A 57,671-nucleotide genomic window follows, 5' to 3' on the forward strand; every position below is an offset into this window, starting at 1 on the left:
CGGGTGGGGGGGGGGAAGAGGAGAAGAGACAGGGTTGTGACTGGCACTCTGCTATCGGGAGCAAGCCCCCTCCCACAGTTGACCATCTTTCTGTTGGCTGCGGGATCAGGCCCTCAGCGACAACGGCGGCACAAACGACTCCAACTCATCCTCCACCGCCTCGATAATCCGCTCCACGTCGGCAGCATTCATCACAGTGGCGCAGGGGATGCCGGCGATGGCAATCAGCGTCTCGCCGCTGGCCCGGTCGAACAGGCGGGCGACCATACTGCCGGGCGCATCCATGCTGCCCTCGAAGCCCATCGGATGAAAATGCCAGCGCATCAGCTGGCAGGCGTTGGGGAATGTCACTTTGTTCATGTTGCCCACCTTGTTCATTGAGCGCTTCCTTTAGCTCGCGGCAGGGGGCCAGGACCGTCACTGGTCGTGGCGTCGTAGAAGCTAAAAATAGCATTCGTTCGCAAGTACAAGGTGACTTTTTCTGCCCCGTTCGGCGGTTCTCAGCCATTCACTTGATGTGGGTCATCTCTTACTAACGATTAGGCACAATGCCACTAATGCGAAGTTCCAATTGGCCATTGTCGGCAGTGGCAAAATTCGGCAATCTCCGAGGTTTACCCGCCTCAGAGCCTTCCATGCCCGACATCGCGCCAGACGATGATTGCCATAACACCCACGCCACGCGTGAGCTGGTGCTGCGCCACCACCTGTGCTGGCGTCATCGCGATCTTGACGGCGTGATGTCCTACTACCACCCGGACATCCAGTACCACGACTTTTTCCAGAACCGTGTGGTCGGTTACGCCGAACTGCGTGAGTACCTGCAAGCCAGCATGCCCCGGGAAGCCGACGAGGCCATTGAACATACCGACCGCATCCGCGCCGATGGCGACACGGCATTCATCCAGTACCGCATTACCTTGCGCGGCGGTCAGGGGCTGGTGTCATTCCGTACCAGCGAAGCCATCACCGTCCGCGACGGGTTGATCTGGCGCGTCAATGAGTACGCGTCATTGGTGCATGAACAACCCTCCCAGGCCCAGCGCCCCAGCGTCAGCCGCCTGGGCCTGTCACCCCAGCAATTGGGGCATATGGCCAATGACTTGCAGCAGTACTTCGAGCGCAGGCAACCTTATCTGGACCCGGAACTGGATCTGCAGCGCGTCGCCAAGGAATGTGGCTACAGCCGCAATCAGATTTCCTATCTGCTCAACCAGGTGCTGGGGCAAAGTTTCTACCGCTACGTCAACCAGGCTCGGCTCCAGCACCTGCTGGCCGCACTGGATACAGCGCAGCCACCGATCAAGGTCGACGACCTGGCCTTCGCCGCCGGTTTCAATTCGTTGTCGGCGTTCTACAGCGCCTTCCGCCAGCACACTGGCCAGTCGCCCAAGGCCTACGTCAAACAAATTTCCCTGCGTGCACGCGCGCAAGACAGCGAATAACCCGCAGTTCTAGGATCCCCCCATCGAAACGTGGTTGGGGAACTTGGCATGCCGGCATGGCGCACTATCAGTTTATGGATGGACCAACTGGACGACCCGCTGTCGGCGCGGCCGGCCCTTGAGCATGACCTGGACGTCGATGTGGCCATTATCGGCGCCGGTTACACGGGACTGTGGACCGCCTACTACCTGAAACGCCAGGCGCCTGAGCTGAAGATCGCGATTATCGAGGCGCAAACCGCCGGCTTCGGCGCCTCGGGCCGTAATGGCGGCTGGCTGATGGGCAATCTGCTGGGCGAAGACCGCCTGCTGGCCGGCCTTGCGCCTGAACAGCGCCGCGCCTCATTCGACCTGTTGCATGGCATTCCCGATGAAGTGGCCCAGGTCCTGACCCGTGAAGGTATCGACTGTGACTTCCGCAAGGGCGGCGCTCTGTACTGCGCCGCGCGCTATCCCGAACAGGAAGGCAGCCTGCGCGCTTATCTGGACAAACTCTACGCCCAAGGCCTGACCGAAGCCGACTACCGCTGGCTGAGCCCTCGACAGTTGGCTGAACAGATCCGCATCGCCAAGCCCTATGGCGGTATCCATACCTCCCATGTCGCCACGATCAACCCGGCCAAGCTGGTGCGCGGTCTTGCGCGGGTGGTGGAGAGCATGGGCGTGACGATTTATGAAAACAGTCCGGTCACCCACTGGCAGTCCGGTACTGTGCGCACCGCCAAGGCCCGTGTGCGCGCTGCCTGGGTGGTGCCGGCTGTCGAAGGTTACGCGAATACCTTGCCGCCCCTGGGCCGATACCAGTTGCCGGTGCAAAGCCTGATCGTTGCCACCGAACCGCTGCCCGCCGGTACCTGGGATGAAATCGGCCTGAGCCATGGCCAGGCCTTTGGCGAAAGTAGCCGCCAGGTCACCTATGGTCAGCGTACGGTGGATAACCGCCTGGTGTTCGGCGCCCGCGGCGGTTACCAGTTCGCCGGCAAATTGCGCCACAACTTTGATTTGACTGACAGCGAAGTGGCACTGCGCCGCTACCTGTTCGGCGAACTCTTCCCACAGCTGAAAAAGGTGCGAATTACCCATTCCTGGGGCGGCAACCTTGGCATGTCGCGCCGTTTCCGCCCGCACATGCTCTGCGATCACAAGACCGGCATCGCCCTGGCCGGTGGTTACGGCGGGGAGGGCGTCGGTGCCACCAACCTGGGCGGCCGCACCTTGGCCGACCTGATCCTTGGTCGCGACACACCGCTGATCCACCAACCCTGGGTGATCCGCGAGCGTGGCCTGCACGCGCTCAAGGCCTGGGAGCCGGAGCCATGCCGCTGGCTTGGCTACAACGCGATCATTCGCAGTTTTGTCCATGAAGACCAGGTGCTGGCCAACCCCAACACAGCACCTTGGCGCCGCAAGCTGGCGATCGGCATAGCCGGATTCATGGAAGGTTTCATGCATTGAGCCGTTTCACCTACACGAGAAAACGCCATGAGCATCACTCAGTTCAAAGACACCCTGCATGCCCACCTGCCGGACTCATCACCAGTGGCGGTGCCCCTGGGCGAGCCGATCGCCGTGGCCTCGACCTTGAGCGTTGAACGCAGCGACGGCGTCGAGACCGGTATCTGGGAATGCACCCCGGGCCGCTGGCGTCGGCAGATCAAGGCCCAGGAGTTCTGTCACTTTATCCAGGGGCGCTGCACTTTCACCCCTGACAACGGTGAAATCGTTCACATACAAGCCGGTGACGCACTGATGTTGCCGGCCAACAGCACCGGTATCTGGGACATCCAGGAAACCGTGCGCAAAACCTACGTACTGATTTTGTAACGCTTTGATCCTTGATCGCCTGCCATAAAAACAGCCCTAAAATCGCCAGGAAATCGAACCATGAAAGCCATTGCCCTGTTGCCCATGATGTTGGTGGCCTCTATCAGCCAAGCCGCTGAGACGGTGAAGATCTATAACTGGTCCAGCTATATCGCGCCGGACACCACGAAGAATTTCCAGAAACAAACCGGCATCGGTTTCAGCTACGACGTGTATGACAGCAACGAAACCCTCGACGGCAAGCTGATGACGGGTAACTCCGGCTACGACGTGGTGTTTCCGTCCAACCACTTCATGGCACGGCAGATCCAGGGCGGCGCCCTGAAGAAGCTCGACAAGAGCCAGTTGCCCAACTGGAAAAACCTCAACCCCGTGCTGCTCAAGGCCCTGGAAAACAACGACCCGGGTAATGCCCATGGCTTCCCGTACCTGTGGGGCAGTACCGGCATCGGTTACAACATCGACAAGGTCAAGGCGGTGCTGGGGGATAACGCACCGGTCGACTCCTGGGACCTGATCTTCAAGCCCGAGTACATGGAGAAGCTCAGCAAGTGCGGGGTGGCGATCCTCGATAACGGCCCGGAATTGCTGCCCATCGCCCTCAACTACCTGGGGCTGCCGCCCCACAGTAAAAAACCCGAGGACTACAAAAAGGCAGAGGCACTGCTGATGAAAGTGCGCCCCTATGTGGCGTACTTCCACTCCTCGAAATACACCGGCGACCTGGCCAATGGCGACATCTGCGTGGCGGTCGGTTTCTCCGGCGACGTACTGCAAGCCGAAAGTCGCGCCAAGGAGGCCAAGAATGGGGTGAAGATCGGCTATGAGATTCCCAAGGAAGGCGCCGCAATCTGGTTCGACATGGTCGCCATGCCCGCCGATGCCCCCGATGAAAAGGCCGGCTACGCGTTCATGAACTACCTGCTGGAGCCCCAGGTGATGGCGGACATCACCAACTCCGTGCACTACGCCAACGGCAACCGTGCAGCGGATAGCCTGGTAGACCCTGAGATCAAGGCGGACACCAAGATCTACCCCAGCGACGAAATGATGGGCAAGTTATTCGCGCTGGAAGCGATGCCGCTGAACATCGACCGGATTCGCACGCGGGTGTGGAACACCATTCGTATGGGCCGCTGACAGGTCATATCTCGTCGCCTTTTGGGTTCGCTGTTTAGCTGTTTTTTTCTGTAGTGTCCTTGCCTCCTTTCAATAGAACGGGGGCAAGGAATGCTCACTTCGAACAAATCAGGCCGTTTGCGAATCGGTAGAGTGTCACAAGCAGGGGACGTTTACTTGCTGACCGCCGTGGTGAACCGGCGTGAACCAATCTTCGACGATTGGCGGCTCGGGCGCCTGGTTGTGAGGCAGTTTCGAGAAGCCCACAAGGATAGGACTCAACCTTCATACACCTATCTGATGGCGGCCAGTCATCAAACTTTGATGAGTTCTGTACCGAAAAGGGTGAGCCTACACACGCGTACGATATTTACAATTGGCGTCACCCTGTTCTGCTTGTTGGGTGCATTGTCGAAAGCCCGGTTGATGGTGGCGTTGCAAATCGAAGGTTACGACCACGGTTTCCGTGTGGTTGTCGTGCGTCCGGATGATGAGAAGCCGTCGCCCGGGTGCAAGCGCAACTTGCCTGGCAACAGCGACCGCGCCGGCACAAGGTGCCTGCGACGGTCTGTTCGGGAATCTCCCTTAACGGCTGAGAGTTTCCAGGAACTGTGTGTGTTGCAGCACCTGGGAAAACATCGGCAGCGTGAATTGCTCGGCGGCCTGCTGCTGTTCGCTGGTGAAGGTTGCCGTGCAGTCGGACAAGGTGACCACGTTGTAGCCCTTCTCGTAGCCTGAACGCACCGTGCCTTCGACGCAGCAATTGGTCAGAAAACCTGCCACCACCAAGTTCTGGATGCCGTTGTTGCGCAGCACCAGGTCCAGCCCCGTCGTCGCAAAACCATCCAGCCCACGCTTGCCCTCCACCAGGATATCGCCGGCCTCGCGGCCCACAGCCTCGGTGATCTCCGCCCCCCAACTGCCGGTGCGAAAAGCACTGCCATCAGCCACACCCTTCAATATTCCATAGTCGCGCGTGGTCAGCTCCGGGTAACCCTCTGCGAACTGGATCGGCAAATGGATGATCTTCACGCCCAGCTTGCGCGCCTGCTGCACCGTGGTTGCAGTGTTCGCCAGTATATCGCCAATACGCATGACGTCTTTGACCGCATCATGAAACACCCCGCCGGGTGTGGTGAAGTCGTTCTGGAACTCGATCAGGACAAGGGCGGTGCTGTGTGGGTTCATCGTGGACCTCCGATCAGTGGGTAGGTATCTACACAACTTTGAGTGTTACGCCGGACCTGTGGGAGCGGCGGTGCGGTGATTCGATTTGCTTGCGAAGGCGGCCCATCATGCTACTAGGTTTTCTTGGGTGTACATCGCTCTCATGTGGGAGCTGGCTTGCCTGCGTTCGGGCAGCGTGGTTAACGGGGCGCCTAAGATCAAAAGCCAGAGCCAGGGCTTCAGGATTGGTCAGGTCCAATCGTTGTGTAGATACCTATGCCGATGCCGATCAATGGGCCGATCAATGGGTTAAAACACGTGACTACCAGCCACCGGGAAACCATTGCCGGGCGAGCTGCACCGTTACGCGCAAGGTGTGCTGGCTTTGTTCGCACGCAAGCGCCTGTTCTTCAGGCGACGCCGGTTTGCTCCACTTTGGCTGGGTTGCCAAGCGCCGTGCATAGCTAGCTTTAAACGCGGGGCTGGCCTCCCCAGTCAGCCGCATCGCTTTAGCATAGTCCGCCTCGAGATCTTCGGGCAGCGAACCACAGGCCAGTTTGGCTTGCTGATAGCGCACGGCGTACATGAAACCATCGGTGGGGGCTTCCTCGTAGGTGTAGCGGGAGGGTTCTGCGGCCATGGCAGTACCGGTGAGGAATAGGGCGACGAGCAGGGGGCGTCCGTGCATGGGCGGGGAAAGTCTCGTGTGGTTGACGGTGCGTTTGACCTAAACACGAGTTGTATAGCATTGAACAGGTCACTCGTTAACTATACGTGCCCGGCTTAAATTGCAGCGACCAAGGCAATGGGCCATCATTGTTGGCCGCTACGAGCCATTCTTCGTATGCCGTTCGGATTTATAGGGTGTAAGAAATGTTTAGGCGTCTCATGGACTTGAGCAAGCGGTTGCGCAAGGATTTTGCGGCTGTAGCGGTTTCCAAGGAACAGGTTCTGCACTCGACGGAGGTGGACCCTCAGGCAGGCCCCGTCGGGAGTTTGCCCGCGAATGTGCTGGACTACTGGCACAGAGCGCTGATTGCCGATGACTTGGGTGGCCTGCAAGCCACCGATGTCCGCATCCCGGTGACAAATTTCGCGGGGCTGGCCTGGCCCAACTTCAATCTCGGTTTCGGCAAGCGTCGGGCGCTGGCGCTGGGCATTCTCACTGAGCGTGCCGCAGAGGCCCGGCGAAAACAGCAAGCGCAGGCGCTTGAGGCCTCAGAGGACGACGCAGAGGGTGCGCAGGAGGCGGACGAGCCGGATGACGATCCGCGTATTCCCATGGCGCTGGTATTCCATCAAACCACCTCATCAAGCGATGAGGTCCAGGTCACGTGGCCCGACCCGGATAAAAAGCCTGCGCCGGGCGCGAAAAAAAACCGCCTCAAGCCCGACCGGCTGAATATCGCGTTCTGGTTCCCTTTCGACCTGAACGACAAAAACCAAATATGCCTACCACGCGACCCCAACGATTGCCGGCCGCGTGTGGTCCGCCAATGGCTTGAACCGCAGCCATTGATGGCGGCCAACGACCTGCCGCCGGCCATTGGCCACTTTGATTGCTATCGCGACGAGCTCAAGCTATTTTTCGCGACGTTGAGCCAAAGCGCCAATTTGAGCGGTTATGTCGACGCCTGTTTTGCCTTGTTCGCCCACGTTCAAGCGGATGGGGTTGAGACGGGAATGGCGCCGATCACGGGGCAATGGGTTGCGGTGCCGCGACAGCCTGGCTATGCAACACGTGCGCTCGCCAACATCTATGAAGCGATCCCCAATGCGCCGTCCATCGGCGCACTGGAGCAGCTCATAGGCGCCGGACGACACCGTTCGGCTGTCCAGGCAGGCGGCATGGCAGCGCCGCAGGTGACGATCCGGCACGTGGCCATGGTCGATAAGGCCACACACCTCGACAAGCCGGACGTCAATCGCGGCGCAGACCCCTTGAACGAATCGCAGCGTCGCGCATTGCACGCCCTCGGCCGGTTGGGTGAGCAGGTCGGGGTGGTTGCGGTCAGTGGGCCGCCGGGCACCGGGAAGACGGCCATGCTGCGTGCGATGATCGCCAACCAATGGGTGTTGGCGGCTTACGATAACCGCGAACATTGCCCCGTCACGTTTGTGTGCGGGGCGACCAACCAGAGTGTCGAGAATGTGATGGGCACGTTCAATGGTGCCGTAGGCAGGAAGCATGCCCTGGCACGTCGTTGGTTGGACCCTACGGGCAAGCCACTATTGGGTTTCACCGCCAGCGCTCCGTCCAAGGCCAAGGGGAAAACCCATCGCAGCAAGTTCACCACGCTTGAGATCCGGCAAAAGCAGTTGCGCATCTTGGGCGTCGGGTCCTCCAGCCTCAAGCAGTCGTACGAAGACGGTGTTGCGGCAGCCCTTGCTTTGGCGCGGCACTTTGAAGATGCCTTCCGCGAGCTGCCAGAGTTGTTCAATGCGTTGTTTAGCGTTGAGCAGAAACATCAGGTCAGTGATGCCACGCGTTTTATCTATCTCATGCAGAAGAGTGCTTCGACAACGCCTACGGCGTCGACCCTCTGCGAGCACTTGAACACACTGACCCAGGTATTGCGCAGCGGGTTGGCCTCGGCAATCGAGCGCCAGGCTGACATCGACGCGTTGATCGAGCCCGGTGAACTGGCTGCGCGCTTTCCCAGTGAGGCATGGGCATCTTCCTGGGCCATCGACATCCTCGCGGATTTGCGTGTGGCCGCAACCCCCGAGGCGCGCCAGGCGCAGCAGCAGAAATTGCTGGACGTGGTGTGGCGGCCGATTATTTTTCAGTTGGCCGCGCGTTACTGGGAGACGCGTTGGCTGGCCAGTGTGATCGCAACCCCCGAGCCTGGCAGCCGAAAGAACGCACTCAGGCACGCAGCCATGCTGTTTCCGTGCATCGTCGCCACCTTGCATAGCGCCCCACGGCTACTGGGCGAGGGCCGTAGGCCGCTGTTCGCGTTCCTGGATTTGCTGATTGTCGATGAGGCGGGGCAAGCTGCGCCGGAGCTGGGTGTGCCGGTGTTTAGCCTGGCTAAAAAAGCCGTGGTGGTCGGCGATATGAAGCAGCTCTCTCCCGTGTCTTCGGTAACACCCGAGGTCGATGCGCGCCAGGTGCAGGACCGTTGGGCCGATCCGTCGTCTTTGGACGCCTTGCTGGTGCGTGGCGCAGACTCCGCCACGGGTTCAATCATGAAGCTTGCCGCAACCGGGGCATCGTTTGCCGAGGCCATGCCGGACGGACGGCTACGGGACGGTCTGCTCCTGCGGGAACACTATCGTTGTGCAGAGTCGATCATCAATGTGTGTATCGATTTGCTGTACCACGATCACGACCGTGATGCCGAGGGCGGGTTGCTCAGCAAAGAGTTGGAACCCAAAGTGCCCAACCCGCTGGCAGGGCTGTTCGCGGATGCCGAGTTGCCCTTGCTCGAGGGCGAAGCTGAAATGCAGTTGCGCAAACGCATGAAGGCAACGTTCCCGCTACCGCCGCTCGGGTTCTATCAGACCGGTGGCCCGAACGATGAGCCCTGCAAAGGCGACTCATGGTCCAACCCTGGAGAAGCCAAGGCCATCGTGGACTGGCTTAAAGAGCACGGACCGCGCCTGGCGAAGTGGGCCGCCAGGGTCGAAGGCCACCCGGAGCAGCCGATAGGGTTGGAAAAGCTTGTCGCGGTCGTCACGCCATTTCGAGGCCAGGTCGAAGCGATAAAGCGTCGGGTGCGCGAAGAACTCGACCCTGATGACGCTGACCTGAGCGAGCGTTTGACCATCGGCACGGTTCATACCCTTCAAGGGGCGGAGAAACCTGTGGTGTTGTTCAGTGCCGTGAATCGGGACAGCCGCGCCAGCCGTCGAACTGATACCAATCATCGTGAGCGGGTATTTATCGATCGTGACGATGGGCGCCTGCTCAACGTAGCGATCAGTCGTGCGCAGAAAAGCTTCATTATGTTTGGCCATTCCGATCTGTTTTTTTCCCAGCAGGCGATGGACCCGAACAACGATTTGCCTTCGGCTGTGGTAGGACGATGCTTGGCCGGTGTGCGTGAGCCAGAGCACGAGCGGCTCACCTGCGCCCCGCGGGTGCCAGCGTGCAAGCTCGGTCCCGCCACGCTGATGGTTGTCGAATCCTTGCACAAGGCGAAAATCATTCAAGAACTGGTACCTGGCGGTACTCAGGTGTTCGGCTGTGGCGGTCATATTCGTGACCTCCCAGGTCCCGGTGCGATCAGTTGGCGTGATGGGCTCAAACCGCACTGGCAATTGAGCGAGCGCGAGGGCAGTGACCTGGCGGCGTCCCTACGCAATACCGGCAGCCGTTTACTGCAATGCACTGAGCTGGTGTTGGGGACGGACGATGATGCCCAAGGCGAAGCGATCGCCTGGCACATGATACAGGTACTCAAGGAAGCACCGTGGTTCATGCATATCCAGAGGGTGCGTCGGGTAAGGTTTCATGCATTGACCACCCCCGAAATGGCCCGATCATTTGAGGAGGGTCGGTGTGTACAGGTCGAGGGCGCTACCGCCGACGAGCGAGCTGGCAGCGCTTGCCGAGCCTTGAATATGGGCTTGGCATATGGAGCCATTGCCCAGCGGGTGCTGGACAACCTCATCGGCTCGGTCTACATGCGTCACGGTATTGTCGGGGGCGGACGGACCAAGGGGCCCTTGCTCAGGGTACTGGCGGGCCATGGTGACTCCCTGGGGTTACCCGGTAAACGCTTGGGTATCGCGATAAACCTGAAAGTGAACGATACCCTCGTACCGGCTCGCTTGATGGTGCGGCGTGGCAGCGAAGCCTGGCGCGCGTGGGGCAGTGACCGCACAGAGAGCGTTCACACCTTGATCGATCAACTGAGCGACGCGGTGGTTTCACCGAGACCTTGCCTGCTCGAGCATGAGGACTTGCTGCTGGCACCTGCTCAAAGCCTGGGCACTAACCTGGTCCTGCAAGAGGCGTTCAGGCGATTTGGCTGGATGCCGTCGAGCACCATGAGCACGTTGCAAAAACTGTATGAGATGCGCGAGGGGCAGGACGAGCCCGAGTCAGCACCGAACGACAATGGTTGGGCTGCATTGGATGCGCAGGGGCGCCTGTTCCTGACCGAGTCCGGACGGCGCCAGGCAGATAAGGTGCTGAACAACCCTTGGCTGAACACAATCAGCGCCAATGCGTTGTTGACGGCCTTCGACGATGCGCTGACTCACCTGTCCCAATTGCCGGATGCAGGGGAGGCGGACTACCTTGCGTTCGTGCACACCTGGGCGGCACAGTTTGATGATCAGTGCGGCGCGCAGCCGGTTGCGGGCCCCCATGCACCAACGGTCGATGCGCAGGGCGCTGAGGTCGCGCTGTTTTCGCTGCAGCCCGCCGTCGAGCTGAATACGTGGGGCGCGCCTGCCGGTTCGCCTTCACCCGCTGAGGCCGAGCAGCACGACGATGATCCCGCGCCTGGCGCGCAAGCCCACCCGGTTTCGGACGGCGGCCGCAGCGGTGCCCACGGAGCACTGGTGCCTCTGGACATCAGCCTGGAGGCCGACAGCCCCAGGATGGCCGCGCTTACCCCGAGGCAGCGGCAACTTTACGACCTGATGTCCAAACTGATGTTGGCCTCTTCCCTGCGAGATGGACAGTTTCAGACTGTACGCCGGATTTACCCCCTGACGTGGCCGGGTAAACCGGCTGTCCGGCAGGTTGAAATTGGTGTCGAGGTGATAACAGGCAAGCCGGGCAGCTACCCAGGTTGGTTTGCGCTGGACCCCGATGGCCTGCACCAGCACACGCGCAATTGGGCGTCGGCAGAGATGGAGGCAGTGCTCGATGAGCAAAGCCCTCGCTTGCAAGTGATAGTGCAAGACCACGGCATACGCACCCGCTCGCTGCTTGAGCCGACAGTCGATCATTTATTGGCGTGGATGCACGCGCGTGGACACGGTAGGCCCTCGACATTCGGCAAGCACATCGATGATCTGGTACGTGGCAATACGTCGAACACGCGCGCGGAGGGCACTGCCGATGAATAGCAGTTTTGCCGCCATGACACTGATGCGAAACGCCTATGAGGCCGCATTGCGCGACCCTTCGGACGCAGTTGCCCAGGCAGCGTTCGTCGCTGCGCACCAAGCACAACAGCACACGTTCGTTGACTCATTCGACGTCGCGGGCATTACCTACCCGCGTACTGATGGGCACACACTGAGTGAGCGTGAAGCGCGCGAGGTGATTTCCAGAATCCTGTCCAACCCGGCGTACAGCGTATCGGACCTGCGGCCCAGCGTGATTGAAGCGGCCTACCCGCTACAGGCAGACGTGCTGCGTGCGGAAATCGAAGCCACGGTCGCGTTGGCCAATAAAATCAATGGGCTCGACTGGCGCACCGACGCGCTCGATGCCAGCACCAAGCAAGCGATGCGTGAGCTGCTACGCATGCCCACCTTGGCGGGCGGCTACAAAATCATTTCCCAGGTCAAGTCCGCGGCCAACGCCCAGGTGTTGAATATCTACCGTGGCTACGATGCCGATCACTTGATCCCCGACAAGGCACTGCGAGGGTCACTGCACAGGGGGCAGTCTTTCAGCCTTGACCAGAGCTACGCGACGTTTATGCAGGATTCACAGAACAGAGGATCGCAGCATAAATTTGTGACGGACGCCCAGAAACACACGCGCAAACGGCTGCGCGGCGATCCGATACTGCCCGCGAAAAACCCAACGACTGGCGAGTACCTGGAGCATGTGCTTGAGTGGATGACCCATGTCTATACCACCGCGGATCTGGGTGTGGATGTGGCCGTCAGGAACAGTGGCCTTGCCAACTCGGATGAATTCAAACGTTTCAACGTCAAAGGTTTTGCCTTGGCGCAGGCAGGGTTCATGACGTGGAATGAACGCAAAAGTGTCGGCCGCGCAGTCGCCATGGTGCTCCTGATTGAGGCGCGTGAGTTCTACACGGCGGCCGGCTGGCCCATGGACAGGGAGTTGCCTTTGTTCTACGACGTACCTTCTACAGTGACCCAACAACCGGTGCCTGTGACATGAGCGACAACATAAACCCATCAACACCCGCCCATGGCACCCGGCGCTACCAGCTTGCCGACCTGACAATGGCCGCCGGGGTGCCCTGGTTTGCCGTGCACGTGTCGGACGAAAGCGGTCATACATCGTCCTGGATTATCAGGGGGGAACTGGACGGTGAGCATTTACGCCTGCAACCACAGGTTTGGGTGCCAGATGCCATCCAGGCCATCGTCAGTGATAGCGATGGCCAAGTCTGGGCGATCACCAGCGAAGATGAGCTGATCACCAACACCGACCTTGGACAGGTGGCTGGCTGGCGGCAGGTTACGCCCCATCCACAGCTCAACGCGCGCGATGAATGGTACTCCCGCACACTGGGTTATGTGGCCACGGATGGCAAGAACGTCGAGCTTGCTGAATGCCTGTGTTGGGCGAGCGATGGCTTGTTGATCGGTACGTTCAGCCGCCGGTTGTATCGTTGGACATCGGGCGATGTTGCTCGCCTTGAACACGACGATCACGTTGTCGGAACGCTGGGTGGTGTCAACAACATTGTCCAGACGCAAGACGCAATATACGCGCTGGGGTATGCGGGCCTGATCCTGCGTCGGCCGGTGGGCGGGACCTGGCAGCGAGTTGATGGACCATGGCCGACTGAGGCCGGCGCGTTCATCAATATGATTGCCGGTGTCGAAGGTCCGAGAGGGGAATTGTGGGCCATTGCGGCGGGCGGTTCGGTCGTCAGCGTTGCGGGTGACGTGACCCGCACCATTGCGCAAGTACCCGGTGAGCCTCTGGGCATCACCCGGTTCCAGCGCCAGTGGTTCGTGTCGACCCTCGACGGTTGCTACGAACTACCGGGGGATGGTGACACAGTCCTGATCAAACGCGATATTTTGATGGGTAAATCGATTGATGCCGGGAACTGCCTGATTGCCGTCGATGCTGAGCCACAACACGCCGATCACGCGCAAGTCCACCTGTGGTTGCGCACCAGAAACCGCGATGCTTGGCTGCGCCCAATCATTTGCCGGGCCTGATTGAGGCGTTAAGGCGCAAGCTTGCGGGGATACGGGCTTGCTTTCGAGGCGCAAGCCCGTGGTTTCACCTGGTCGGCCAGGCAGGCTCAATTGGTTTGTGGGCCGCGCCCGCGATGTGCGGTGATGCGGTTGTAAATATTGGGTGCAGTGACCGCCATTTCTTTGCTGATCTCCGGGACTGAGTAGCCTTTGTCATAGAGATGTTGCAAGAAAGCGTCTTGGTCACGCCGGGCAAGCTGGCCGTAAAAGCCGCGATTTATTTCTTTCTGGATGCCTGAGAAAAAACCAAACATAGGGACCTCTGTATTCGACTCGCGTCATGTTGATGGTGTGAGGAGAAGGCGTGGCTTGGGCCGCTCCTTCTGTATGCAAGCCCTTTGTAAACCCCGGATTTGGAGTCTGAGTGAGCTAGCCGGTTGCAGGTTATTCACTCTGCTGCTTATCGGCCATCCCAACCTGGGTAGCACCCAGCATGGTGTGATTTATGCGAACAGACGAATACACGGATGACGAAGTCGAGACAAAGGACAGGTGGGACAAACTGTTCTGGATTGAGCTCGCTAAGCGCAAAGAGCGCTTGGTAACCGGGAATGCACACCGGATGCTTGTTCAATTGCATGATCAAATAGCCCAGGCCATCGATACCCCCGGCCAAGTGATGGATGAGCCCATCGAAGGCATAAGGGGGGCTGCGATCCTTTTGGACGCGTTTCAGTGGCAGTACGACCCGGCTGATGAGGCTGATAACGAACACCAGGCTCAGTTGTTGCGGGACACGATGAATCGCTTCGGAAACCAGATTGATGAAGTTTGGTCAAGGTTGCAGTTCACGCGGGGCTTCCGACTTGCCGACCTGGCCGTAGAAAACGAACTTGAGCTGATGTGGGATTGGTGGGTATTCATCAACTCTTCAGCCGGGCGTGAGGAAATGGGTATCACCACCGGAAAGTTCTCATACCATGGCAAGCAGAGCCGAATCGACGAGGACCATGAGCCGCCACGGATGATTGAGGTCGATACGTTCTATAACCGCCCCGGGCAGTCTCCCATCCCTGTTTCCAATCGCAGTGTCAGGAGCTTCACCACTGACGTGGATGAAGTGATCATCAACGGCAAACGGGTCACCGATAGTGTAATTGTGGTGTTTGACTCCGAAACTCCAGCGCCATCCAGAAGGGAAATCGTGAACGCCGCTTATTCCGGCAGGGGAATGATTCGTGCACGGCGTTTAGCGGATGCCCGTGCAAAAGGCGATTACGTCAGACTGCAACGCTTGCTCGACGAACCGTCGCCGGCCACGGATTTTGTCGACTTATTCGAGCCTGTACAGGCGCATAAATTGTTCAAGACACTCACCAGTGTTGCGCCGTTGATTCGAGGGCTATTCGCCTGGGACCTTCACCATGACCAGGGACTCAGCAAAGCGCAGGCCTGCCGGATTACGGCGGAAAGACTACCTGGAATGGGCACTACCCCACGCAGCGTCAACAACGCGCTTATCTCGGTGGGAGAAAAGATCAACGGCTACCAACCCGAGCAATTGCCTTGGATTTTTCAACGCTTTGGCGATTGAGGGTTCCGTCGCAGGAACCCGGTCGGCGTGGGCTTCGTCGTCCCCAGGTTCCAGGTAGATCAACACAAAGGGTACGCCATGGGCCATGACTGCCTCGATTTCGGCTTGCCACTGTGCACCGTAGCCCGGTACGACCACGTTGTTGCGCGCGATGCAGAGTGGAAAGCGGCTGATGTCGTGAACGGTAAAAGTGTGAATATCCAACGGCATGGCTAATCTCGATCCAGGTAATTAAAGGCTTATTCAGCGCGGCGGGTGTTGCAGGGCTTCAGACAGCCAGCCCAATAGCTGCGTGTGTTGCTGACGCAGGAAAAAGTGCCCGCCGTCCACCAGGCGCCAGTCGGAACCGGCTGCTGCGTGCCGTTTCCAGCGTCGCGCGGCTTCCACCGTGACCAGGTGCGGCAATCATCACCATCGGCACCGCCAGGGTCGTATCGGCTGCTACGCAGTAGCCTTCCGACAAGGCACTGTCGTTACGCAGGGTGGGGGTGAGGGTACGCATCATCTGTTCATCAGCGAGGATCTGTTCCGGCGTGCCGCCCAGGTGTCGGACTTCGGCGGCGAAATCCTCCTCTCTGTAGTCCGACACTTTGCGCTGGATCGGCAAACTCGGCGTCGGGCATGCCATCCGGAACAGCAACTGCGCGTGGCGCCCCCGCTGGTCAAGGCCCGCGCAACTTCGAAGGCGACTTTGCATCCCAGGCTGCAACCCAGCAATGCCCAGGGTTTGTCGGTGTAGGGCCGGATCGCGTCGACGAGCTGGCGCACCAGTTGCGTCATGTCCTGAATGCTGGGCTCGGCGATGCGGCTTTCGCGCCCTGGCAATTGCACCTGGCACAGCTTCCAAGGCCCAGGCAGTTGCCATTGACGATACACCGAAGCGCAGCCACCAGCGTAGGGCAGGGCGAACACCTGATAGCCACGAGCGGTGTTCGGCCGCTCCAGCGGGAACCAGCGTTCGCGGTCGGGCGCTTGGCCGGCAAATACCGCATCCAGGCGCTTGGAGCGCTCGACCAGACCGCGCGCCACCGTCGCCTCGACCAAGCCCTGTACCGGGCCTTTGCGCCACTGATAAATGCGGTAGTCAGCGGCACCGTTTTCCAAGGCATCGAACAGCGAAGAGCCCGGAGTCGCCGAAAAACATTTCGACTGGGCTCTAGAACGGTGGTTTTTGCTCAAAAAAGATGGGCTATGCCCCCATTTTTGCCCCCAACGCGCACCGTGTGTGCCTCGTAGCCATACCTACGCGGTTAGCTAAAGCACCGGATGCCTATGCCTCCTCAGAAGCGCTCTCTGCAGGCGCTTCAAGGTCGTCGCTATCTTCATCGAACATGTATCTCTTTGGCACAGGTATGTGGGCATCCTCCGTTATCAATAATATTTCTTATTTACCCTAAACAAATACTGCAATAGCGGAACAAGTCTGATCGTAGGCGCCGTTCAGCCGTACGCGAGCTGCGACGAATTTCCGATCTTTGGGTGTGTTAGGGGAAGCAGCATGGTTGCGGTCGTTGCCGGCAATGGATTAGGTCTGTTCAATGCGTCGCTGAACTCGTTGGGGGGCGTAGGGGGATTTGGCCAGGGTGGTCTGGGCCAGGCAGGTGGCCAGGCAATGGTCAATGCGAGCAACGGTAACCTGGTGCTGCGGTTTACTGACGAGCAGCTGTCGGCAATGGGACAGGACCTGTTTCATACCCGTACGTACAACGCTCAGGGCGCTTTGACGGACGGCGATGCCGATGGTTGGCGCTGGGAAGGCGAGCGCAAGGTGGTGTTGAGTGGCACGCGCAATACCACCGGCAGCAGTGTGGTGCGTACCACTGGCGACGGCCATGAGACACGCTATGCCTGGAACGGTAGCGCCTATAAGTCCAATGAAGGCGATGGCGCTCATGACTCGCTGGCTTGGGATGCAGCCAACGGTCAGTGGGTGTGGAGTGAAGGCTCCACACATATGGTCGAGCGTTACGACGGCGCAACCGGTCGGATTGCATCGATGACTGATCGCTCGGCTGTTATGACAAGCTATAGCTACGACACCAATGGTCGCCTGGCAGCGGTCAAGGACAACGTCTCGGGGCAAGAGCTGGTGTTGATATACAACGCTGCCGGAAAACTTGCGCGTTTGGATACCCGCACCGCGCAAGGCGGCGCGCTCACGCAGCAGGTGTATTACGGCTACGACACGCTGGGTCGATTGACCAGTGTGAGCACCGACTTGACGCCGACCGACAACAGCATTGCGGATGGCAACGTCTACACCAGCACCTACGCTTACGACGCAAACACTTTCCGCATCGCCAGGGTTAGCCAGAGCGATGGCAGCGCGGCGAGCTTTACCTATGTGCTGGTGGACGGTGAGTACCGTGTTCAGACGGTAAACGATGCATCAGGCACCACGACTTTTGCTTACAACACCGGCAGCCGTCGCACCGACGTCACCAATGGCCTCAATCAACAGTGGAGCTACTACTACGACGCTGGGGGCCAACTGATTCAAGTGCAGACGCCGGCCGTCAGTGGCCAGCGGCTGTCGACGTACTATGCCTATGACGTGGATGGCAATGTTATCCGGATAACCGATGGCCTGGGCAACGTGCTGTCGTATCAGTACGACGCCAATGGCAACCGCACCCTGGAGCGCGACAGCTCGGGCACTACCGTTACGCGGACCTATGACACCGCCAACCAGTTGCTCAACGAAATTCGCTACACACTGCCGGCGACCTGGAACAGCAGCTCCGCCACCTGGACCGATCCGCCGGCATCGAGCGCACAGGTGACGCGTTACCTCTACGATGGGAATAATCGTCCGAGCGCCATGATCAGTGCCGATGGCAACGTCACTCGCTATCTCTATAGCGTGTGGGGATTGCTGGTGCGGGAGATCAGTTATGGCGACGCGACCTATGACCTCAGCGCACTGACCCCAACCCAGGCACTTTCCTCCGTCTCGATCAACGCCTGGGTGGCCGCACGCGATACAACGCGCTCGACGCTGGTTGATCTGACGTATGACTACCGTGGCAATCTCAGCCAACGCAAGGCATACGGCACGGTAAATTCATCCGGTGTAGGGGTGATGGATGCGTCAACCGTCATCACTGAGTATGTCCACGACCAAGCCAGCCAATTACTGCAAACCATCGTTACGCGTGGTGCAGGGCGTACCGAGAAGACCACCCTGGTCTCCACGGTGTACGACGGGATGGGACGCCTGATCAGTCAGGTCGATGCCAGCGGCACACGTACTACAACCTATAACAGCGCCAGTCGGACCGTCTCGACAACCAACACCGTCGGGCAAACGCTCACCCAATCCTTCGACGCCGCAGGCCGCCTGATCAGCTTGACGCAAACGGCTGCAGGCGTGGCCACACGCACGACGCAATATGTTTACGACGCTATGGGGCGGCAGACCATGGTGCAAGACATGACGGGCGTGCGCACGTACACCTTTTATGACGAAGCCGGCCGGGTCAGCGCTCAGGTTGATGGCATTGGCGCTGTGGTGGAGTATGTCTACAACGCAGCGGGTCAGCGCGCCGAGGAAAGACGTTATGCCACCTTGGTGTTGACCGGTAGCTGGTACAACGGCACCGCTGTCATCAAAACCCTAGTCAGTGATATTCGCCCGGCCGCAACAGCAGCGGATCGCTCTACCCGCTACACCTATGATGTGCGCGGGCGGCTGAGCACAAGCACCGACGCAGTTGGCACTGTAACTACCAAGACCTACGATGGCCGGGGCCAGTTGGTGAGGGAGCAGACTGGCGACCGTACCATCCGCTATTTCTTCGACGCCAGTGGCCGGCAGGTGGCGCAACTGGACGCCGAAGGCTACCTGAGCGAAAACGTCTTTGATGCGAGCGGTCGCCTACAACAGGTAATCCGTTATGCCACGGCTACGGCGCTGGGCAGTCGCGCGGGTGGCACCCTTGCAGAGTTGCGCCCTGCAACCGGAGACAACCTGCGGGTCTGGTTCTTTTACGACTCGGCAGGCCGCCAGACAGGCAGCGTTGACGAGCAACAGTTCGTCACCGAAGTGGTGTACGACGAAGCAACCCACCAACAGAAAACCATTCGTTATGGCACCGCCTACGCGCCCGAGATCACGGCAGGTACGCGCTTCGCGTCCGTCAAGGCTGGCGTGCAGACGAGTGCGGTCATACACACCACGACGCTCGCCTATGACGCAATGGGCCGCGTCAGTCTGCGTACCGCTACTGATGGCAGCGTAACTGCCTATGAATATGACACCGCCGGCCGTCTGGTGCGTGAGACCGCCGCGCAAGGCACCAATGACGAGCGCAGCACCCGTACGCGTTACGACGCGTTTGGGCAAGCCATCGGCAAGCTGCTTGGGGAAGCGTCTACGCGCGTCATCACAGGGATGACCGATGACCAGGTTGCAGCCATCTACGCTCAGTACGGGCTGACCTATAGCTACGATGCCGCCGGGCGTGCCGCCAGCGTGCGGGATGCGCAGGGCAACCGCAGTGTCTCTTACTACGACGCCACGGGGCGCTTGACCCATGTAGTCAATGCGTTGGGCGAGGTGAGCGAGACGGCGTACAACGCTTTTGGCGAGGCCAGTGAAAAAACCAGCCTGACCGCTCGTTTGAGCACTACCGATACCGCAGCCCTGACGGGTGGCCTGCTAACGCTGCCGGTCAAGACCCTGGTGCAGGCCATTCGTAATGCAGCGTCGGATAACCGTCGTACCTATGGCTACGATACCCGCGGCCTGTTGATCTCCAGCACCGATGCCCTGGGTTTTTTGACCCGCTATGGCTACAGCGGTTTTGGTGAACAGATCTCGGTGACCCGTACCCTGGCGAGCGGCTCAACGGTCACCGACAGTGTTAGTTACAACAAGCGTGGTGAAGCGATTGCCATCAATGAAGATGTCGGCGGCCTGGCTCGTACGACTGCAACGGGTTACGACGCCTTTGGCCGAGTGATCAGCCGTGTTGATGGCCGTGGCCTGACGAGCAATGTCATCTACTCCGGTAGCGGTCGCCGCATTCACCACTTCAACGCGCTGGGCCAGTCAGAGAGCACCGACTACGACGCGTTTGGGCGGATCCTGGTCAGTACCGACGCCCTGGGCAAGACCACCACTTACACCTATAACGACGCCACTCGCTCCATGACCGTGACCACGCCGGACGGCGTCAGTGTCAGCACGGTCAAGAACCGCCATGGCCAAACGCTGACCTTGACCGATGGCGATGGCAAGCTCACGACCTACAACTACGACAAGACGGGTCAGTTGCTGACCACTCTGAATGCGCTGAGCCAGGGCTCTACGAATGCGTATGACAACGCTGGGCGTCTGCTCAGCGTTACCGATGCCTTGGGGCGTTTGACCCGTTACACCTACGACGCCGGTAACCGAGTGGTCAGCCGTACCGCTGCCAATGGTGCAATAACCCGATACACGTTCGACGGCCAGGGCCGCCAAGTCCGCGTCATTGAAGCGCAGGGCCTGCTTGAACAACTCGTTACCGATTACGCCTATGACCGTAATGGCCAGGTGTTGATCGTTACACAGGACCCGGATGGGCTGAAGCTTACGACTACGTACACCTATGACGGTGCTGGCCAACAGGTTCAGGTGGCGCGGGGGACCAGTGCCAGCCCGAACCAGCAGATAGTCCTGTATGCCTTCGACAAACTGGGCCGCCGAACTTCGGAGCGCCTGGATCCCAACGGCATCAACCTGACCACTGCTTACCGCTACAACGGCAATGATCAGGTTACGCGCAAGATCGACCCAGCGGGTGTGAGCACTTGGTACGTCTACGACAACGCAGGTCGTCTTACGGACACCATCGATGCCTTGGGCGGGGTGACCCGCAACACTTATGACGGCAGCGGTCGAATCACCCGCACTACGCGTTTTGCGACGGCTATTGCGCGCAGTGTGGTCAATACCTTTGGTGATGCGCCAGCCAGTGTTTCCCCAAGTGTGAACGGCGCGGCAGATCAGTCCACCCGCTATGTCCATGACGACATGGGTCGAGTGCGCTACAGCATCGATGCAAGAGGTGGTGTGACCGAAACGGTCTATAGCCTCACTGGCAAGATGGCTAAAAGCATTCGCTACAACCAAGTCATCCCGACCGCCACACCCCAAACCCTGGCAGCTACTGCAGCCACGTTGGCCTCGTCAGGCGCACAGCCGGTCACGACCTCGTACATTTACAACGAGATCGGCCAGCTTACGAGTGTGACCGATGCTGCCGACAAGACGGAGTCCTACACCTACGATGCGGTGGGGAACCGCAAAACGCTGACCAACAAAAATGGCGCGGTGTGGCGCTACAACTATGACAACCTGAACCGCCTGGTGGAAGAGATCAGCCCGGCGATCACCGTTGCCAGTATTTCCGCTACGGGCGTCGTCAGTACCCAGGTGCGTGCCCTTGTTACCACCGTCAACTACGATGCCCTCGGCCACGTGCTTTCGCGTACCGAAGGGCGGCTGCGCGGCAACGTCAACGACAGTGCCCTGCTGGATGACTTGAGCCAGTCTCGGACTACTCGCTACGAGTACGACGCGGTGGGGCATCAGGTGAGGATTACATCGCCTGGCTGGTACAACAAATCCGCCGGTGCCTTTCAGCAAAGCGCTGACGCTTCGATCCCAGCCAATACCTTCCAGGTCACTACGGAAGTCACTTACGACGCGTTGGGTAATGCTGTACGCAATCGCATACGCGTCAATAATACCGGGACGGCGGCTAACGATTACGCTGACAGCTACAAGGTCTATGACCTGCTTGGCCGCTTGAGCCACGACATTGATGCCCTGAAGGGCGTGACGGCCTACACCTACGATGCCCAGGGCAACATCCTTACAACCAAGCGCTATGCCAATGCACTGTCCGCTACGGTGCCGGCCGCCGGCTACTACAAGAGTGGGGAAATCACTCCCACCACGTTGGTTGCCAACCCGACGCAAGACCGCACCCTGGTCAGCACCTACGACGCGCTGGGGCGCAAAACTGCCGTACAGCAGGATCCGGTGAGCCTATATACCTTCATAGGCGTTGTTGCCACCTCATCGCTGATCACCGCCGCACCCACCACCGTCTACACCTACAACGCACTTGGCCAACTGGTTCGCGAAACCCAGATTGCCCGAAACAACAGCGGGGCAACGTTGCTTACCGGTGCCAACACCTTTTACTACTACGATCTGGGCGGGAACCGCATCGCTGCAGTGGACGGCTTGGGGCACTACACCGGTATGGAGTACAACGCGCTGGGCAAGCTCAGTCGTCAGGTTGAGTACGCGACCCGATTGGTGAGCTGGAGCGAAGGCATCCTGCCGACACCACCTTCCAGCAACAGCAACGATCGCCGTAACGTGTTTACGTATGACGCCATGGGTCGCCTGAGCAGCGTGACTCAGGAAGGCGTGCGCTACTGGCAACAAAGCATCAATGCCCAATCCAATGGGGTATTGGCTAGCCAGGTTACCGGCAGCTTGGTGATTAGCCAGGCTACCTATGACGGCGTCGGCAACCTGCTGACCCAGAAAGACGCCGGTGGCAATGTCACCACCAAGGCTTACAACGCCGTTGGCCATGTCAGCAAAATCATCGAGCCTGCGCGATCTGCCGCCCAGGCCGGTGCGGTTGATCCATTTTCGACTGCCATGGTTGTCGCTTCGCCAATCACGACCTTTATGGTGAACGCATTCGGCCAAGTCATTAGCGAAACCCGCGAAGCGGGCAAGAGTGCCGGCAACCTCAGCCAATCCGGGCTGACGCAGACCAGCCGGACCCAATACGACGCCGCAGGTTATACGATCAAGAGCATTGACGCCGGTAACTCTGCGATGAACTACAAAGTTGATGTCGCCGGCCGTATTGCCGAAGAAAGCCGTCAGACCAGCGTCGTGCTCAGTGCTTGGACCGTCAATGGCAGCGCCGTGACGCGCAGTCAGACTCTTCGTCGCACTTACGGCTACAACCTGCTGGGTGAGCAGATATCGACGACGGATTGGTTCACCGCTGCCGACAACTCACAAAAAAGCACCGTCAACAGTGTGCTCTACAACCGCTTTGGTGAAGTCGCCAGCCAACTGCTCAACGGTGCGGTAAGAGCCAGCTATAGCTACAACCAGGTCGGCCGTGCAGTCCTGCAGCAAAATGCCCAGGGCCTCACCCAGGTTGACTACGATCTGGGGGGCAACGCTTCGCGCAGCAATCAGATTGGCGACGCTGCCATTACCACGGATGATCGCATCACCTATACACGCTTCGACGTGCTAGGCCGTGCCCTTGAGCAGCACCTGCCAGCCTTCGAAGCTAACATCAATGCGGATACCCTGAATAACGTCACACTCACCCTAACTACCCCGATTATCCAACAGTCCTACGACCGTTGGGGCAACGTACTCAGTCGCACCGATGCCCGGGGCTACGTCACCACCTACAGCTACGATCACAACAACAAACAACTGACCGAAACCTTGCCGGTGACCGATATCCTGCGAGAGAACGGTACTCGCTATCGCGCCAGTCTCATTCACGAAAAACGCTATGACGCGTCAGGTTTGCTGATCCAGGAAGTGGATCTGGTGGGACCTTACGCGGGTGTGGCCACCAGCACTGAGTTGCGCAGCCGTCAGCACATTTACAACGCTGCCGGCGAGTTGATGCGTGATGTCGATGCGTTGGGCTATTCGCGCAACTATCGAATGGATTCGAATGGCAATCGGGTCGCCATCCAGGACGCAACGGGAGTCGTACTGGTCGACACCTATGACGCGCTGGATCGCCAACTCACCCATGGCGTCATCCGAAATGGCGCCGCCGTCACGTTGCTGACCAACCAGTACGACCAGGCAGGGAGGCTGGTGGGCGAGACCACAGGCAGTGTGGCAGTCGAAGAAACGCTGACCAGCAGCGGGCAGGCGAACGCTTCCAGCATCAATACGGGGGGGATCGGCAATACCAAATACACGCTGTTTGATGAGCGCGGAAATATTGTCCGCACACGCAACGAATCCAAATACGAAAGGGGCTATGAATACAACGAATACAATCGCAAGAGCAAGGAAGTTGACGGGTTGAACAATACCCTGACGTGGACATTCAATGAGGTGGATTTTGGCAAGTTGTCGAGTCATAAGGACCTGGGTGGGCGCGTCTTTACTTACGAATACAACAAGTTTGGCCAGGTCGCCAGGGAAGCAGTCGTTGTTCCTGCTGTACCGGGCAAGTCTGTGGGCGGGCTCGGCGCGTTTCGCTCCTATACCTACTATAAGAATGGCCTGGTCAGTGCAATAACAGACAGCTTTAGCGGCATGGATCTGGTGCGCGAGACCACGATCACGGATGTAAAAGCGTCACAGTATTCGTATAATTTGTCAGGCGCTAAAGTGCGTGAAATAAACGTCGCGCAATTTGTGAATACCGAGGCCATCTTGCTGTTCGATGATCCGGAAAATCCATATGGCTCGTTTGAGTATATGGTGCCTGGGAATAATATTGCGTCGTTAAGTGAGACGCGTACCGGGCTGAATGAAACTGGCCAGTTAAAAGAAATAAAATCATTGCCTGGCAATGTGTTGTCGGGTGCGCTGAATGCGCATTCTATTATCTATACCCACTCCGGCGCCGTGTTTGATGGGTTTACGGAAGATCTCAACATTACACCTATCGTTTCAGCCAGGATTATTGGTATTGAACGATGGATGAACTATGACATTTCGGCCCTGGCGGGGCTTGAATCGTTGAAGTATGAATATGACGAATTGGGTAACCGTCGACTTGTTCACATGGACACAACCAATCAATCGCGGGTGCGCACGGTGATTGATAACTGGTACAAGTACGACAGCGAGGGCAGGGTGCTCGTCGCCGAAGGCTATATCGCCAACGGGCAGGTTGTTGCAGGCAAGTCCGGCAGTTCCGGGAAAGGTTATCTGGTGAGTTATGACGCTTCGGGCAGGCGGCAGAGCCTCGAAAAATGGGCTTCAAGCACCGCGACGTCAGAAGTCTACAATCGAAGCAACTATGTCTATAACGATTTGGGGCAGGTGCTCAGCTCCACGGACAGCAAGATAACAAGAGGGCTGGGAGGCGACACCAGCCAACAGGTACAGACGGTCGGGGCGTCCTCGCTGCTGTTTACCAACGCCTATAACGAACGTGGCAACAAGGTAAGCCAAACCAGCTATACGAACGGGGTGGCCAGCGGCGCGTTCGGTTATAGTTATCGCGGCGACAATCAGTTGATTTCCCAGCTTTCCTATAATGTGTCTGGGGGCGTGCAGAAGTTGTCGCAAGCCAGTTACTTTGGCGAGGCGGGAATGATCGATGCCGCCGGAAACCAACGTGCCTACCGTTACGCAGTCTACAAGCCCGATGGCGCATCCTTGAGTTATACCGGGGCTTATTCGAAAACCTACGCGATGTACGAAGGCTATAAGGAAAGCACCATTGTCGCGACGTGGAGTTATGGCGGTAACGCCGGGGTTACTGCGTTGAAATATTCCGATCGGGGCGAGCTTCTACACTACAGGATGAGTGGCGCGAGTAATTCGGTTCGCAAGTTTTCATCCAATCGCGAAGGCCAGGTTATCGCTCGCCGAGAGAACAGCGGTGCGGTCCAAAGTTATGTTTATTTCAACGGCAATGAGGTGGCAACCCTCGGTAATGCCAGCGTGCCGGAAATTACCGATACGTTGCAGCCTATCTCTTCGGAACATCCTGGCCGGGTGCCCGGCAGCTACATCGTAAACGACGGCGACACACTCACACGCATTGCCCAGACCGTCTGGGGTGACGCGAGCATGTGGTACTTGATTGCGGACGCCAACGGCCTGGATGCAGAGCGGCTGTTGGTCGCCGGCGAAAGCATCATTATTCCGAATGTGGTGAGCAGTGATCGCAACAGTGCGACGACCTTTAAACCCTATAACGCCAACGAGGTGATTGGCGATACCACGCCATCGCCAACGCTTCCGCCGCCACCAAAACCGAAAAGCAAAAAGAGCAGCGGCATTGCAAGCATCGTGATGGTGGTCGTTGCCGTCGTGGCGAGCATATTTACCGCAGGTGCGGGATTGGCGCTGCTCGGCGGTGCGAGCATGGCCGCCGCCGGTTCAGCCGGCGTCGCGGCTCTGAGCGTTGGCGGACTGACCGCTGCAGTAGCGGCCTCCACTGCCAGCTTTACGGCGATCACGGGTACGTTGCTGGTGGCGGGTGCTGTCGGTAGCACGCTCAGCCAGGTGGTCGGCAAGAGCATGGGCGCGGTGGATAAATTTTCCTGGGGGAAGGTTGCCGCGGGCGCACTCACGACAGCTGCCACGGGTGGCCTTGGTTACGCAGCTGGTCAGGGGGCTTTTGGTCCAACCCTCGCAAATGGTGTGAACGCGATAGGGCAAACGGGTGCGAGCACCAGTAATCTGGTCGTCGGTTATGCGGCACAAGGTGTGTTTAGTTATGCCAGCAACTATGCGGCTAACAGAGTCGTGGGGTTGGACGCATCATTCAATTGGAAAAGCGTAGCCGCCTCAGCGGTAGGCTCTGTCATCGGGGGGAGTGTTGGCGGCGGCAATGATTTTTCCGATGCTGTTTTCAGGGCTCAAGCGGGCGCTTTATCCTCGGCGGTCATCACCGATAAATGGTTTGGTGGCGATAAACCCAACTATGGGCAAGTAGCCGTTGATGCGTTTGGCAATTCATTCGCCAACTATGTGGCGCACAAAATCGGAGAGTCGGGCGTCAAGGCAATAATGCAAGAAGCGATGAGCGCGGCAAAAATTGACTATACGATAGATGCCAGTGGGAATATTCAAACCGCATCACCGCACACGTTGAATGTTATCAGGGGGCTGGTAGGTTCCGGGGCGACAAGCGAAGAAATAGCGTTGATCCTTAATAGTGGTGTGCGTGGTGCAGCCTTGACCAGGCAGGAAGTTCTTGAGAATGACCAGATGTCATTTCATCTCGAGAATGGCGTCATTATTACTACGGCGGATGTGGGTAAGCCATTACTCGTGGTTGATGGGGTGGGTGAGAGTTCAAGTTCGCTGGTCAATTTTGCGAACAGAGCGTTTCCGCCTATTCATAACGCAGAGTTGGCACTTGGCGAGTTTGCACAACAGCACGAACTTGCAAGTAAGGTCGTCGGGTTTGCTGCCCAGGCGATTATGTATGGCATGGCGGGGCCGGCGAAGGCGACACTTGATATTGTGGTCTCCCATACAATTGGAGAGTACCTGGAGCAAGGCCAGGAACTGGCGCAGCGTTGGTTGAGTGATTTCTACCAGTCAAAAGGACTAAGGCCTGATGCTGCCTCGATTGCAGCGGAAGGTACGTTCTTTTCGGCCAATATGATTATGGGTAAGGTCAAGGACGGTATTGGTGCGGCAAACGCGACCTATATCAAGAGTGTTCAAAGAAAAACATATAGCAATGATAAGGCGCTGCTTCCCACCGAAGGAGACGTGGCGAGTTATGGCGCGCTTATCAATGCAGGGTCGGTGGGGGACAATATTACGCCGCACCATATACCTTCGGCCAAACACATGGCAGAACATGACGTTCCGCGAGATGAGGGCATCGCTATTAATATGGAACAGCCTCACCCAGGCGTCGGCGGGCGGCACAGGGAAACATTTACCTATGGCAACACGGCTGATAGTAATATGACGCCGCGTAAGGCACTGGCCGAGGGCGTATGGGATGCTAGACAAATTTATAAAAAAGACGGACTATATGACGGTTTTATAAGGGATCAGCTGCAGGATCTGATAAAGCAGAACAAGGTCAAATTTCCAGAAATATTCAAGAGGCCGGATTGATGCCGTCGAACTCCTTTGTAAACATAATTGATCGACTGAGCGAGGTGATTTCAAACAGGCCCGCTGATATGGCGAAAGTAGTGGATGAGGGGGTGTTTGAATTAAGCCAACTCGGCGAACCCTCAGCGGCAAAATTCCTTCTTCCGCTTTTAGATGACGGCTGCCCACATCATGAATGCATGTTTTCCATTATCCACGCGGCAGAAGCGGCACCGTTGGATGCGTATGTTGCAGACTTGCTGGCTGTCTATCCCACGATCGTGGCCAGTAATCCCGAGTGGGCATCCATTGTTTTGCTGCGCGTGCTGAATAGTGATGCCGCGCGGGAAATCATTGTGAAAGCGTTGCGCGAGTCAGATAAGCCAACCAAGGACGCTGTGGCCTATATTGCAAGTAAGATAAATGAAAGAAGCCCAGAGTTTATGAGCAAGACAATGGGTGTTCTGCTGGCTGCGCGCACGTAGTTTTTATGGCGGTATGGGGAGGTGAATGACTTGCCAAAATGCCCGGTCTTATCTTCCCGACAGGGCCTCATCAATAATCGTGCGGATCGTTTTCTCCAGTTTTGGTTCGCCCATCATGGTTTGCGTCACCTGTTGCGCGATCTGCTTGAAATCACTGTGCTCAAGAATCCCATCACCAAACTCCCAGCATAAAATTTCCTGAATCGTGACGACCGGTGCGGCATCACGAAAACCTTCCGCATCTGGCTGTAAAGCCTTGATGCGGCCATGCAAGCGTGTTTTCAGCGTCTCCAGGCTCTTGCCGGCATTCTGGCTTTTGCCGGGAGCAGCCTGAGTGAAAGCGCTCGACGTCACCTGTTCCTTGGGTCTAGCCAGGGCGGCCAGGACGCGGGAAAGTCGAGTGGGGTCGATCTTGCTCATTGTCACGGGGTCTCGAGGTTGTCACGGTAAGCGCCAAGGAACACGCCTGGCGGGGCGAGTGTATCGTTTTGGGGGGCAACGGCGGTATCTGCGAGGCTGGACAGTACACGCGTCATGTCCGCTTTCAATGCGGGGTTGGTACAGTCGGCAATGCCGCTTTTCAGCTTCTCGACGGCGTTCCCTGGCTGCTCATTGAGCATATCCAGATAGGCGCTGGCGAACCATTTCAGGCTGAGGTCTTGTGTGCGGTGTTGCAGGTAATCAAAGGCTGTGCGGGCCTGTTCGACCTGTTGCAATTGCAGGTTCAGCAGCCCGAGTTGGAAGCGAGCGATATCCATCTGGGGATCAAGTTCCAGGGCTTGGGTCATGCCGGCGTGCGCACGATCCAGCAGCCCGAGTTCCGCGTGTTCGGCCGCCAGGAAATAACGCGCGGCAGCATTGTCTGGCTGTTGTTCCAGTGCGGTATTGAGGTAGTTCAGGGCGGCGTGGTGATTGCCGTCCTTGCTGGCGTGAATGGCCAGGTGCAGGTATTCGGTTGCGTCCAGCATGGTTGGGGCTCCATAAGGGATGACTTCAATGTTGGCCGGGATTGGGCGGCGTTGTGCCTTGCTGGTGACGTTGCAGCCATTGGTTGACCAGCGTACGGCCAGTGATTTCACTGCCTGGGCGGTTTTTCTCCAGGAGACCATCGATCAGTTGCCTGGCTTCATCTGTTTGGCCGGCCTGCTGCAGAAGGAGTGCCTGTGCGTAGTGGGCCGCCAGACTGTCGGGCTTGAGACGTAGCGCTTTGCGGATGCCGATGCGTGCTCTGTCCGAGTGGCCTTCGAGGATATCCACCACCGCCAGCCCGCCGTGGGTATCTCCAAAGCTGCGGTCCAGGGCGTAGGACTGCTCCAGCGCCGCGCGTGCTTGAGCGTTGTCGTTGCGCAGGATGTAAATCCAGGCCAGCAGGTGCCAAGTGCCGATATGGTGAGGCATGAACTGGACGGCGCTCTTGAGGTGACTTTCAGCCAGGTCGAACTCAAGCTCACCGAATTCCAACAGGCCTAGCCCCGACCAGGCTCGGCCACAGTCCGGATAAGCCTTGAGGGTATGCAGCCACGCCTTGCGAGACGCTGCTACGTTGTGTTGCTCGAATTGCACCGTGGCGCACGCGATCAATGCGTCGCGTTGGTCCGGGTCAATGGCCAGGGTTTCATGAGCAGTGCTGAGCGCCTGGGCAAGATTGTCGTTTTCGTACAACAGGAGTGCCAGCAAGCCGCGAATGTCGACGTTGTGGGGCTCAAGTTGTTGTGCTCGAAGCACCAGGGCTTCGGCCGCTTCGGTTTCTTCCAGTTGATGCAGGGCACGGGCATGCATCAGCAAGGTCGCGACGGGGCAATCGGCGTGCGGGGTCAGATGGGCAAGTAGGGTGTCGGCAGCGCTGAAATCGGCACTGTGGAAATGCCCCAGCGCGGTGTTGAAGACGACGGCAGGATCATTGAGGCCAGCCGCGATTGCCTTGTCTCCAAAGGCGGCGGCTGCCGAGTAGTCGCCCGCCTGTAGCAGCAAGTGAGTGCCGTTGGCGAACACCCTGGCATCCTCGATACCGTGGATCTTTACATGCTCGATCAATTGTTGACCGATAGCCAGGTCACCCAGCGCGATCGCCTTGCCCATAGCGTCGCAAATCAGTGTCAGGTTGCCTGGGTCGTGGTCAAGAAATGTCAGTAGCCTTGCCAGGCGCTGTTGTTCGGCGAGGATGCCGTCGGTGCTCATCAATCAATCCTTCCCTGGGACATGGGTAGCAGTGTGCCGGATTATTGCCTTAGCGCTGGCTCGCTGTCATGGGGAACCGCGCAATTTCCTGGCGAAATAAAAAAATTTCCACCCGCCCTAAACAATCCTCGAAATCGACGCATAAGGACTGACAGAGGGGCTGATTTACCGCGCTCGCGGACAGTCCAATTGTCTTGAACCGCAAGGCCGGTTCAGTTGGGGCGGGGGAGTCAAGGAAATGGTAGCGATCGTTGCTGGCAATGGATTGGGTCTGTTCAACACCTCGCTCAACTCGCTGGGTGGCAGCGGTTCGCCCGGCCAGGGCAACCTCGGCCAGGTTGGCGGCCAAGCGTTGGTCAATATCAGCAATGGCAACCTGGTCCTGCGTTTTACCGATGAGCAATTGTCCGGTCTTGGCCAGGATCTTCTGCATACCCGGACCTACAACACCCGAGGTGATTTCAGCGACGCAGACGCCGATGGCTGGCGCTGGGATGCCGAGCGCAGCCTGACGTTAGTGGGCACCTTGAATACTGCCGGCAGTCAGATGGTCCGCATCACCGGCGATGGTCACAAAGCGGTCTATCGCTGGGACGGAACACGCTATCAGTCCACCGAAGGTGATGGCGCGCATGACACCCTCACGTGGGACGACCTCGCAGGGCAAGTGGTATGGACCGATGGTTCACGACGCACCACTGAACGTTACAACTGGAATGGCCAACTGGTATCCACTACCGATGCCAATGGCACCCAGATCAGCTACAGCTATGACGTCCAGGGGCGTTTGAGCAGCGTCAAAGACAGTTCGGGTCAGGAGCTGGTGCTTAACTATAACGCCGCCGGCAAGCTGGAGCGCCTGGACACGCGGCGTTCGGCAGGTGAGGCACTGACGCGCCAGGTGTATTACACCTATGACGGCCTGGGCCGCCTGACCAGCGTCAGCACTGACCTGAGCCCGCAAGACAACAGCATCGCCGATGGCAAGGTCTACACCACGTCCTATACGTACGTGGAGTCGAGTTTCTACATTGCCAGCGTCACGCAGAGCGATGGCACCACCGTGAATTTCGGCTACGAACAAGTGGGGGCCGATTATCGTGTCAGCATCGTCAGTGACGCGTCTGGAATTACACGTTTTAGCTATGACACAGCCAACCGTCGCACCGATGTGCTCAATGGGCTTGGGCAGCAGTGGAGTTATTACTACGACACTCAGGATCAACTGATCGAGGTACGCACGCCGGCAGTCAACGGCCAGCGTCTGTCCACGCGCTACAGCTACGACGCCGACGGTAATGTGCTCCAGGTCGTCGACGGTCGCGGCAACTCGGTGAGCTATGGCTACGATGCCAATGGTAATCGGGTGCTGGAGCGTGACAGCGCAGGTAACACGATCACACGCAGCTACAACGCCGATAACCAATTGCTCAACGAAGTGCGCTATCGCGTGCCTGCGACCCGCAACGGCACCGGCTGGACCGAACCGCCTGCGAGCAGTGCCCAGGTCACGCGTTACGCCTATGACAGTAACAACCGTCTGCGATTTGCCGTGGATGGTGCTGGCCAGGTGGTGGAGTACCGCTATAACGCCAGCGGCCTGCGTACGCAGGAAGTCAATTACGGTGATGCGCAGTTTGCGGTGTCAGGGCTGGCGCCTGCCGACGTGTTGTCCGAGTCGTCGCTGATCACATGGGCGGCCGCAAGGGACAAAACACGTTCGACGCTGACCGAACTGAGCTATGACTATCGCGGCAACCTGAACCGTCGTGTGGTGTATGCCGCTGTGGCTGCCAATGGCGCGGGCCTGCTGGACAGTGCCGCGAACGTTACCGAGTTTATTTACAGTGAACACGGCCAGTTACTCCAGACCCTGGCTGTGCGTGGAGCTGATAGAAACGCGAAGGCTGCGCTAACCTCCATTGTGTATGACGGCATGGGCCGAGTACTCAGTCAGACTGATGCATCCGGCACACGTACAACGGTCTATAACGGCCTCAATCGTACAGTCACGACGACCAACAGCGCAGGGCTGACCATCAGCCAGTCCTACGACACCTGGGGTCGGTTGATCACACAAAGCGAAACCGCCGCCAACGCCACACCGCGCTCGACGCTGTATGTGTATGACGCGGCTGGCCGGCAAACCATGGTCCAGGACGCCACGGGCGTGCGCTCCTATGTGCTGTATGACGAGGCGGGACGGGTCAGTGCGCAGATCAACGGCTTGGGAGCCGTCACTGAGTTTGTCTACAACGCCTCGGGGCAGCGGATCCAGGAAAAACGCTACGCTACCTTGATCGATACCACTGGCGGGTATGACGGCACAACTGTGTTCGTCACCCAAGTGACGCAGGTTCGGCCCCCGGCTAACGCTGATGATCGAGTCACCTCTTTCACCTACGATTCCGCAGGGCGCCTGAGTACCACCACCACACCGGCGGGGTTGGTGACGACCCTCAGCTACGACGGCCTTGGGCAGTTGGTGCGGCAGCAGGCCGGGGATCGAATCACACGGTTTTTCTACGATGCCAGTGGACATCAGGCCGGGCAGTTGGATGCTGAAGGCTACCTGCGGGAAAATCGTTATGACGCCGCTGGCCGACTGGTCCAGACCCTTCGTTATGCCGCAGTGACCGCCGCCGCCAACCGCGAATCAGGCACACTCGATCAACTGAGGCCAAGTGAAGGTGGCAGCCTGTCGACCTGGTATTTCTATGATGCGGCCGGCAGGCAGGTCGGCAGCCTCGATGAGCAGCAGTTTGTCACTGAGACTGTGTTCGACGAAGCCACCAACACCCAGCAAACCGTTCGATACGCAGCAGCCTATACCGCCGCGGTCAACAGCAATACAGGGTTCGCCACGCTCAAGGCCGCGGTGTCCGGCAGTGCGCGGCAAACCAGTACCACCGCTTTTGACGGCCAGGGGCGAGTGGCCCAGCGTACGGCGACCGACGGTACGGTGACCGCCTATGAATATGACGCGGCAGGACGCCTGGTGCGCGAAACCCGGGCTCAAGGTACACCCGAGGCTCGCAGTGTACTCACCCGTTATGACGCCTTCGGGCAAACCATCGGCAAACTGCTGGGCGAGGCGTCGGGTCGCATTACGGTCGGCATGACCGACGCCCAAGTGGCCGCCGTTTATGCGCAATATGGTCTGACCTATCGTTACGACGCCGCCGGCCGCGTCGCCAGCGCCAGCGATGCATTGGGCAACCGGACACTGTCCTACTACGATGCGGCAGGACGTTTGACCCATGTAATCAACGCCCTGGGTGAAGTCAGCGAAACCCGCTATACCGCCTTCGGTGATGCCAGCGAGCGCGCGACCCTGACAAACCGACTCAGTACGGCCAACACCGCTACGTTGTCGGGCGGTTTGTTGACGGTGCAGGTCAATGCACTGGTTCAGGCGATTCGTGATGCCAACACCGATAACCGCAGCTTCTACGCCTACACCACCTCCGGCACGCTGGCCGGCAGTTCCGATGCGCTGGGCAATACCGTTGGCTACGCCTACAACCTGTTTGGCGAGCAGGTTGGCAGCCTGCGTACCAGCACCAGTGGCACCACGATTCGCGAAAGCCTGGCTTATAACCGGCGTGGTGAACTGATTGGCAAGGAAGAGGACGTCGGCGGTTTATCGCGCACCTCCGGAGTCTCCTATGACGCCTTCGGACGGGTGATCAACAGGATCGATGGGCGAGGGCAGATCAACAGCACCAGCTACCTGGACAATGGTCGCGTGATCGTTGAAAGCAATCCCCTCAGCCAGACCCAGGGCCGTGAATACGACGCCTTTGGCCGTGTCTTGCGCCAGATGGACGCGCGTGGGCTGATCACGACCTATAGCTACAACGACAGCACGCGCACGTTGGTGGTGACCACGCCGGATGGCCTGGCCATGACTACCGTGCGTAATCGTCACGGTGAAACACTGACGATCACCGACAGCAAAGGCCGTACCCAGGCCTTCAGCTATGACAAAAACGGCCAACAGATCGCCAGTACCGATGGTCTGGGTCGTACCAACACAAATACTTACGATGTCGCCGGACATCTGCTGAGCGTGACTGATGCAGTGGGCCGGGTGACGACCTATGGCTACGATGCTGCGAATCGCATGATCAGTCGTACCGACGCTGCCGGGGTTGTGACCCAATATGCGTTTGATGGGCAGGGGCGCAAAGTGCGTATGACCGAGGCGGGTCAACGCGTCACTGACTACGCCTACGACCGCAAGGGTCAATTGCTGACGGTGGTGCAAGACCCGAACGGCCTCAAGCTGACGACCACCTACACCTATGACGGCTTTGGTCGACAGGTCCAGGTGGCACGCGGCACCACCGCCAATCCGAATCAGCAGATCGTTCTGTATGTATTCGATAACCTGGGCCGTCGCACCGCCGAACGACTTGATCCAAACGGGTACAACCTCACTACGCAATATTTCTACAACGCCAATGACCAGGTGACTCGCAAGCTGGATCCGGGTGGCAACAGTACCTGGTACGTCTATGACAATGCCGGGCGCGTGACTGACACAGTGGATGCTCTCGGCGGTGTCACCCGCAGTACCTATGATCCGGATGGTCGCCTGGCCAGCACTACTCGTTTCGCCACCGCGCTGAGTGCCAGCGCGCTGGCCGCCTTGGGCAACTCGCCGGCCAGCGTTGCGGCAGGCGCCAGCGCCAAGGACCAGGTCACCACCTATCTCTACGATCAGATGGGTCGAGTGCGGGTGACCATCGATGCACTGAACCAGGTTACAGAAACACTGTATGACCAACAGGGACGTATCACTGAAAGCCGCCTTTACGACAAGGCAATGCCGGCGGGCACACCGCGCACCTTTGAGGGCGTGACTGCCGCGCTGACTAACCTGGGCGCGCTGACGTACACCACGCGCTCGGTATACGACGCCGCCGGGCAGCTCAGCAGTGTCACCGACGCCGCCGGCAAGACCGAATCCTACACGTACGATGCCGTGGGCAATCGGACCACCTTAACCAACAAAAACGGTTCGGTGTGGAACTACCGCTACGACAACGTGAACCGGCTGGTAGAAGAAATCACCCCCGCGGTTGCTGTGTCGAGCATTGATATCAATGGGGTGGTCAGTACTCGCTCGCTACTGCAAGTCACCCGCATTACCTACGATGCGTTGAGTAACGTCACCAGCCGAACGGCGGGACGCTTGCGCAGCGCATTGGCTGCTGAGCCGGCTGGCGATGACCTGAGCCAGGCAAGGACCACCGGGTATGCCTACGACGCTGTCGGCCATCAAGTGCAGATCACCGCGCCGGGCTGGTACAACAAGGTCACCGGTGCTTATCAGCAAGCCTCGGACGGCACGGCCAATACGCTGCAGGTGACCACGGACGTCACCTACGATGCACTCGGTAATGCCGTGCGAAATCGTGTCCGGATCAACAACACCGGCGCGCCGGTGACTGACTTCGTCGACAGCTACAAGGTCTACGACACCCTCGGCCGACTGACCCATGACATTGATCCGCTCAAGGGCGTGACGGCCTACACCTATGATGCCCAAGGCAATCGCCTGACCACCAAGCGGTATGCCAATGCCTTGACGGCACCCGCGCCGACAGCTGGTTATTACACGGCCAGCGACCTGAACAGCTCAACGCTCATAGCCAATACCTCACAAGACCGAACGCTGATCACCACCTACGACGCATTGGGACGCAAGACAGCAGTGCAACAGGACGCCGTCAGTGTCTACACCTTCACTGGCAACGTTGCCACGTCGACCTTGATCACCGCCTCGCCGACTACGGTTTACAGTTACAACGCCTTAGGCCAATTGGTGCGTGAAACCCTGATCGCGCGAAACGCCAGCGGCGTGACCGTGCAGAGCGGTGCCAGCAATGTGTACTACTACGACCTGGCCGGGCAACGCATCGGCAGCGTCGATGGCCAGGGCAACTACACCCGCATGGAATACAACGTGCTGGGCAAGGTCAGTCGCCAGGTCGAGTACGCCAACGGCCTGAGCGGCTGGGACGAGAGCACTCCGCCGAGCCCTCCGTTGGCCAGTGTCAACGACCGCAGCACGCGCTTTGACTACGACGCTATGGGGCGCTTGAGTCAAGTGACCCAGGAAGGCGTGCGTTACTGGCAACAGATTATAAATAGCCAGTCAGGTGCGGTGTCGGCGGTGGCGGTAGTCGGCAACCAGTTGGTCAGCCAGATGTACTACGACGGCGTGGGCAATGTGCGGGCAGTGGTGGACGCTGCCGGTAACGTCACCTCAACCGAATACAATGCCCTGGGGCAGACCGTGCGGCTGGTCGAACCGGCCCGAGCCACGGCGAAAAACGGCGCAGTGGATCCCTTTGCCGCCGGTTTCGTCTATGCGTCACCCACTACCACCTATGCACTCAATGCCTTCGGCCAAGTAGTGAGCGAAACCGAAAGTGCCGGGGTCGATTCGGCAGGCAATCAACAGGCCGGCGTAACCCGTGTCACACGCTCCCGTTTTGATGCGGCGGGCTACGAAGTTCAAAGCATCGACGCCAGTGGTTCGGCGCAGTCCTACAAGGTCGACGCGGCCGGTCGGCGCGTGGAAGAAAGTCGCCAGATCAACGTGACCTTGAGTGGCTGGACGGTTGGCGGCGCGGCGCTCACTCGCACCCAGACCATCCGCCGCGGTTACACCTACGATGTGATGGGCCAACAACTGTCCACCACCGATTGGTATACGGCCGCCGACAACACCCAGAAAACCACCATCAACTCAGCGGTGTATAACCGTTTCGGCGAAGTGACCAGCCAGTTGTTGAATGGCTACCTGCAAGCTGGTTATGTCTATGACCAGGCCGGGAGGGTTACCCAGCAGCAAAACGCCCAAGGCATTACCCGCGTCGATTACGACCTCAATGCCAAGGCCAGTCGCAGTAACCAGATCGGCGACGCCAACACCGCCGCAGATGATCGTATTACCTACACCCGCTACGACGTTCTTGGTCGAGCACTTGAGCAACATTTGCCTGCGTTCGAAGCCAACATCAACGCCGACACACTGAACAACATCAACCTGACCCTGGCCACGCCGATCATTCGCCAGAGCTACGACCGCTGGGGCAACCTGCTGACCCGCACCGATGCTCGCGGCTACATCACCACCTACACCTACGATCACAACAACAAGCAACTGAGCGAAACCTTGCCGGTCACTGACATCCTGCGGGAAAACGGCACCAGCTACCGTGCCAGCCTGATCCATGAAAAGCGTTATGACGTGCTGGGTCAGTTGATTCAGGAGGTGGATCTGGTGGGGCCTTATGCAGGCATGCCTACCAGCACCGCCTTGCGTACGCGACAGCATGTCTACAACCAAGTGGGTGAGTTGCTGCGCGATATCGATGCGTTGGGGTATTCGCGCAATTACCTGATGGACAGCCACGGCAATCGAGTTGCCACCCAGGATGCGCTGGGGACCGTATTGGTTGACAGCTACGACGCGATGGATCGGCAGTTGACGCACGGGATCGTACGCAATGGCGTTGCGGTGACGTTGTCGACCAATCAGTACGACCAGGCGGGGCGGTTGGTGGGGGAGATCAGTGGCGGTAGTGCGGTAGAGGAGACGTTGGCCAGCGCCAGTGGGTCGGGGGTTATGACTGGGGTGGCGGGGAATGTGCGGTATACGTTGTTTGATGAGCGGGGGAATATTGTTAGAACGCGCAATGAGTCTCGAGTTGAAAACTCATATGAGTTTAGTGAGGGTAATAAAAAAATTAGGGAAGTTGATGGCTTAGCTAATACAAGTGTATGGGGTTATAATGAGGCTGATTATGGGCGGTTAGCAAGTCGTAAAGATTTGGGCGGAAATAATTATACCTATTCGTACAATGCATTTGGCCAGGTTCTAAAAAGTATAATGCCTTGGAGGATAGAGATTAGTCCAGGGGTGTTTCAAGATGTAGATATAACATCTTTGGTTAATTATGTTTATTATTCGAATGGTGCTTTGAAGTCGGTAGAGGATGCAGCGTCGGAATGGGGGCCAGGTGAAATCGACTCGCAGACGTCTACTTATTATTATAATTTGACGGGTGACAAGGTTCGCTCGGTTGATTCGCATAGATACAGAACTACAATCGTGCTGGCAGAAGATATTTTTTCCAGTATGGAGACACGATATCAGATTGACGAGCGGGCCAGACTGAAAGAAACAAAGGCTCCGGCGGGAACCACTACATACGGCGTCTTGAAGTCTTTGGCATACAGTGCACGAATAGACTCACTTAAATACGATTTTGATGAGTATGGGAATCGTCGTCGTACTCTGATGGATGCAACAAATCAAGCTGGGGCGCGGACAGTCATCGAAAACTGGAACAAATTTGATCTTGAAGATAGAGTTCTAGTTGGTGATGGTTACGTATCTGCCGGTTTGATTGTTTCGGGCAAGGTTGGAGATAAAACAAAAGGGTATTCCATCAGTTACGATATGGTCGGTCGTCGCGCGTCTTCAGAGCAGTGGCGGAACACCGCGGGGGCGAACGACGTTTATGTCCGCAATAACTACTCTTACAATGATGCTGGACAAGTTTCAAGTTCGGGAAGCCAGAACATTAATCGTGCTTTGGGTGCTAATGGTTTACAAGAAATAGTATCGGTTGGCTCAGTATCCCTTGATTTTTCGAATAGTTATGATGGGCGCGGCAATCGCATAGGTCAGCTTGGATATAGTGGTGGGCTGATCACGACTGTAAGTAACTATAGTTATCGCGGGGATGGCAAAATAGTTTCTCAGTTAAGTTATAAGATGGCAGGTGGTGCGCAAAAGGTTTCTCAAGCTACTTATTATGGTGAGAGCGGTATGATTGATGCGGTAGGAAACCAAAAATCCTATCGATATGTGGTTTATAATAGCAATGGCACGGGTGTTAGCTATACGGGAGGTTATAGTAAAACTTACTACCTAATGGACTCCTACAAGGAGCGAGAGACTGTAGCGACTTGGAGCTTGGGGGGTAGTCCCGGGACTAGTTCGTTTAATTACACTGCAAGAGGAAGCCTGGATTCTATTTTTAATGGTGTTGGCTATCGTACCTTTTCATCCGATCGCGACGGAAAATTAATCGCAAGGTATGAAGCTGGGTATGAAAGTAACGGGATTGCGCAAAACTATTACTACTATGAGGGTAAGGCGCTTGCTAATGTCGGTACTGCAAGCGTTGCGGAGTTAAGCGATACTTTTGCGCCTATCTCTTCTGAATACCCTGGGCTCAATCCATCGATGTACATCGTTAATCAGGGGGACACACTTGAACTTATAGCCCAAGCAGTCTGGGGCGATTCGGGGATGTGGTATTTAATAGCAGATGCGAATAGCCTTAATCCCAGTAAAACATTGTTGGTTGGCGAAAGCATTAGAATACCAAATGTCGTAAGTGGTACTCGCAATAACTCAACTACTTTTAAGGTGTATAGCGCCGATGATGTAGTCGGTAATACCACCCCTAGTCCGACTTTACCACCGCCACCCAAACCAAAGAAAAAGAAAAGCAGCGGTCTCGCCAGTGTTGTCATGGTGGTAGTTGCTGTGGTGGCTAGCGTTCTAACTGCTGGTGCCGCTGCGCCGCTTGCAGTGGGAGCCACTGCAACCACAGGTGGTTTGGTTGCGACGGGAGCCGCCGTGATGACCGGCACCATCGCCGGTGCGGGATGGGGCACTTTGGGCGTTGCGATGCTCGCTGGCGCAGTGGGCGGCGCCGCCTCTCAACTGGCCGGCCGGGCAATGGGGGTCGTGGATAGTTTTTCCTGGAAACAAGTGGCTGTCGGTGGTCTGACGGCCGGTCTCACCTCAGGGTTTGGCACTTTGGCACAGACCGGGGCGCTGGGCTCATGGGCGGGCACTGCTGCAGAAGCCATGAAAAGCGGAGGTACTTACGGCACCGGCTACGCGGCACTGGGGACATTCAACTATGCCAACAGCCAGATCGCCAGCCGGGTGGTGGGGCTGGATAACGCGTTCAGTTGGCGCAATGTTGCGGCATCTGCAGTTGGAGCTACCGTCGCCGGGTATGTAGGTGGGAATGGCCCTGGTTTAGTGAGTTCAACGGTGCGTGGGCAGATCAGTGCTTATGCTTCTGCGGTTTTGAAAGATAAATGGTTTGGAGGTGCTCGACCTGATTTCGGGCAGGTTGCGGCCGATGCGTTCGGCAACACGTTGGGTGACTTTATGGTGAGTCAGTTACGTGTTGAAGATGCATCTAAGCAAAATTTAGTCGCTTCGCTTGCCACTAATCAATGGCAAAAAATGCTGGATAGTGGGGAGTTGCCTGATACGTTAACAACGGCGGAAGTTCGTTTTCTAGCGCGTGAAACTGAAAAAAATCAGGGTGTGCTACCCGTAGAGTTGCGGCGGGCTTTGTTTAAAGAGCCGGAGCCGCTGTTTTCCGCTGGCGTGTATGAAGATACCGATCTAATGAGTACCTTTCCGACTCATTTCGAGACGGGTAGCTCACTGCTTGATATGACTTATGGTTTGAACTCTATGATCCATAATGGTGTGGCACTTGGAGTTAATACAGTATGGGCTGGAGCGAACGCTATCCCAATTGCGTGGGCCGCAGTGGGGGATCGTACTTTTGATCAGGCGAGTCAGGACGTGATGGTGTCTATGCTGTCGTTGCCCGGAGGCACACTTACTGGGAGATTACTTGCGCCTTCGACCATGCTGTCTAACAAGATTGATCTAACACTTGCCCGTGTAATGCAGTCGGATGCATTCAGCGTTAATATCGGTACCGCATCTCGGACCTCGACGTTACAAGACGTTATTTTGATTAGTGATGACGTGCCTGTCATTGAAACTACATTGACGAACGCTGCTAAACCTTGGAAGACATTCGCAGATAACATTTACTTTACTGATAAGGTGGAATGGACCGCTACTAGGCCAAAAGGTACTGGCCAAACCTATACAGTCATTCAAAGAAATGATGTCGATTGGGGGATTATTCGCAGTGATGGGCCTAAAGACTTCATAGGAAGATCGAATGCAGAGGCGGCTGCAAAAGGTTTGTCTCCACAGTTGCGTGATGGTAGTTTTGCTACGTTACATCATATGGGGCAGGATTCACGCGGTGCCTTGGCTGAGGCGAGTACTCGTTACCACGGAGTAGGGACACCTGGTCAAAATGCCCTGCATAGTCAGTATGGGAAAAATATTCCAAACCCAAACTTTCCAATTGATAGACGGGCCTTTTCAGTCGATACTAGAGAATATTGGCAGTGGCGCGTAAAGAATCAGTGAGGTTGGTATGTCAAGTCTAGAGAAGGTAAAGAATCGATTTGAGTCGTTGAATGGTATTCGCGCAGTGGATCCGGATTTTATTGAAAATCTGGAACACGAGTTGAAAATATCACTTCCCACTAGCTTCAAATTGGTGGGGGAGTTTTTTGACGGAAGTGGCATTTACGTTTTACCGCTGCACCAGATCGGTTGGGAGTCTCCGACTAATGTTCTTAGTGAAACGAAACGCTTGAGAAACAGTGGGCAACTTTTACCAAACTATCTTGTGTTGGGCGAACCTGCTGAAGGCTTAATCGTGATGGACTGCAACTCCCAATTGGGTCAGGTGCTCTGGTGTGATGCAATTGATGTTAATCGCCTAGGTAGAGACGCATTGATGACAGCGCCTGAGGTGTGGGGCTCCTACTTGGATTTTGTTGAGTATTTGTTATCGGAGGAAGAGTCTGATCGACTGTAAGTTTACAGTCGTTGCCCAAAGGATTTAATGCGTTGAAAGGGGCTTCGGTTAAGTGGGAGACTTATGGGAAGGATAATCTGTATGGTGAATATATCGAAGGTCTTAAAAATACCCAGCGGGAAATGGAGCGGCTAATTCAGAATCAAATTCGTGTCTATCAATCAGCTAATAGATTGGGTGTAAAGTGATGCTGGATAAATTAGATTATGACTTCATTTGCTCGTCCAGCGACGACCTGGATGTTTCGGTTGCGGAGCGTTTAAAGCCGGAAATCAGGGAGGCTTTAGGGGCTCCCGTCAGCAATTTTTTTCCAGGTTTTGTATCTGCATTTCCCTTGACGGCGAAGGCAATGGAGGAAAACTGGCCATCTCCCGTTGCGGCATTTATTAAAGGGTCCAGGCTTGTTCTTTCCTTTCTAGTTTGCGAAAAGAAAGAAGGTAATCTTTTCTTTAATCTGACTTATGTAAACGAACCTACGTCGGGTCAGTTATATGATTCTGAGCATGCCATGCTCCCTTTGAAGTGGTGCGAGCTATATCGCCTATTTAATTCGTTCGTGATAACAGAGTCTTCAACTAAGCCGTCAGGATGGATAAATTCGTTGTTTGATTTTTCTGGACGTATGACTCTTGAGGAATATCGTATTCATGTGGGCGGTAAAAAGTCAGCCATGAGAGCGCTGGAAGAAAAAATAGGGTCAAAACAGTTAAGGTGCTGGTTACTAACTGAGAGTGGAGATGCCTTGTTTCTCGATGAGGCACGCTGTGATCATAAGGTGTACCACATCAAGAATGGTGAGTTTGATGATTGCCATTTGTTGAAGCAGGCTGACGGGGTGCTTGACAAGTATTTGGCTGGTTACGTATCTAAAGATGGCGTGGTGGGCTTCAATTTTAGATCTGGAGAGGTTGTGAGTATTGGTAGGAATTGAACATGTCGTCTATAGAAAGCATTCGATTTTACGCAAAACAAGTCAGTACTTTTGAAGAGGGATTTTTATACGCCAAAAACCATGAAAATTATCATTTGCTTTCACTTAACAGTCGTCAGATTTTTTTGAGTCAGCTAATGCAGGCGTTGATTACATGGCGGAGTGGAGAAAATCCTCGATCATTCATTGAGCAGGGTGTGGAGCGAGGCTTGGAAAGTGTGAAGGCTCTGCTTGAGCTAGATCCTGAAGCTAACTTAAAAAATGCGTTTCCTATCGAAAAGTTACAGATTCTTGCATTTCTTATTGATAGAGAAATAGAAGTGGAAAAAGATTGTAAGTCGATTGAACCTCCAGATCGGAAGTTGGACTGTATCTTGGCGGCGATTTTGGCGGGGGAGTCGATTAGCTCTTTCAATGATGCCGTTGCTGTTGAGTTAATCAGGTTGTCAAAAGTGAAAAGATCTGCGCTCGCTGCAAAAACCTACCAACTCTACTTTGATATTTTGAAGTGTGAAGGTGTGGGTGAGGTTGACACGGCGGACGATCTTTATCGCCAGCGGGCAGTGGACGCGTTTTATGTCAATGGCTATGAATCGGAAGGCGGTGGGTTAGATAATGGGCTCGTTGTTGATTATAGACTGGGGGCTATTCTTAAATATCTCGATTACTCCGGATCCAGCGTTCATCTTTGGCGATGGTAGTGGGGTTTGGCCTTGGTTGTTTGGCGTTTTTCGAACGGCTTCATGTGGCTTAAATGGATGTGAATATGAGTGCTGAGCTTGATGTCGTTCTGCATGAAAAAATAAAAGAATATTGCCGTTCCGGTGACATGCTGGCTGAGCAAGGAAACCATGAGGAGGCAATAGCCGAGTACAACCGCGCCTGGCGATCAGTTCCCGAACCTAAAAATAGTTGGGAAGCCTCTACCTGGATTCTGGCCGCAATAGCAGATGCGTGTTTTCTATCTGGTTACAAATCTTCTGCGCGTGATGCATTGCAGTATGCAATGACTTGTCCTGGTGGCATCGGTAATCCATTTTTGCACTTGCGACTTGGGCAGGTTTATCTCGATGAGGGACAAGAGGACAGTGCGGCAGACGAGCTGATGCGAGCTTATATGGGGGCGGGGCAAGAGATTTTTGCGAATGAGAGTTCACACTATCTGAGTTTCCTAAAAGCACGGGCCAAATTGTGACGTAGAGCAACGCTTTTGACTATTGACGATAGCTATGGTGCGTTCTTCAGGCCTTGGGTAGATGGCATGAGCGTCTGTCTTAGCTACAAAGCCAAGCATTTTCTCTGTCGATTGGAGATGGCATGGTGCCAAGGCATACCGCTTTTGGATGGTTTTTTGCGTGCCGCTCTATTCAAAAGAAACGTTAAAAAACTCTTTTTATTTTTCCTCCGTCCCCTCTTGTTTCACGACTTCGGGAATGGCTATGATCAGCCAGCAAAATAATGGCTACTAGCCATGGAACTCTGGGTGGCATGTGATGTCTCCGGATCAAAATGCGTTACCTGGGGACATGGATGACACAGGATTTCATGCTGTACGCGCTCAAGGAAGCGCTGCTCACTGCAGCCCTGGTTGCCGCCCCTTTGCTATTGGCGATCCTGATCGTCGGCCTGTTGGTCAGTATTCTTCAGGTGGCCACGCAGATCCAGGAAATGACCCTCACGTTCATCCCTAAACTGATCATCACCGTCGTGATGCTGTTGGTTTTGGGGGGGTGGATGCTGACGATCCTCAAGCAGTTTGCGCTGAGTGCACTCACTCAGGCTGCTGGCTTCTAGTCGTGTTGACGCCCTACATGGCCAATCTGCTCCTCATCTCCATGAGGCTGGCGCCGCTTCTCGTTGTCGCCCCTATTGTATTTTTCTCGCGATTGCCCATGACCGTTCGGGTGTTGCTGGCGCTGGTCTTATCGGCCGTCCTGGCCAGTTCTTTGAATGTGACTGGCATGCCTGCATTGAGCCTATCGTCGGTACTCGGCGAGTTGATGCTGGGGGCGTTGATGGCCTTCGGGTTTCACGCCGCCCATGCCGGCCTGGACATGGCAGGTAAGCTCATCGACACCCAGATCGGCCTGAATGCCGCCGGGGTGTTCGACCCGGGCACTTCCAATATGACCGGCCTAATCGCCGAAGTGCTGGTGTGGACCCTGGGCATCCTGTTCGTGACGTTGAACCTGCATCACGACTTGCTGCGCGTCTTCAGTCTGCTACTGGTAGTGGTACCTCCCGGCAGCGTTTCTCTGATGAATTTCTCCGGGCCGGTCATGGGCATTCTGACCCAGCAATTTCTGTTGGCGTTCATGATCGTTGTGCCCGTTATCCTTGGACTGTGGTTGATCGACACTGCCTTTGCGCTGCTCTCTCGCTCGATGCCGCAGGCCAATGTCTATTTCCTGTCGTTGCCGATCAAACTCGGCGTCGGCGTATTTATCCTGATCCTGACACTGCCGATCATTGTTCAGCGCGTGCCGCTGTTGATCGAAAACGCGTTGCGCTTCGCGCTGTCCCCGGCAGGTGCACCATGAGCGATCAACAGGACAAGAGTGAAGAGGCTACCCCCTACAAACTCGAAGAGGCTCGTAAGAAAGGTCAGGTGCCGCGTAGCCCGGACCTATTGTCGTTCGCCATGATCCTGACGTTCCTGATGGTGTTCTCGGCCATCGCTGCGCCGCTTGCCAGTGTGATCGCTGCCCACAGCCATTGGTGGTTAGCCAATGCAGGACAACTGGGGACCAGCTTTGGCTATCTGGGCGAGCAGGGAGCCTACAGTGTGAGGCAGGTGGTGTATGCCTTTGTGCCACTGATCGGTGCCTTGGTATTGGTGGCCGTATTGACCAATCTGATGTTCAGCGGGCCGGTGTTTTCGGCCTTTGTGATCAAGCCCGACTTCAAGCGGCTTAACCCCATCCAGGGGCTCAAGCGCATTTTCTCGCGGCGTATGTTTGTCGAGCTGCTCAAGGTACTGGTCAAGGGCGGGCTGTTTGCGCTGGTGCTGTATTACCTATTCCAAAGTCTATTACCGCGTCTGTTGGGCATGGCGACAGTCTCTCCGATGGAACTGCCCCTGGCCGGCAAGCAATTACTGATGCAATTGGGCTTTACCGTGTTGTCGATCATGGCCGCCGCTGCGCTGTTTGATGTGTGGTATTCGCGCCGCGAGTTTGGCCGGCAAATGCGCATGAGCAAGCGCGAGACCAAGGATGAACACAAACGCCGCGAAGGTGATCCCGAGGTTCGCTCCAAGCGCAAAGGCATCCAGCAGGACCTGCTGAAAAAAGCGTCCTCGCTGGGGCAGGTCAAAGATGCCGATGTCATCATCACCAACCCGACCCACTACGCCGTGGCCCTGCAATACCGTCCGGCAACGATGCTTGCGCCCAGGGTCCTGGCTATCGGGCGTGGCTTTCATGCCTTGCGTATCTGCCAGATGGCACGCAAGCACCAGGTGCCGATCCTGCGCCGTCCGCCGCTGGCGCGCACCTTGCACGCACTGGCGCGGGTCGATTCAGCGATTCCGGATATCACACAGAGCGATGTGGCACGCGTCTATCGCTGGGTGATTGCTCTGCCGGGCAACAAGGTGCTGAGCCCATGAAGCCATTCTGGACACGCGCACTCTCGGAAAGCAGCGACCTGCTGTTAGCCGTCGCCATAATCGGCATTTTGCTGGTGCTGTTCACACCGATTCCTACCTGGTTGCTCGACCTGTTGCTGCTGACCAACTTCGCTGTCGCATTGTTGGTGTTGCTGGTGACCTTCGACATCGACAAGCCCTTGAGCTTCTCGACATTTCCTTCGCTGCTACTGATGACCACCTTGTTTCGCCTGGCACTGAACATCTCTGCGACGCGGCTGATTCTCGCGGACGGTGATGCTGGGCAGGTCATTGCCGCGATCGGCACCCATGTGGTCGGTGGCAATTACGTGATCGGCTTCGTGGTGTTCCTGATTCTGGTGGTGGTGCAATACGTGGTGGTCACCAGTGGCGCACAACGGGTCGCGGAGGTGGCCGCGCGCTTTACCCTTGACTCGCTGCCAGGCAAACAGATGAGCATCGATGCCGACCTGAACATGGGCATCATCGACCAGGATGAGGCCAAGCGGCGCCGCAGTCAGTTGGAGCGCGAATCGAACTTCTACGGTGCAATGGATGGCGCTTCCAAGTTCGTCAAAGGCGATGCGATTGCCGGGATTGTCATCATTGCGATCAACATCATCGGCGGCCTGTCGGTGGGCATTTTGCAGAAGGGACAGAGCTGGGGCGATGCACTGCACCACTACACTCTGTTGACGGTCGGTGACGGTATCGTCACGCAGATTCCGTCGCTGATCATTGCGGTGGCCGCCGGCATCATCATTACCCGTGCCGCTACCGACGCACGCCTGGGGCCGGAACTGGGTCGACAGGTCTCGGCCTACCCCAAGACACTGGTGGTGGTGGCGATCGTCACGTTGTTGCTGGCGATGATGCCGGGCCTGCCGTTGGTGCCGTTGCTGATGCTCTTTCTGGCGTTTGCCGTGGCGGCTGGCTATTCATTCCGCCAGTTGCAGCGCAAGGCCAAGGGCGAGTCGGCGTCAGAGGAGACGCAGACCCAGGCAGATACAGCCTCGGATGATATCTACGCGCTGATGAGCAGCGATGCCTTTGAACTGCGCCTGAGCAATGACTTGGCGGCACAGGTTTTGGCGGCCACCAGTACACTCAGCTTGCGTATCGACAATCTTCGCAAACAGTTCGCCCGGGATTACGGTTTTGCCCTGCCGCAACTGAGTGTGCACGCAGAGAAGAAACTGCTGCCAGGCACCTATCAGGTCTGCGTCCAGGGCGCGGTAGTGGCCAACGGCGAGTTGGAGTTCGACAAGTTGCTGGCCATCAACCCAGGTGGTGCGGCGGCGACGCTGGAAGGGCGCGAAACCAAGGAGCCTACGTATGGCCTCAAGGCCCTTTGGATAGACCAAGCGTTACGCAACCAGGCGCGAATGAGCGGCTATACGCTGGTTGAGCCGGACACCGTGCTGTTGACCCACCTCTCCGAACTTGCCCGACGCTACGCTCCCGATTTTCTTACTCGCGCGGAGACCGAGCGCCTGGTGGAAAGCAAGCGTGCCGCGCTGGGTAGCCTGGTAGATGAGCTGATCCCCCAAGTCCTCAGTTATTCCGATATTCAGCGCGTCTTGCAATTGCTCCTGCGTGAACAAGTACCGGTGCGCAACCTGGAGACCATCCTTGAGGTGCTGGTGGATGCCGGGAGGACTAACAAGAGTGCGGAAGACCTGGCAGAGCGTGTACGTGAACGGCTGGGTGCTGCGCTGTATGAGCGCCTGGTGGACAAAAACGGTGATCTCAACGTGTTGACCATCGCCCCTCAACTGGAAGGCTACATGCTTGCCGCATCCCGACCGCGTGAGGGCCAGCAAAGCCCATTGCTGCCAGCTCAGGAATTGGAACGGTTCGTGACCACAGTGGCTCGTGAAGCCGAGCGTCAGCTGGGTGATAACAAGCAGCCAGTATTGTTGTGTGCCGCGCCACTAAGGCGGGTATTGCGCGCATTCATGTCGCGGGCGGTGCCGCATATGGCTGTGCTGTCGGTCAACGAAGTCGGCCAGCATGCTCGCGTGACATCCGCCGGAATGATTGATTTGCCTGGGTTCCCCAGCCTGGAGTCGGCATGAGCGACATGATCATGCAACTGGCCGGGGTGATCCAGCGGGATATCGATACCTTGAAGGAGGTATCGCAGAACGTCGCCAATGCCAACACCACCGGCTACAAGGCCGGGCGTGCATTCAGCGTTCAGGCTTTGGGCGCACCCGCCTCGGGCGTCACAGCCGGGCTCGATGGGCTGGAAACCCAGACCTCAATCAATACCGATGGCGGTGCTCTGCAATACACGGGGCGGGTGACCGATCTGGCGTTGTCTGGTGATGCCTGGTTTGCCGTGAATACCCCCAACGGTGCGGCATTGACCCGTGATGGCCGTTTTAAAGTCGACAATCAGGGTTTCCTGGTGAGTAACGCAGGGCATCCGGTGCTCGGTCAGGGTGGGCCTATTCAGGTGGCTGGCGGTGTGCTGAAGGTGAGCAGCCGAGGTGAAGTGAGCGTGGACGATACGCCGGTGGGGCAACTCAATCTGGTGCGTATCGAACATGCCAGCGATTTAGTCTCCCGCGGCGCAGGGCTCTACTCGGCAGACGTAGCCTGGACGCCAGCCACGCAGTACGTGGTGCATCAAGGCCTTTTAGAACGCTCCAACGCTGCCATGGGCACCGACATGGTGAAAATGATGGAAGTATCGCGACACGTCGAAACCCTGCAGCGCGCCTTGTCGGCCTACGACGGTTTGCTGAACAGCGGGATCAATCAATTGGGCAAGGACTGACCAGGGAGTGCGGGTGTGATTGATGCATTGAGTATTGCCAGTTCCGGCTTATCCGCGAATCAGGCCTGGATCGACAGTATTTCCAATAACGTGGCCAACATGCAGACGATTGGCTACAAGCGTAGCCAGGTCAATTTCCATGACATGGTGCGCGACGTCGGCACGCGGGATGACGGCGGCGGCATGACTGAAAATCTGCTGTCCGGTGCAGGCATCCAGGCGTCGGAGCCCACTCAGGTGTTCAGTCCGGGCGCAGTGCGCCAGACCGGTAACGAGTTGGATCTGGCCATCCAGGGCGATGGTTTTTTTGAAGTCGAATTGCCAACGGGGGAATTGGCCTATAGCCGTGCCGGTCGCTTTCATTTGAACACCGACGGACAGTTGGCGATGAACACCGGCCAGGTCCTGACAGCGGACCTTCGAGTGCCGCCTGATGCGCGCAATCTGGTGATCAAACAGGACGGGGCGGTGCAGGCGACCGTTGTCGAGACGGGAGAGGTGATCACCGTCGGCCAAGTGCAGTTGGCGAAGTTTGCCAGTGCCGAGGGGCTGAAAAAGCTCAGCGATGGCCTGTACCGACCCTCTCAAGTCAGCGGTGAAGCGATCTACGCCGAACCCGGCCGGGATGGCCAAGGTGTGCTGTTGCAGGGGTATGTCGAGATGTCCAACGTCAACCTGATTGATGAGATGAGCAGCCTGGTACTGGCGCAACGTGCCTACCAAATGAACGCGCGCTTGCTTCAAGCCGGCGATCAGATACTTGAAACCATCAATAACCTGCGTCGCTGATGAGTATGAAGATTTTCCGCGTCGCTATCGTCGTCGGTTGCCTTTGGGTTGCCCAGGCAAACGCGCTCGAGTGTGCATCAGGGCAAACGCCCAGCCAGATGGCACAGTACATCACTGAGCGCGTGCGCCCGGCATTCGCCAACGAGCAACTGGATATCCAACTGACGCCCATCGGTGACTTGCCGGTTATGGCATCGCCACGGGTGCGGTTGTTGTCGACGCACCTGCGCAGCCGCGTTGCGGTTGAACTTAAAGGCACGGTATGCGGGCAGACGCATGCCAGCCAAGTGACAGTTTGGTTCAAGGTCCAGGCGTGGGGTCAGGCCTGGGTTTATGGCCGCAATGGGCGCACGGATCAGGCGCTGAGCGATACCCAGCCACGCCGTGAGCGGCTGGACGTGGTTGCCGCGCAAGTATCCCCCGACGATTTGGCCAGCAACCTGGAGGGGGCGTGGTTGGGGCAAATGGTCAACGCCGGCATGCCGATTCTCAATCGGCACTTGAAAGCCGAACCGCTGGTGCTACGTGATGCCACCGTCACTGTCGTGGTCTATGGCCCAGGCCTGATGCTGCGCACCGAGGGCAAGGCGATGCGCCCCGGCGTGCTGGGTGAGCCTATCCCCGTGTTGGTCAACGGTGCGCAGGCGAGTCTGTTGGCCGTGGTGGCCGGCAAAGGGGAAGTCCATGTTCAACGCTAAGGCGTTTTGGCTGGTTGTGCTGCTACCGATTTGCGCCAGCGCGCAAAGCCTGATCAATCCCGATGGCTATCGCTCTCTCACTGGCGACCGCCGTGGCTACCACGTGGGGGACACCCTGACGATTCTGGTGGTGGAATCGACCTCGGCGCAAAGCGCCGCCGGGACAGGGGCCGATAGCAGTACCGATATTTCTGCGCGCCTGGGATGGGACAACAACAACCATCAAGGCCGCCTGGGCCTGCAAGGCGACTCCAGCGGCAAAGGTCAGACCAATCGTAGCGGGCAGATCCGCACTAATGTGTCGGTGCGAATCATTGACCAACTGCCCGAAGGCTTGCTGCGGGTCAGCGGTGAGCAATTGGTGACCGTCAATGATGAGAAGCAGCAGGTGCGTATCAGTGGTTTGGTGCGCCCCGATGATATTGCCTACAACAACACCGTGTTGTCCTACCGGCTGGCCGATGCACAAATCGACATTGTCGGCGATGGGGTGATCACCGATGCGCAGAAGCAAAGCATCGTTTTCCGAACCCTCAAGTGGCTGCGAATCCTATGAAACAGCTGACGATGGGATTATTGGGCCTGTTGCTCAGCCTTTGGGGGGCGGCGGGGTGGGCCGATGTACGGATCAAGGAACTGACACGCATCCAGGGCGTGCGTGATTACGCAATTATCGGCTACGGCCTGGTGGTGGGCCTGGCCGGTACGGGGGATACCGACCGCAACCGTGCCACGCGCCAGTCGCTGGTCAATACCCTGAAAAATTTCAATGTGAACGTGGCGGACTCGGATCTCAATGCGCGCAACACGGCGGCGGTGATGGTCACCGGCAACCTGCGCTCATTCAGCGAGACGGGTGACAAGGTGGATGTCGAGGTTTCCTCCCTGGGCGATGCGCGTAGCTTGTTGGGTGGCACCTTGCTGATGACGCCGTTGTATGGGCCCGATGAAAAACTCTACGCCCTGGCTCAGGGCCCCATGTCGGTGGGGGGGTATGTCTTTGAAGCCAACCAGAACTCGGTGCAGAAAAATCACCCCACGGTAGGCCGCATTCCACGAGGTGCCAGCGTTGAACGCTCGGTCTTTACCGAAAATGATGCCGTTGCGCGCAACTTGGTACTGGTACTCAACGAGCCTGACTACACCACTGCGCAGCGTATTGCCGACGCATTGACACGTGAGCTGGGATTGCCCGGCGTGCGAGTCGTGCATGCGGCGAAGGTTGAAGTTCCGCTGAGCAGTGCGGCTGGTTTGCCCCGATTGATTTCCCGCATCGAGAACGTATCCGTGGCGCCTGACTATGCCGCCCGCGTTGTGGTCAACGAGCGCACGGGAACGGTCGTGGCGGGTGCGCATGTGCGCTTGGGTGAGGTGAGCATTTCCCAGGGCTCACTCAGTGTGGTGATCAGCACCAAGTATCAGGTGTCCCAGCCGTCCTGGATTGGTCGTACCGGTCCGAGTGTGGGCACGGTCGTGGTGCCGGACACCGAGCTGAATGTGACCGAGGAGCAACATGGTCCGGTCAAGCTGGCAGAAGGCGCGACGGTTGGCGATCTGGTGCAGGCACTTAATAAGGTGCGTCTGAGTACCCGTGAAGTGATCACCGTGTTGCAGGCTATTAAACAAGCCGGCGCCTTGCACGCCGAACTGATTGTTCAATAAGGAGCGCTGATGTCTGCGGATATGAGTCTAGCGGTAGAGACCGTACGTTTCGCCATGAGCCTGGAGCATCTGCGGGCCAAGGTCGCGGCGCACAATATCGCCATGGCCAGCGTTCCCGGCGGCCAGGCCATGCGGGTAAACAGCCATGAGCCGCTGGCGGCCTTGCGGGGCGCCCAGGGTGACGCCCAATTATTCGCGCAGTCACTGCGAGCGATGCAGGACAGCGAGCTGGCGCCTTACCTGCAGCACTACACACCGATCACGCCGCTTTCTCCTGACGCCGAGGTAGCCGAGTTGTCGGCTGCGAGCGGTCGCTATCAAGCGTTGGCCGATGGCGTTTCTCGCCAGTTCGGCTTGATGCAATTGGCGATCAAGGGAGGGCGCTGAGCATGCCGTTGGACAATATCAGCGAAGTGATTCGCGGCAGCATGGCCTATGAACGCACCCGGGTTGAGGTCGCCAGCTACAACCTGGCGATTGCCAATGTCGCACTCAGCCCAGGGCAGGATTCGCCCTTGTTGCGGGTAGCTCCGCCCGTCAGTTTTGCCAGTCAGGTGGGGTTGCATGCTCCTCGGGTTCAGGCCTATCAGGGTAATGAAACCCGTGTCGTACAGGACCCCGGCCACCCCATGGCCGACCATAACGGCATGGTGCACTACCCCAACATCGAAGCCGCCCGAGAGATGGCCACCCTGGTCTCGGCGACCCGCGCTTACGAGGCGAATATCCGCTCCTACAACAGCTTGCGAGCCATGACGCTCAAAGCTTTCGAAATCGGGAAATGACATGAGCGCAGCAATTACCCCCATCGGACTGACCTCAGCGCTGTCGTCGGCAAACGGGATGGCCTTTGAGACGAATAACGTCAGTGGTGCTGACTTTCTTGGCCAGTTGAAATCGGGCGCCGTACAACTGAACGAGCAGACCGACCAGGCAACAGCCTTGCTGTCGTCGTATGCCGTGGGTGAAAACGTTGCGCCCCATGACTTGGTCATGGCGATGGAGCAGGCAAAGCTGTCGCTTCAATTGGCGGTCGAGGTACGTAATCGTCTGGTAGATGCCTACCAGGAATTGGCGCGGTTGCAAATTTAACCCATGGAAGATAAACCCGTGTCGAAGCTTTTTACCGGTCGTTCCAGCGTATTCCTCGGTGGCGTGGTGCTGATCATCGCGCTGTTGGCGTTATCCATCTGGTGGGTATTTCGGCCCAGCTATGTGGCGCTGTACAAGGACGCCAGCGAAGCCTCGCAAGCCGAAATCCTGGCGATTCTCAGCCAGCGTCAGGTGCCGTATCGCATCAACACCAAGGAAGGTGTGATCGAAGTTGCAACAGAAGAGGCAGCCACTGCGCGCATGTACCTTGCGCAAGCGGGAATACCGAGTCGTAGCAGCACGGGTTTCGAGCTGTTCGACAAGGCCGACTACGGCATGTCGGAGTTCAGCCAGAAGATTAACTATCAACGGGCGATGGAAGGTGAATTGGCGCGCTCAATCATGAGCATGTCCGAAGTTGAATACGCCCGAGTTCACCTGACGTTCAAGAAAACCAGCCTTTACCAGCAAGCCGAAGAGCCGCCCAAGGCCTCGGTGATTGTCCGACCGCGGTTGCAAGGCGCCTTGAATCCTCAGCGCGTACGCGGCATTCAACAAGTAGTGGCCTCTGCCGTGGAGGGCATGTCCCTGGAACGCGTCGCCGTGCTGAATGAAGACGGTCTGGTTTTGAGTAGTTCAGACGGGGCAGCAGGGGCGCCCGAGCATCAGCAATTGACGGCCCAGGTTGAACAGGCCCTGAAGCAAAAGGCCGAGCAGTTGCTGTTGCGCCCATTGGGTAGCAATGGCGCCGACGTCTCCGTGCGGGTGCAGATGAACTTTGACCGGGTCAAATCCATCAGCGAACAACCCCTTGCCGACAAACGCTCCATTCGCCGAGAAAAAACCACGGCGTCCACCGATAACTCGACAGGCGAAAGCAATTCAAAACGCTCGCAAAATAACCGTGAAGTGGACTACGAGGTGGGTAAAGAGCGCGCCGAAACTGAACATGCCACGGGGAAGATCGAGCGGATCACAGTAGGCATCGTACTCAGCACGCCGTCAGCGAATGCTCAACTCAAGGAAATCCAGGGCTTGCTGGAAGCGGCCTTGGGCCTTGATCCCGCGCGGGGCGACCGTCTGGTGATCGCGTATATCCCACCCATGCCCGCCACGACTGCCGCGAAGCCCGTCGCCACCAATATCGCCACCTCACCGGTGGTGTCCTCTGGCGATCCGCAGGCACCACCAGCCGTTGCGGTGCCATGGATGCGTTGGGGGATTGCAGCACTGGCTGCTGCGCTGTCGATCATTCTGTTGATGCTATGGACGGCAACCCGCAAGCGTGAGTCCCGCATCGCCAATAGCCTGCCCCGCCTGTCTTCCATGGAGCGTGAACAATTGCTGGGCGACTTGCGTCGCTGGCTGCTGGAGGGCCGCTGAACCATGGAGTTTTCGCCACTGCGCAAGGCTGCGATCCGCCTGGCCTGCCTGCACGCTGATGATCGTCAATGGATCCTGGCCAATTTAGCCGTTGATGAACGCCGAAAAATAGACGCGTTGTTGAGCGAAATCAACGAATTGGGGCTGGCCAGCGAACCGTCGGTGATGGCTGGGTTGATCAATGAACTGGCGGCACAGCCTCAGGTCCAGGCAAGTGCTCATAGCCATGTTATCCACGAACGGTTGCTCAAGGCCGGCCACCCATTCTGGGCCGGCTTGGTCTTGCAGTTGGAAACGCCCGTACAACGGCGTGAAGCGTTGAGCTCATTGGCCAACAGTGCGTCGATAAGGCGTTGGGACACGGCTTTCGCAAAGCACACAATGCCGCCTGCACTGGTCAGCAGCCTGCAAGAGTATCTGGCGCGCTCAGGAGGCCAGGATGAGCGCTAAGGTGCCGGGTCCGCAAACCGTGCTGCGTCAGCCAGGGCTGGGGGCCGGTGGGCGGCGCCTGCCGGTTATGGGGCCGCCGGGTAGCGTCGATCCTGTTGTCACTCCGTCCCCGGCACTGGAGGTCCTGCGCGCGACGTTTGCGCAGGAACTGGCCGATTTGCACCAGCAATCCCACGCCGCAGGCCTGGCTCAGGCTCGCACTGAATTTGCCAAACAGGCAGCCACGGAGCTGGCTCAACAGCAGCAGGCCTGGCTGAAGAAAGAAGCGGCGTTGCGCGAAGCGTTGGAGTCTCAACGATTGCAACTGGTCGAGCTGGCCAGCCAGTTGGAGAAACAAGGCTCGCAGATGATTGCCTCGATGACACCGGCGGTTGGCCGGTTGGCGTTGGCAGTGGTCGTGCGGTTGCTGGGGCAGCATGCTCCCGGTCGGTCGTTGGTGGCCGATATGGCCCGGCAGGCGATTGAAGAGTATCAATTGCAGGCACCGCTGCGCATCCGCATCGCCGCTTTGGATTTCGCCACGCTACAGGCCTGCATGCAGGACGATCCGTTACTGGCGTTGTTTCAGCCGGACGCGGCAGCGACACCGGGCAGTTGCCTGATCGACCATGGCATTGGCCAACTCGACGCTGGTTTGGACACACAGCTTGCGGCCCTTAAAGCGCTATTAGCTCCCGATAAAAGGGGGGATGCCAATGTGGCAGGTGTATGAAGATCAGCGGATAGCAGAGCTGGCACGGACGAAGCTGTGTCGGCGCCTGGGACGTTTGATTTCAATCCAGGGCCTGATACTGCAGGCGACCGGGCTGGATGTGAAGTTGGGCGAATTAGTGGACATTGTGCCGGCGGCCGGGGGCGACGCGCTCGTTGCCGAAGTGGTCGGTTTACGCCGTGAGTGCGTATTGCTCATGCCTTATGGTCCGGTAGACGGGTTGTGCCTGGCCAGTGAGGTGATTGCCCGTGGTGAGGCTTATCGGGTGCCAGTGGGGCAGGGACTATTGGGCCGTGTGCTGGACGCCACTTGCCAGCCTTTGGATGATAAACCTGTGCCATCGGGTCTGGTGCTGATGCCGCGTTTTGTTGCCCCCATCAATCCGTTGCATCGCTCACCTATCAGCCAGGTGCTGGTCACTGGAGTGAAGGCGGTTGACGTATTTATGCCATTGGGGCGTGGGCAGCGCGTGGGGATTTTTGCGGGCAGCGGCGTGGGCAAAAGCACACTGCTGGGGATGATGAGTCAGTACGCGGAAGCTGATGTGATTGTCATCGCCCTGATTGGTGAGCGCGGCCGGGAAGTCGGCGATTTCATTCGTGAAAGCCTGGGCCCCGAGGGCTTGAAAAGGGCCGTAGTCATCGCCGCTGCGGCTGAGCAACCTGCGGTGCTGCGGCGCCAGGCGGCCTACACGGCGACCACCATCGCTGAGTGGTTTCGTGCCCAGGGTCAGCATGTGCTGTTGATCATGGATTCGATCACCCGTTTTGCCCTGGCGCAGCGTGAAATTGGTTTGTCCACCGGGGAGCCAATGGGCAGCCGGGGCTACACCCCTTCGGTGTTTGCGCTCCTGCCACCGCTAATGGAGCGTGCCGGCGGCCTCAATGGTCAAGGCTCGATCACCGGCGTTTATACCGTCCTGGTGGAAGGTGACGATATGAATGAGCCGGTAGCGGACCATATGCGCGCCATTCTCGACGGGCACATCGTCCTGAGCCGGAGCATCGCCGCGCGGGGCCATTGGCCTGCGATCGATGTGTTGCACAGTGTCAGCCGCCTCGCCAATGCGCTGCGCAGCGACGAGCAAAAAGCCCAGGTCGATTATCTTCGTGCGGGGATGGGGGCTTACCAGAGCAGCGC

General features: G+C 57.5%; 39 protein-coding genes and 1 pseudogene (1 of these 40 running past the window's edge). 31 read left to right on the forward strand and 9 right to left on the reverse strand.

Features of this window, described 5'->3' with window-relative positions:
- Positions 1-105: 105 nt before the first annotated feature.
- Positions 106-378: a DUF1652 domain-containing protein gene (locus AC07OT_RS00005; RefSeq protein ID WP_027605770.1), complete on the reverse strand. Its 273-nt coding sequence runs from the start codon at positions 376-378 to the stop codon at positions 106-108.
- Positions 379-635: 257 nt separating this feature from the next.
- On the opposite strand from AC07OT_RS00005, the gene AC07OT_RS00010 reads away from it, so the two are divergent.
- Genes AC07OT_RS00010 through AC07OT_RS00025 form a run of 4 tightly spaced genes read left to right on the forward strand, consistent with a single transcriptional unit; the run spans position 636 to position 4,409 of the window.
- Entirely contained in the window at positions 636-1,445 is an 810-nt protein-coding gene (locus AC07OT_RS00010) for a helix-turn-helix transcriptional regulator (protein WP_065941430.1), read from the forward strand.
- Positions 1,446-1,493: 48 nt separating this feature from the next.
- Positions 1,494-2,900 (forward strand): NAD(P)/FAD-dependent oxidoreductase, encoded by a 1,407-nt coding sequence (locus AC07OT_RS00015; protein WP_495107037.1) that lies wholly within the window; start codon positions 1,494-1,496, stop codon positions 2,898-2,900.
- Positions 2,901-2,927: 27 nt separating this feature from the next.
- Entirely contained in the window at positions 2,928-3,269 is a 342-nt protein-coding gene (locus AC07OT_RS00020) for a cupin domain-containing protein (protein WP_495107038.1), read from the forward strand.
- A gap of 60 nt (positions 3,270-3,329) precedes the next feature.
- Positions 3,330-4,409 carry a polyamine ABC transporter substrate-binding protein gene (locus AC07OT_RS00025; protein WP_495107039.1) on the forward strand — a complete coding sequence of 360 codons (1,080 nt, stop codon included), beginning with the start codon at positions 3,330-3,332 and terminating at the stop codon, positions 4,407-4,409.
- Positions 4,410-4,973: 564 nt separating this feature from the next.
- Here AC07OT_RS00025 and AC07OT_RS00030 read toward each other — a convergent pair.
- Positions 4,974-5,576, reverse strand: a complete 603-nt coding sequence (locus tag AC07OT_RS00030; protein WP_071488379.1) for a cysteine hydrolase family protein — start codon at positions 5,574-5,576, stop codon at positions 4,974-4,976.
- Between the two features lie 301 nt (positions 5,577-5,877).
- Positions 5,878-6,195 carry a hypothetical protein gene (locus tag AC07OT_RS00035; protein WP_495107040.1) on the reverse strand — a complete coding sequence of 106 codons (318 nt, stop codon included), beginning with the start codon at positions 6,193-6,195 and terminating at the stop codon, positions 5,878-5,880.
- Positions 6,196-6,443: 248 nt separating this feature from the next.
- Here AC07OT_RS00035 and AC07OT_RS00040 point away from each other — a divergent pair, with 248 nt between their 5' ends.
- Genes AC07OT_RS00040 through AC07OT_RS00050 form a run of 3 tightly spaced genes read left to right on the forward strand, consistent with a single transcriptional unit; the run spans position 6,444 to position 13,619 of the window.
- Positions 6,444-11,585 (forward strand): AAA domain-containing protein, encoded by a 5,142-nt coding sequence (locus AC07OT_RS00040; RefSeq protein ID WP_495107041.1) that lies wholly within the window; start codon positions 6,444-6,446, stop codon positions 11,583-11,585.
- A complete protein-coding gene (locus tag AC07OT_RS00045) occupies positions 11,578-12,600 on the forward strand; it encodes a hypothetical protein (RefSeq protein WP_495107042.1) in 1,023 nt (340 codons plus the stop codon). The genes AC07OT_RS00040 and AC07OT_RS00045 overlap by 8 nt, the downstream gene beginning before the upstream one ends.
- Entirely contained in the window at positions 12,597-13,619 is a 1,023-nt protein-coding gene (locus tag AC07OT_RS00050) for a hypothetical protein (protein WP_495102953.1), read from the forward strand. Before AC07OT_RS00045 ends, AC07OT_RS00050 begins: the two co-directional genes overlap by 4 nt.
- A gap of 86 nt (positions 13,620-13,705) precedes the next feature.
- On the opposite strand, the gene AC07OT_RS00055 is transcribed toward AC07OT_RS00050, so the two are convergent.
- On the reverse strand, positions 13,706-13,912 hold the full coding sequence (locus AC07OT_RS00055; RefSeq protein ID WP_057010985.1) for an RNA polymerase sigma factor sigma-70 region 4 domain-containing protein: 207 nt from the start codon (positions 13,910-13,912) through the stop codon (positions 13,706-13,708).
- A gap of 191 nt (positions 13,913-14,103) precedes the next feature.
- Here AC07OT_RS00055 and AC07OT_RS00060 point away from each other — a divergent pair, with 191 nt between their 5' ends.
- The gene (locus AC07OT_RS00060) at positions 14,104-15,192 is read left to right on the forward strand and encodes a hypothetical protein (protein WP_495107043.1); all 1,089 of its coding nucleotides are present in this window, start codon (positions 14,104-14,106) and stop codon (positions 15,190-15,192) included.
- A gap of 243 nt (positions 15,193-15,435) precedes the next feature.
- Here the strand turns inward: AC07OT_RS00060 and AC07OT_RS00065 are convergent, their stop codons facing one another.
- Positions 15,436-15,597: a hypothetical protein gene (locus tag AC07OT_RS00065; protein ID WP_227451597.1), complete on the reverse strand. Its 162-nt coding sequence runs from the start codon at positions 15,595-15,597 to the stop codon at positions 15,436-15,438.
- Between the two features lie 10 nt (positions 15,598-15,607).
- A pseudogene (locus AC07OT_RS00070) lies at positions 15,608-16,221 on the reverse strand (thioesterase II family protein); the annotation flags it as partial.
- A gap of 469 nt (positions 16,222-16,690) precedes the next feature.
- On the opposite strand from AC07OT_RS00070, the gene AC07OT_RS00075 reads away from it, so the two are divergent.
- The gene (locus tag AC07OT_RS00075; protein WP_495107044.1) at positions 16,691-28,024 is read left to right on the forward strand and encodes a hypothetical protein; all 11,334 of its coding nucleotides are present in this window, start codon (positions 16,691-16,693) and stop codon (positions 28,022-28,024) included.
- A complete protein-coding gene (locus tag AC07OT_RS00080; protein WP_281112245.1) occupies positions 28,024-28,488 on the forward strand; it encodes an Imm30 family immunity protein in 465 nt (154 codons plus the stop codon). The genes AC07OT_RS00075 and AC07OT_RS00080 overlap by 1 nt, the downstream gene beginning before the upstream one ends.
- A 48-nt stretch (positions 28,489-28,536) precedes the next feature.
- Here the strand turns inward: AC07OT_RS00080 and AC07OT_RS00085 are convergent, their stop codons facing one another.
- Genes AC07OT_RS00085 through AC07OT_RS00095 form a run of 3 tightly spaced genes read right to left on the reverse strand, consistent with a single transcriptional unit; the run spans position 28,537 to position 30,666 of the window.
- Entirely contained in the window at positions 28,537-28,908 is a 372-nt protein-coding gene (locus AC07OT_RS00085; RefSeq protein ID WP_495107045.1) for a hypothetical protein, read from the reverse strand.
- Between the two features lie 2 nt (positions 28,909-28,910).
- Positions 28,911-29,456 carry a tetratricopeptide repeat protein gene (locus AC07OT_RS00090; RefSeq protein WP_495107046.1) on the reverse strand — a complete coding sequence of 182 codons (546 nt, stop codon included), beginning with the start codon at positions 29,454-29,456 and terminating at the stop codon, positions 28,911-28,913.
- A gap of 25 nt (positions 29,457-29,481) precedes the next feature.
- Positions 29,482-30,666 carry a tetratricopeptide repeat protein gene (locus AC07OT_RS00095; protein ID WP_495107047.1) on the reverse strand — a complete coding sequence of 395 codons (1,185 nt, stop codon included), beginning with the start codon at positions 30,664-30,666 and terminating at the stop codon, positions 29,482-29,484.
- 238 nt (positions 30,667-30,904) lie between these two features.
- Between AC07OT_RS00095 and AC07OT_RS00100 the strand changes: the two genes are divergently transcribed.
- The 21 genes from AC07OT_RS00100 to AC07OT_RS00200 all read left to right on the forward strand — a co-directional run.
- Positions 30,905-41,962, forward strand: a complete 11,058-nt coding sequence (locus AC07OT_RS00100) for an HNH/ENDO VII family nuclease (RefSeq protein ID WP_495107048.1) — start codon at positions 30,905-30,907, stop codon at positions 41,960-41,962.
- Positions 41,963-41,969: 7 nt separating this feature from the next.
- Positions 41,970-42,419 (forward strand): SMI1/KNR4 family protein, encoded by a 450-nt coding sequence (locus tag AC07OT_RS00105; protein WP_495107049.1) that lies wholly within the window; start codon positions 41,970-41,972, stop codon positions 42,417-42,419.
- A gap of 187 nt (positions 42,420-42,606) precedes the next feature.
- The gene (locus tag AC07OT_RS00110; RefSeq protein WP_495107050.1) at positions 42,607-43,350 is read left to right on the forward strand and encodes a hypothetical protein; all 744 of its coding nucleotides are present in this window, start codon (positions 42,607-42,609) and stop codon (positions 43,348-43,350) included.
- 2 nt (positions 43,351-43,352) lie between these two features.
- Complete coding sequence (locus AC07OT_RS00115) at positions 43,353-44,051, forward strand: hypothetical protein (RefSeq protein ID WP_495107051.1); 699 nt, start codon at positions 43,353-43,355, stop codon at positions 44,049-44,051.
- Positions 44,052-44,116: 65 nt separating this feature from the next.
- The gene (locus AC07OT_RS00120; protein WP_150675587.1) at positions 44,117-44,545 is read left to right on the forward strand and encodes a tetratricopeptide repeat protein; all 429 of its coding nucleotides are present in this window, start codon (positions 44,117-44,119) and stop codon (positions 44,543-44,545) included.
- A gap of 350 nt (positions 44,546-44,895) precedes the next feature.
- Entirely contained in the window at positions 44,896-45,144 is a 249-nt protein-coding gene (locus AC07OT_RS00125; protein ID WP_495107052.1) for a flagellar biosynthetic protein FliQ, read from the forward strand.
- Between the two features lie 17 nt (positions 45,145-45,161).
- The gene (locus tag AC07OT_RS00130; protein ID WP_495107053.1) at positions 45,162-45,890 is read left to right on the forward strand and encodes a flagellar biosynthetic protein FliR; all 729 of its coding nucleotides are present in this window, start codon (positions 45,162-45,164) and stop codon (positions 45,888-45,890) included.
- Positions 45,887-46,960 carry an EscU/YscU/HrcU family type III secretion system export apparatus switch protein gene (locus AC07OT_RS00135; protein WP_495107054.1) on the forward strand — a complete coding sequence of 358 codons (1,074 nt, stop codon included), beginning with the start codon at positions 45,887-45,889 and terminating at the stop codon, positions 46,958-46,960. Before AC07OT_RS00130 ends, AC07OT_RS00135 begins: the two co-directional genes overlap by 4 nt.
- Positions 46,957-49,038 (forward strand): flagellar biosynthesis protein FlhA, encoded by a 2,082-nt coding sequence (locus AC07OT_RS00140; protein ID WP_495107055.1) that lies wholly within the window; start codon positions 46,957-46,959, stop codon positions 49,036-49,038. The genes AC07OT_RS00135 and AC07OT_RS00140 overlap by 4 nt, the downstream gene beginning before the upstream one ends.
- Positions 49,035-49,745: a flagellar hook-basal body protein gene (locus AC07OT_RS00145; RefSeq protein WP_495102555.1), complete on the forward strand. Its 711-nt coding sequence runs from the start codon at positions 49,035-49,037 to the stop codon at positions 49,743-49,745. Before AC07OT_RS00140 ends, AC07OT_RS00145 begins: the two co-directional genes overlap by 4 nt.
- Positions 49,746-49,760: 15 nt before the next feature.
- Complete coding sequence (locus AC07OT_RS00150) at positions 49,761-50,534, forward strand: flagellar hook-basal body protein (RefSeq protein ID WP_495107056.1); 774 nt, start codon at positions 49,761-49,763, stop codon at positions 50,532-50,534.
- Positions 50,534-51,232, forward strand: a complete 699-nt coding sequence (flgA, locus tag AC07OT_RS00155) for a flagellar basal body P-ring formation chaperone FlgA (protein WP_353631290.1) — start codon at positions 50,534-50,536, stop codon at positions 51,230-51,232. The genes AC07OT_RS00150 and flgA overlap by 1 nt, the downstream gene beginning before the upstream one ends.
- Positions 51,219-51,788: a flagellar basal body L-ring protein FlgH gene (locus tag AC07OT_RS00160; RefSeq protein WP_186626050.1), complete on the forward strand. Its 570-nt coding sequence runs from the start codon at positions 51,219-51,221 to the stop codon at positions 51,786-51,788. Before flgA ends, AC07OT_RS00160 begins: the two co-directional genes overlap by 14 nt.
- Complete coding sequence (locus AC07OT_RS00165) at positions 51,785-52,894, forward strand: flagellar basal body P-ring protein FlgI (RefSeq protein ID WP_495107057.1); 1,110 nt, start codon at positions 51,785-51,787, stop codon at positions 52,892-52,894. Before AC07OT_RS00160 ends, AC07OT_RS00165 begins: the two co-directional genes overlap by 4 nt.
- Positions 52,895-52,903: 9 nt before the next feature.
- On the forward strand, positions 52,904-53,281 hold the full coding sequence (locus AC07OT_RS00170) for a hypothetical protein (protein WP_281112261.1): 378 nt from the start codon (positions 52,904-52,906) through the stop codon (positions 53,279-53,281).
- 2 nt (positions 53,282-53,283) lie between these two features.
- Positions 53,284-53,679: a flagellar basal body rod protein FlgC gene (locus tag AC07OT_RS00175; RefSeq protein ID WP_495107058.1), complete on the forward strand. Its 396-nt coding sequence runs from the start codon at positions 53,284-53,286 to the stop codon at positions 53,677-53,679.
- 1 nt (position 53,680) lies between these two features.
- A complete protein-coding gene (fliE, locus tag AC07OT_RS00180) occupies positions 53,681-53,986 on the forward strand; it encodes a flagellar hook-basal body complex protein FliE (RefSeq protein ID WP_150675503.1) in 306 nt (101 codons plus the stop codon).
- 18 nt (positions 53,987-54,004) lie between these two features.
- On the forward strand, positions 54,005-55,369 hold the full coding sequence (gene fliF, locus AC07OT_RS00185; protein ID WP_495107059.1) for a flagellar basal-body MS-ring/collar protein FliF: 1,365 nt from the start codon (positions 54,005-54,007) through the stop codon (positions 55,367-55,369).
- Between the two features lie 3 nt (positions 55,370-55,372).
- Positions 55,373-55,819 (forward strand): hypothetical protein, encoded by a 447-nt coding sequence (locus AC07OT_RS00190; RefSeq protein ID WP_495107060.1) that lies wholly within the window; start codon positions 55,373-55,375, stop codon positions 55,817-55,819.
- A complete protein-coding gene (locus tag AC07OT_RS00195; RefSeq protein ID WP_495107061.1) occupies positions 55,809-56,531 on the forward strand; it encodes a FliH/SctL family protein in 723 nt (240 codons plus the stop codon). Before AC07OT_RS00190 ends, AC07OT_RS00195 begins: the two co-directional genes overlap by 11 nt.
- Positions 56,515-57,671, forward strand: partial view of a FliI/YscN family ATPase gene (locus tag AC07OT_RS00200; protein ID WP_495107062.1) — the 5' portion only. The gene runs 190 nt beyond the window's last position; only the first 1,157 of its 1,347 coding nucleotides appear in the window; it begins with the start codon at positions 56,515-56,517; its stop codon lies off the right edge, out of view. The genes AC07OT_RS00195 and AC07OT_RS00200 overlap by 17 nt, the downstream gene beginning before the upstream one ends.

Source organism: Pseudomonas sp. GW821-FHT09C10, assembly GCF_059418085.1.

Coding starts and splice junctions, on each gene's coding strand:
- AC07OT_RS00140 (WP_495107055.1), top strand. CDS start 46,957: ATGAAGCCATTCTGGACACGCGCACTCTCGGAAAGCAGCGACCTGCTG.
- AC07OT_RS00190 (WP_495107060.1), top strand. CDS start 55,373: ATGGAGTTTTCGCCACTGCGCAAGGCTGCGATCCGCCTGGCCTGCCTG.
- AC07OT_RS00005 (WP_027605770.1), bottom strand. CDS start 378: ATGAACAAGGTGGGCAACATGAACAAAGTGACATTCCCCAACGCCTGC.
- AC07OT_RS00060 (WP_495107043.1), top strand. CDS start 14,104: ATGCGAACAGACGAATACACGGATGACGAAGTCGAGACAAAGGACAGG.
- AC07OT_RS00160 (WP_186626050.1), top strand. CDS start 51,219: ATGTTCAACGCTAAGGCGTTTTGGCTGGTTGTGCTGCTACCGATTTGC.
- AC07OT_RS00100 (WP_495107048.1), top strand. CDS start 30,905: ATGGTAGCGATCGTTGCTGGCAATGGATTGGGTCTGTTCAACACCTCG.
- AC07OT_RS00010 (WP_065941430.1), top strand. CDS start 636: ATGCCCGACATCGCGCCAGACGATGATTGCCATAACACCCACGCCACG.
- AC07OT_RS00130 (WP_495107053.1), top strand. CDS start 45,162: ATGGCCAATCTGCTCCTCATCTCCATGAGGCTGGCGCCGCTTCTCGTT.
- AC07OT_RS00095 (WP_495107047.1), bottom strand. CDS start 30,666: ATGAGCACCGACGGCATCCTCGCCGAACAACAGCGCCTGGCAAGGCTA.
- AC07OT_RS00175 (WP_495107058.1), top strand. CDS start 53,284: ATGCCGTTGGACAATATCAGCGAAGTGATTCGCGGCAGCATGGCCTAT.
- flgA (WP_353631290.1), top strand. CDS start 50,534: ATGAGTATGAAGATTTTCCGCGTCGCTATCGTCGTCGGTTGCCTTTGG.
- AC07OT_RS00020 (WP_495107038.1), top strand. CDS start 2,928: ATGAGCATCACTCAGTTCAAAGACACCCTGCATGCCCACCTGCCGGAC.
- AC07OT_RS00195 (WP_495107061.1), top strand. CDS start 55,809: ATGAGCGCTAAGGTGCCGGGTCCGCAAACCGTGCTGCGTCAGCCAGGG.
- AC07OT_RS00030 (WP_071488379.1), bottom strand. CDS start 5,576: ATGAACCCACACAGCACCGCCCTTGTCCTGATCGAGTTCCAGAACGAC.
- AC07OT_RS00040 (WP_495107041.1), top strand. CDS start 6,444: ATGGACTTGAGCAAGCGGTTGCGCAAGGATTTTGCGGCTGTAGCGGTT.
- AC07OT_RS00115 (WP_495107051.1), top strand. CDS start 43,353: ATGTCGTCTATAGAAAGCATTCGATTTTACGCAAAACAAGTCAGTACT.
- AC07OT_RS00105 (WP_495107049.1), top strand. CDS start 41,970: ATGTCAAGTCTAGAGAAGGTAAAGAATCGATTTGAGTCGTTGAATGGT.
- AC07OT_RS00090 (WP_495107046.1), bottom strand. CDS start 29,456: ATGCTGGACGCAACCGAATACCTGCACCTGGCCATTCACGCCAGCAAG.
- fliE (WP_150675503.1), top strand. CDS start 53,681: ATGAGCGCAGCAATTACCCCCATCGGACTGACCTCAGCGCTGTCGTCG.
- AC07OT_RS00025 (WP_495107039.1), top strand. CDS start 3,330: ATGAAAGCCATTGCCCTGTTGCCCATGATGTTGGTGGCCTCTATCAGC.
- AC07OT_RS00085 (WP_495107045.1), bottom strand. CDS start 28,908: ATGAGCAAGATCGACCCCACTCGACTTTCCCGCGTCCTGGCCGCCCTG.
- AC07OT_RS00055 (WP_057010985.1), bottom strand. CDS start 13,912: ATGTTTGGTTTTTTCTCAGGCATCCAGAAAGAAATAAATCGCGGCTTT.
- AC07OT_RS00035 (WP_495107040.1), bottom strand. CDS start 6,195: ATGGCCGCAGAACCCTCCCGCTACACCTACGAGGAAGCCCCCACCGAT.
- AC07OT_RS00145 (WP_495102555.1), top strand. CDS start 49,035: ATGAGCGACATGATCATGCAACTGGCCGGGGTGATCCAGCGGGATATC.
- AC07OT_RS00125 (WP_495107052.1), top strand. CDS start 44,896: ATGCTGTACGCGCTCAAGGAAGCGCTGCTCACTGCAGCCCTGGTTGCC.
- AC07OT_RS00015 (WP_495107037.1), top strand. CDS start 1,494: ATGCCGGCATGGCGCACTATCAGTTTATGGATGGACCAACTGGACGAC.
- AC07OT_RS00135 (WP_495107054.1), top strand. CDS start 45,887: ATGAGCGATCAACAGGACAAGAGTGAAGAGGCTACCCCCTACAAACTC.
- AC07OT_RS00120 (WP_150675587.1), top strand. CDS start 44,117: ATGAGTGCTGAGCTTGATGTCGTTCTGCATGAAAAAATAAAAGAATAT.
- AC07OT_RS00080 (WP_281112245.1), top strand. CDS start 28,024: ATGCCGTCGAACTCCTTTGTAAACATAATTGATCGACTGAGCGAGGTG.
- AC07OT_RS00170 (WP_281112261.1), top strand. CDS start 52,904: ATGTCTGCGGATATGAGTCTAGCGGTAGAGACCGTACGTTTCGCCATG.
- AC07OT_RS00110 (WP_495107050.1), top strand. CDS start 42,607: ATGCTGGATAAATTAGATTATGACTTCATTTGCTCGTCCAGCGACGAC.
- AC07OT_RS00045 (WP_495107042.1), top strand. CDS start 11,578: ATGAATAGCAGTTTTGCCGCCATGACACTGATGCGAAACGCCTATGAG.
- AC07OT_RS00075 (WP_495107044.1), top strand. CDS start 16,691: ATGGTTGCGGTCGTTGCCGGCAATGGATTAGGTCTGTTCAATGCGTCG.
- AC07OT_RS00050 (WP_495102953.1), top strand. CDS start 12,597: ATGAGCGACAACATAAACCCATCAACACCCGCCCATGGCACCCGGCGC.
- AC07OT_RS00165 (WP_495107057.1), top strand. CDS start 51,785: ATGAAACAGCTGACGATGGGATTATTGGGCCTGTTGCTCAGCCTTTGG.